Source organism: candidate division KSB1 bacterium, assembly GCA_034506395.1.
Taxonomy (GTDB): domain Bacteria; phylum Zhuqueibacterota; class Zhuqueibacteria; order Thermofontimicrobiales; family Thermofontimicrobiaceae; genus Thermofontimicrobium.
Map to the genome: position 1 here is coordinate 346,029 of JAPDPQ010000001.1, position 44,625 is coordinate 390,653.

33 protein-coding genes and 1 tRNA gene (1 of these 34 cut by a window edge) are annotated in these 44,625 nt (G+C 44.4%); 9 read left to right on the forward strand and 25 right to left on the reverse strand.

Annotated features, from left to right (window positions below; all coding sequences use genetic code 11):
• The 14 genes from ONB37_01335 to atpB form a co-directional block, all read right to left on the reverse strand.
• A protein-coding gene (locus ONB37_01335) for a saccharopine dehydrogenase NADP-binding domain-containing protein (protein ID MDZ7398783.1) crosses the window boundary here: on the reverse strand, window positions 1-789 show its 5' portion. 450 nt of this gene lie to the left of the window's left edge; only the first 789 of its 1,239 coding nucleotides appear in the window; the start codon lies at window positions 787-789; its stop codon lies off the left edge, out of view.
• A 366-nt stretch (window positions 790-1,155) separates the two neighbouring features.
• Entirely contained in the window at window positions 1,156-1,992 is an 837-nt protein-coding gene (locus ONB37_01340) for a hypothetical protein (protein ID MDZ7398784.1), read from the reverse strand.
• A 612-nt stretch (window positions 1,993-2,604) separates the two neighbouring features.
• Window positions 2,605-4,068 carry an insulinase family protein gene (locus tag ONB37_01345; GenBank protein MDZ7398785.1) on the reverse strand — a complete coding sequence of 488 codons (1,464 nt, stop codon included), beginning with the start codon at window positions 4,066-4,068 and terminating at the stop codon, window positions 2,605-2,607.
• A gap of 87 nt (window positions 4,069-4,155) precedes the next feature.
• The gene (locus ONB37_01350; GenBank protein ID MDZ7398786.1) at window positions 4,156-5,655 is read right to left on the reverse strand and encodes an insulinase family protein; all 1,500 of its coding nucleotides are present in this window, start codon (window positions 5,653-5,655) and stop codon (window positions 4,156-4,158) included.
• Window positions 5,656-5,799: 144 nt separating this feature from the next.
• A complete protein-coding gene (locus ONB37_01355) occupies window positions 5,800-7,053 on the reverse strand; it encodes a DUF1343 domain-containing protein (protein MDZ7398787.1) in 1,254 nt (417 codons plus the stop codon).
• Window positions 7,054-7,545: 492 nt separating this feature from the next.
• Window positions 7,546-8,457: a GNAT family N-acetyltransferase gene (locus ONB37_01360; protein MDZ7398788.1), complete on the reverse strand. Its 912-nt coding sequence runs from the start codon at window positions 8,455-8,457 to the stop codon at window positions 7,546-7,548.
• A gap of 111 nt (window positions 8,458-8,568) precedes the next feature.
• Window positions 8,569-8,994 carry a F0F1 ATP synthase subunit epsilon gene (locus tag ONB37_01365; protein MDZ7398789.1) on the reverse strand — a complete coding sequence of 142 codons (426 nt, stop codon included), beginning with the start codon at window positions 8,992-8,994 and terminating at the stop codon, window positions 8,569-8,571.
• Between the two features lie 212 nt (window positions 8,995-9,206).
• Complete coding sequence (gene atpD / locus ONB37_01370; protein MDZ7398790.1) at window positions 9,207-10,595, reverse strand: F0F1 ATP synthase subunit beta; 1,389 nt, start codon at window positions 10,593-10,595, stop codon at window positions 9,207-9,209.
• Between the two features lie 54 nt (window positions 10,596-10,649).
• Complete coding sequence (gene atpG, locus ONB37_01375) at window positions 10,650-11,513, reverse strand: ATP synthase F1 subunit gamma (protein ID MDZ7398791.1); 864 nt, start codon at window positions 11,511-11,513, stop codon at window positions 10,650-10,652.
• Between the two features lie 75 nt (window positions 11,514-11,588).
• Entirely contained in the window at window positions 11,589-13,097 is a 1,509-nt protein-coding gene (gene atpA / locus ONB37_01380) for a F0F1 ATP synthase subunit alpha (protein ID MDZ7398792.1), read from the reverse strand.
• A gap of 3 nt (window positions 13,098-13,100) precedes the next feature.
• Window positions 13,101-13,640, reverse strand: a complete 540-nt coding sequence (gene atpH, locus ONB37_01385; protein ID MDZ7398793.1) for an ATP synthase F1 subunit delta — start codon at window positions 13,638-13,640, stop codon at window positions 13,101-13,103.
• Window positions 13,637-14,131, reverse strand: a complete 495-nt coding sequence (gene atpF / locus ONB37_01390) for a F0F1 ATP synthase subunit B (protein MDZ7398794.1) — start codon at window positions 14,129-14,131, stop codon at window positions 13,637-13,639. The genes atpH and atpF overlap by 4 nt, the downstream gene beginning before the upstream one ends.
• Window positions 14,132-14,213: 82 nt before the next feature.
• A complete protein-coding gene (gene atpE, locus ONB37_01395) occupies window positions 14,214-14,441 on the reverse strand; it encodes an ATP synthase F0 subunit C (GenBank protein ID MDZ7398795.1) in 228 nt (75 codons plus the stop codon).
• A 152-nt stretch (window positions 14,442-14,593) separates the two neighbouring features.
• A complete protein-coding gene (atpB, locus tag ONB37_01400; protein MDZ7398796.1) occupies window positions 14,594-15,421 on the reverse strand; it encodes a F0F1 ATP synthase subunit A in 828 nt (275 codons plus the stop codon).
• A gap of 200 nt (window positions 15,422-15,621) precedes the next feature.
• On the opposite strand from atpB, the gene ONB37_01405 reads away from it, so the two are divergent.
• Complete coding sequence (locus ONB37_01405) at window positions 15,622-15,750, forward strand: hypothetical protein (GenBank protein MDZ7398797.1); 129 nt, start codon at window positions 15,622-15,624, stop codon at window positions 15,748-15,750.
• 222 nt (window positions 15,751-15,972) lie between these two features.
• Here ONB37_01405 and ONB37_01410 read toward each other — a convergent pair whose 3' ends face one another.
• The 11 genes from ONB37_01410 to ONB37_01460 form a co-directional block, all read right to left on the reverse strand.
• On the reverse strand, window positions 15,973-16,632 hold the full coding sequence (locus ONB37_01410) for a hypothetical protein (GenBank protein MDZ7398798.1): 660 nt from the start codon (window positions 16,630-16,632) through the stop codon (window positions 15,973-15,975).
• 188 nt (window positions 16,633-16,820) lie between these two features.
• The gene (locus ONB37_01415) at window positions 16,821-18,911 is read right to left on the reverse strand and encodes a VIT domain-containing protein (protein ID MDZ7398799.1); all 2,091 of its coding nucleotides are present in this window, start codon (window positions 18,909-18,911) and stop codon (window positions 16,821-16,823) included.
• A 186-nt stretch (window positions 18,912-19,097) separates the two neighbouring features.
• A complete protein-coding gene (locus ONB37_01420; GenBank protein ID MDZ7398800.1) occupies window positions 19,098-19,889 on the reverse strand; it encodes a T9SS type A sorting domain-containing protein in 792 nt (263 codons plus the stop codon).
• A gap of 263 nt (window positions 19,890-20,152) precedes the next feature.
• Window positions 20,153-20,983 (reverse strand): hypothetical protein, encoded by an 831-nt coding sequence (locus ONB37_01425; GenBank protein MDZ7398801.1) that lies wholly within the window; start codon window positions 20,981-20,983, stop codon window positions 20,153-20,155.
• A gap of 38 nt (window positions 20,984-21,021) precedes the next feature.
• Window positions 21,022-23,058 (reverse strand): VWA domain-containing protein, encoded by a 2,037-nt coding sequence (locus ONB37_01430; protein MDZ7398802.1) that lies wholly within the window; start codon window positions 23,056-23,058, stop codon window positions 21,022-21,024.
• Window positions 23,059-23,074: 16 nt separating this feature from the next.
• Window positions 23,075-25,429, reverse strand: a complete 2,355-nt coding sequence (locus ONB37_01435; GenBank protein MDZ7398803.1) for a VWA domain-containing protein — start codon at window positions 25,427-25,429, stop codon at window positions 23,075-23,077.
• Window positions 25,430-26,018: 589 nt separating this feature from the next.
• Window positions 26,019-26,819, reverse strand: coding sequence for a hypothetical protein (locus ONB37_01440; GenBank protein MDZ7398804.1), 801 nt, complete (start codon window positions 26,817-26,819; stop codon window positions 26,019-26,021).
• A 73-nt stretch (window positions 26,820-26,892) separates the two neighbouring features.
• Entirely contained in the window at window positions 26,893-28,185 is a 1,293-nt protein-coding gene (locus tag ONB37_01445; protein ID MDZ7398805.1) for a T9SS type A sorting domain-containing protein, read from the reverse strand.
• Between the two features lie 244 nt (window positions 28,186-28,429).
• Complete coding sequence (locus tag ONB37_01450; protein ID MDZ7398806.1) at window positions 28,430-30,064, reverse strand: serine/threonine protein kinase; 1,635 nt, start codon at window positions 30,062-30,064, stop codon at window positions 28,430-28,432.
• Window positions 30,048-31,532, reverse strand: a complete 1,485-nt coding sequence (locus tag ONB37_01455; GenBank protein ID MDZ7398807.1) for a sigma 54-interacting transcriptional regulator — start codon at window positions 31,530-31,532, stop codon at window positions 30,048-30,050. The genes ONB37_01450 and ONB37_01455 overlap by 17 nt, the downstream gene beginning before the upstream one ends.
• Before the next feature lie 4 nt (window positions 31,533-31,536).
• Window positions 31,537-32,490 (reverse strand): carboxypeptidase-like regulatory domain-containing protein, encoded by a 954-nt coding sequence (locus tag ONB37_01460; protein MDZ7398808.1) that lies wholly within the window; start codon window positions 32,488-32,490, stop codon window positions 31,537-31,539.
• A 607-nt stretch (window positions 32,491-33,097) separates the two neighbouring features.
• On the opposite strand from ONB37_01460, the gene ONB37_01465 reads away from it, so the two are divergent.
• The 8 genes from ONB37_01465 to ONB37_01500 form a co-directional block, all read left to right on the forward strand.
• Window positions 33,098-33,649 (forward strand): nitroreductase family protein, encoded by a 552-nt coding sequence (locus ONB37_01465; protein ID MDZ7398809.1) that lies wholly within the window; start codon window positions 33,098-33,100, stop codon window positions 33,647-33,649.
• 3 nt (window positions 33,650-33,652) lie between these two features.
• Entirely contained in the window at window positions 33,653-34,399 is a 747-nt protein-coding gene (locus ONB37_01470) for a Nif3-like dinuclear metal center hexameric protein (protein ID MDZ7398810.1), read from the forward strand.
• A 214-nt stretch (window positions 34,400-34,613) separates the two neighbouring features.
• A complete protein-coding gene (locus tag ONB37_01475) occupies window positions 34,614-36,692 on the forward strand; it encodes a response regulator (GenBank protein MDZ7398811.1) in 2,079 nt (692 codons plus the stop codon).
• Between the two features lie 105 nt (window positions 36,693-36,797).
• A tRNA-Arg gene (locus ONB37_01480) sits at window positions 36,798-36,871 on the forward strand.
• A gap of 719 nt (window positions 36,872-37,590) precedes the next feature.
• Entirely contained in the window at window positions 37,591-38,646 is a 1,056-nt protein-coding gene (locus tag ONB37_01485) for a substrate-binding domain-containing protein (protein MDZ7398812.1), read from the forward strand.
• An 82-nt stretch (window positions 38,647-38,728) separates the two neighbouring features.
• Window positions 38,729-41,689, forward strand: coding sequence for a carboxypeptidase-like regulatory domain-containing protein (locus tag ONB37_01490; GenBank protein MDZ7398813.1), 2,961 nt, complete (start codon window positions 38,729-38,731; stop codon window positions 41,687-41,689).
• A 379-nt stretch (window positions 41,690-42,068) separates the two neighbouring features.
• A complete protein-coding gene (locus ONB37_01495; GenBank protein ID MDZ7398814.1) occupies window positions 42,069-43,856 on the forward strand; it encodes a T9SS type A sorting domain-containing protein in 1,788 nt (595 codons plus the stop codon).
• 118 nt (window positions 43,857-43,974) lie between these two features.
• Window positions 43,975-44,625 (forward strand): hypothetical protein (locus ONB37_01500; GenBank protein ID MDZ7398815.1); only part of this gene is annotated, 651 nt, incomplete at its 3' end.

The window sequence follows — 44,625 nt, forward strand, 5'->3', positions numbered from 1 at the left end:
TTTTTCAGCAAACTCTTTCAGCCCTGGTCGCGTGAAAATAAAACTTGGCATCCCTGGGGTAACAGCACAGACCAATTCCTCATCCTGGCCAAATTTGGTGAAACGAAACCGTTCTCGATCGCCAATAGCAGGGACCTCCATTACTTTCCCATCTTTGATGACGTTGAGCTTGATCATATACTCGCGCAGAACGTGTTCGAAAGCCCAGGTGATCATGTATTTCAATGGGTGCCGTTGGGCGCTTTCTTTGGAAGGAATGCCTCCCACGCGGGCAATGGCGGTTTCCGCTACATCCATTTTTCGAATCGCCTCGCCAACGGTCACGTTACTGAGGCCCGGCGCAAATCCCATTCCATCCACAAACGTAACACCATTGGTGATGGCCGTCTCGTGAAGCCAATCGCCATATTGATTTAGTGTCATGCCTGGAGGCAATTCAAGCCCCTCCGTCTCGTACGCATCAGGCCGACGGTGATATTCTTCTAACATATCGACAATATTTAACCCTGCCTCAACCGCATAGTGAACAATTTTATAACTGGTCCTCCGATCTGGCAATGCGATGGCCCCCGCATCGTATTGCTTCATCAATTTAATGGCGCTTTCCTTATCAGCGACATCAAGAACATGGGGAACGATCTTCTCACTCCCAATCCATGCCTTGGTCTGCTCTAAAGCCTCGATCCTTCTGCCTGTAATTCCGATCGCCCGAATGTCCTTATCTTTCGCCAAATCCCACGCCACCGCTGAACCGATCTTTCCTGATCCGCCGAAGACCAATACTTTCATTTGAATCCCTCCTATTTTTGGTTCGATGAGCGAGATCAATCCTGTCCCGCATGAATTGAAAACCAGCAATGATAATCAATAATAATCAATTAAACATTTGCAATTCGCATAACCAATGCCAAATGGGCTATTGGGAAAGACCGCTACTGGGAAAGAAATTTTAATAGGCATCTTTTTCACTCCAAAATTTTTGAGCATGATTGGTCAATCCAATCTGGCCGTCATGATTCGACCAAAAAGAACTTGGAATGGGCAGATTTGAAAATTGGGACAAAATTTTACGTTGCTTAGTTTTTGTTTTGTGAAAATAGGCTATTTTAACGCTATGGTCCTATATCGAAATTTCAAAACTCAGGATATTCCGACTTATGGTTTTGCAAACGCCTGCTTGATAGCAAAAAAATCCCCGATCCACTTGGCAGCAAAAAGAATCGGCTCTCCATGAAAGGTGAGGGCAGAATAAAGATGAATCCGAATTTTCTCCCAATCGAATTTATTGTGCCAGATCTGAGGGTCGTTTAGCACCTTGCGCTGAAAATACTGCATAGCATTAGCAAATTGGCTCTGATCGACCCGCGTCAAATCGATGATTAGCACCTCGTCCTTTTCAAACTCTTCGGGCAATTTCGTCAGTGGATAATAATACGTAACAATGAACGGGCCTGAAGTCCTGATCCCTTGGAAATGGCCCAAGATCAGCTCAGCGCGAAGGTAGTCATAATTGTCGACAAAAAACGCATCCGAGGTATTGGAATTTTCCGCGCTATCTTTTAGTGCTGAATCTGTATGATCAAACCGTACTGGCCAATAGGTGATATTGATATTTTCTGGATTGATTAAACTATCCAAAGCGCCGCTTTGCACCTCCAACAATCGGTTCAAATTTCGAAAAGCATGATGGAGTGCCATGTATCGCTCGCGCTCTTTGGGAGTAGCTGGCTTGCGGGATAAAAGGATATATGAATAGAGGCCATAATTAGGCTGTTCAGCACTGCTTCGAGCCAGATAATCGCGCAAGGTAATTTTAATTTGTTGAGGTCTTCCCTCTTCCTGAGATGACTCGGGGGCTGGCTCTCTTTGCGATCTTCCACAGCCGAAAATAAAGAACTGTACCATAACCAGAGCAATGATTGACAGGGCAAAAACGACGATCGATCCAGAGACTGAGCGACCATCATGGCTGATTCTGGTTTGTGGATTCATGATGAGATCTTCTCCCTTTGATCCAGGTGATGAGTCCGTATGCGAGAGAGTAAAACACCAAAAAGATGAGCACATAAACGTAATTTGGGGGGTTTTCAGGTGGAACAAAGATAAAATAGGCAAAAATAAGAGTGCAAATTAATCCAACGATAAAAGAAAAAATTGCTTTCATAGCTGGCTCCATTTGTGGCATAGCAAATTCGACTAAATATACAAAATTTTCTGCTAGGAACCAAATGAAAATAACTTAATTTCTCTTCAAGTTTACGTGTCATTCTCAACACAATTCCGTTCATTCATGATTTCATTCCTTCAGGAGGGAAGCAAGTTGTGGATGAGAAAATAGATGAAGCGATACAAATTTCTACGGTGAAGCTGAAAAGCGCATTACGCTATTAAAGATTTAGTTCGGGGTTACTTTGAAATATTCGCGATTTTGCATTTGCTCTTGAATATTCCAATAGATCTGGGTCGCTGGATGGATTTAGCCCAGCAGCAAATGAGCACAAATTGAACTAAAAATTTAAGTATTGCCGATCTGCTGCTGGGCTGTGAACTGAGACCAATTATGTTTATAAAATGGGACTGAAGAGGATAACTAACCAGACTATTTTACTCACCAGCCAATGGATCTCCCAGCTTGATCTCAACAATTTTTCCCAATTGATCTAATGTACCAGGATGCTTCTCGTCACCAGCTTTGCATTTCTCAATATCGCCGACGACAAAAATCGACATCTCCCCAGGCTTAATATATTTTTTAGCGACTCTCAAAATATCTTGCTTGGTGACAGCTTGGTATTTTTCACGAAAGGTATCGTAATAATCCATTGGAAAACCATCGTACTCGAGGTTGGCGAACGAAATCATCGTGCCGATGGCAGATGAGAATCGATCAGGGAAACTGTCCAAATAATAATTTTTCGCTGTTTCCAATTCCTGATCAGAAACCAATTCTTTTTGAATTCGCTTGAATTCATTCAGAATTAAAGAAATTGCATAATGAACGGTCGCCGATTTCGTTTGGACATAGCCATAAAATGTCCCAGGAAAATCATGCTCGGTGGCAAAGCGAGAACCCGTATTATAGGCCAACCCTTCGTCTGAGCGCACCTTCGATGTAATGCGACTGGTAAAGCTTCCTCCACCGAGGATGAAATTCATCAAGTTGACGGCGAAAAGATCGGGGTTCGTATCCTTAATCCCAAAATGCCCCACGTTCACATATCCCTGATTGATATCTTTTTGAATCATAAATACCCCAGGTCGATTTTTCTCAATCACGGGAGGGACTTTGGGGAATCTGATTTCTTTTTTCGGCCAGTTGAGAAAAGCATCCTCGATTTTTCTCAACATCTCCGAACGATTGAAATCGCCAGCCACGGCCAAGATGATATTGTTCGGCGCAAAATATTTGCTATGAAAATCGAAAAGGTCCGATTGGCTGATCCTTTCGATGCTGGCCTTGGTCTCTTCCCAAACCAGTGGGTGATCCCCATAAAGCAACTTGTTGAATTCGCGCTCCAGCACAGTTCGCGGATTGTCATTTTTGTTTTTGATCGCATCAATTGCCTGGTCCTTATACAGCTTGATCTTTTGTTCTTCAAAAGCAGGATGCATCAGCACATCGGCAAACAGCCGCAAACCTTCATCAATATCTCGCGCCAAACACGATAGGCTCACCCGGCCTGAAGTCCTTCCGATCGACGAACTGATCGATGCCCCCAGAAAATCTAATTTTTCATCCAGGTCATCGCCGCTGATATTCTTGGTTCCGCCCGTGCGAAGTACTGTGCCGGTCATCGCCGCCAAGCCAATTTTGTCTTTCGGATCATAAATGCTGCCGGTACGGATGATGGCCGTCATATCAAAAATAGGCAAGGTATGATCTTCTTTAATGTAAACCACCATACCGTTCCCCAGCGCAACGCGATAGTCGGCTGGTTTGGGAGGGTCAAATTTCAAAGGTTGATAGCTGAGCTTTGAAGGGTGATCTGGAATCTGGCCGAATGATAGGCCAGCCACCGCCAATCCGATGGTCAAAATAAATACTCTGCAATATAGTTTATTCGACATTATGGAGTCCTCCTGAATTAGAATGCTGATTGGATCATGCATTTTGTCACTGGGACTGAGTTCGACACTCATAGCATCGGAGAATATTTATCGCTTTTCCTTTCGGACCAGGATCCCTACCGTGCGATTGTCTTTGACGAAATAGGTTTTCGCCACCCGCATGATGTCGTCCGAGGTTACGGCCTTCAGTCGCTCCAACGAACGCTGAATATCCCGCCAACCTGGCCCCAATTCGCTCCGTCCCAATCGAGACGCCAGGCCATAAGTCGAGCTGAGTGATCGTATAAAACTCGCCTCGGCGCGGTTTTTCACTTTTTGCAGCTCATAATCGGACACGGGTTCATTCTTTAGCAACTCAATTTCGTCATATATTGCTTGTTCCAATTCCTCTGGCGTATGTCCAGCAGCGATTTTCGGCCGGCCACCGAAAGTGAACTGTCCTGCATAGGCCATGCCACCGCCGTACCCGTAAGCATCGATGGCAATTCCTTTTTCTTTAACCAGTTTCTTGTACAGCCGACCGCTATTGCCGTTCATGATCCCGCTAATCACTTCGAATACTGCTTCATCTGGATGACCGAGAGGTGGGACGTGATATTTGATGGTGACCGACGGTGGAGCATCAGCCTCGCCATATAGGCGCTTCTCGCAAAATTGCTTCGGCTCTATGGTGCGAACTGGCTCTGGCTCTGGCCCTCTGGGGACACGTCCAAAATAGAGCTTCGCCAAAGCGATGATTTCTTCAGGATGAATATCTCCAACATAAACCGCCACCGCGTTATTTGGCACGTAATACTTGCGATTGTAATCGATCATATCCTGTTTGGTTAATTTTTGCAGGTCCACATCCCAGCCGATCACGCTCCACGAATAAGGGGATGCTGCAAAGAAGCTGGCATTCAGTTGTTCATTAAAAAGATACCCTGGCCGATTTTCACTCAAACGACGTTCCTCGCGGACCACCTCTTTTTCTGAATAAAACTCTCGGAAATACGGATTCATCATCCGATCTGATTCCAACCACATTTGCAATGCCACTTTGTTCGACGGCAGTGTGACATAATATCCAGTGATTTCCTGCCCAGTCGAAGCGTTCAGACCAGTCCCCCCATTTTTCATGTAGGTTTCCCATAGATCATCTTTGATGATATATTGCTTCTCTGCTTTCATCAAACTATCGACCTTGGCCTCCCAAACCTTCACCTGCGTTAGATCACCATCTTTTTTCCAATATTTCTCCCGGTAGATTTTGTCCATCAGCTCATCGATCTGCCGGTTGATTTCGTCATCCTTTTCGAAATCGGTTACCCCCATCACGCGGGTGCCTTTGAACATCATATGTTCATGGAAATGGGAAATTCCAGTGATGCCAGGACGCTCATAGACACTGCCCACTCGATAATAAATGTGGCAAACCACGCGGGGAACCTCATGCCGCTCTACCATTAGCAGCTTTAGCCCATTATCCAGTGTGTATTCGATCACCTGATCCTCCAGATTTAGGGTTTGAGAAAAGATCAAATTTGGAGGATTCAAAAATAATATGACAACTATGGCGAACAATTTTGCACCATTCAATCGCATCATGACTCACCTCCGATTAAGTTGATCGCTTGAAAAATTGAGCTGGCGTTTTTCTGAAATCGTACTGAATTCATTGGGAAAATGAGAGCCATTCACGGGACGAAAAGCTTGAACATCATGCCACGAGCCAAAAGAATCAAAGCATCTTTATTGATAAATCAAATACTTTTTTCTGATCTGCTTAAATTTTTCCAATTCTTCTTGCCATGAAGCAATGATTTTTTCTGGCGCATCCCCTCGAATCACGGCTTGCCTTACTTCATCTGTACCATAGGCTCGGTCAAAGCTTGCAATTCGTGGGGTATCGAAAATATTTTTATCGGGAAAAAGCTTTTTTATTGCAGCCAAAATATGCACCTGGATGTTAGCTGGCTCAAAGGCATTTTTGTCAAGAATATGAATTTGAACTCCGCCGCATTGCTCTTTGATGAAGCGCAAATAAAATGGTCGAAAATAAGTAGGTCGGAAATAGACCCCGGGTAGTTGCTTGGAGTTCAGCTCATCTGCCAAGCGATCGCCATCGATCCATGGAGCACCGATGAACTCGAATGGGGAGGGTGTGCCTACCCCCTCTGAGATTGTTCCTAATTCGCCAATGCAGCCGATTGCCGCCACTAAATAAGCCGTTTCTGGATGCGGGACATGCGGCGAAGTGGGCACCCAGAGCAGGCCCGTGTCTTCATACGTCATGTCGCGCCTCCAGCCCTCCATTGGCACGACTGTCAAATTGCAATTGATCCCGAACTCTTTGTTAAACAACTGCGCCAGCTCGCCCACCGTCAGGCCATATATGTAGGGAATTGGATAGAGTCCGATAAAGGATTTGAACTTCGGATCGAGCACATTGCCCTCAACTCGATTGCCACCCAATGGATTGGGACGATCAAGGACAATGAAAGGGATATTGGCGTCTCGAGCCGCTTCCATAGCATAAGCCATGGTGTAAATGTAGGTATAGGCGCGGGAGCCGATGTCTTGAATATCGTAGAGCAAGACGTCAAGATCTTCCAACATTTCAGGAGTTGGCTTGTAAGTATTGCCATACAGGCTATAAACAGTGATTCCGGTTTTTTTGTCTTTGTACGTCGCCACTCGTTCCCCACCGGGAATGTCCCCCCGAACGCCGTGTTCAGGTCCAAATAGCGCCACCAATTTCACGTTTGGAATCTCATTCAAGGCATCTATGGTGGATTTGAACCGGCAGGTGATTCCGGTGGGATTTGTAATCAGTCCAAGCCGTTTTCCCTCTATTAAATGGCGCTGCTTTTCGATAAGCACATCGATGCCGGGTTTGACGCAACACGCAACATTGGTTTTGGTCTGCAGATCCGTTTTTATGCAGAGAGCATTCAGGAGATTTGCCAATATGAATACGAAAAATAGAGAGCTTTTACTTGTCATGGTCTTCTCTTCTATTGACTAGTTCGAGATTTATAATTTGTTTTTGACATCCCGCATGAGCAGTTTGAAATTTGAAGGAGAAAACAATGAAAATCGTTTTTTCATCATTTCCAGGGCAAGATTTTTCTTCCTCGAGTTTTCAAATGCTGGAAGTTTAATGGTTTCAAGTTGCATAGCTGCAAAAGTGTTAAGCAATGATTTAAAAATTAAAAAAACTCATTTAAAAATATCCCGATAGTTCTCTTTGGAAAAGGTCGACCAAATCGATCGCAGTGCGATCACCCCATTAGCAGAAAAAATCTTTCACAATGATCGAGATTGCGCTTCGCTTGTCAATAACGAGAGAACGAAAACAAACCCATCGATTAGTTCGAGCCAACAACTGGCATAAAAACTCAAGGCACAATGGTTGAGGAAAAAGCATGTTCCCACCAGCAATCGATGGATAAGAATAAGAGCATTGCTGAGAAGTCATTAGCTATGATTCGGAAACTAATCAAGGCTTTTCTCATACCGCCAGAACACCCGCGTCAACCGAGCATTGGCGTAATGCAGATAAAACGGGATCGGTCCTACCCAAGGGATGATCGAAACTCGATGTCCCTGCTTCTTCATATCATCGAGGCATCGTTTCAATAGGATGCCACCGATCCCCTTTCCTCGGAGAATTGGGTTTGTTCCCATGGGACCGAACCAGCCCATATTTAAATTGTTGGCATCATAAGCTGAAAACGCTTCGATTTTTCCGTTATATTCGGCAATGTGAAGGCTAATCGGATTGTTAGTGTACGTTGTTTGGATCTCTGGCAACCAGGCTTTGAAGTGATTCAGGATCAATTGCTCCACCAATGGCCAGTCTTCTTTTGTGGCGCGGCGAATGATAATCTGTTCCTGGGCGAGTTGCTGTTCCTCACGACTCGTATCAAAATTTTGATTTTGTAAATCGACTTCTAAATTTGCAGTATCAGCAAACCGTCTAAACCCGTTTCGTTCGGCGAAGGCGATGGCTTCGGTATACCTGGGATCGATGCCTGGTTGGAAGTAGTTGGGGTTGCAATCCATCAGGCGAAGGCTTTGAACGCCGATCCTTTGCATATGCCGTTCGATTCGTTTCAACAGCATCGTGGCAATGCCCTGGCGTCGATAATTCTGATCCGTTGCAAATAATTTGATATATCCCCTTCGAAAATCTTGATCGATTTGGCGGATCAATCCCTGCATGAAAGCAACAATTTGTTTCTCTTTGCGAGCTATGAGCGTAAGCTCTGGGTTGAAATCGCTATCACCAAAAGTCTTTTCAAGCAGGATATGCTGGGGCATTGGGTCATAAATCACATTGTGATTCCAAAAATCGTGGAGTTCGGGGAGCTGGGCTGGGGATTGTAGGGATTCGATTTCGATCATCAGCTTCCTCCTTGAATTATGACAAGAGCACAACTTTGAATGGAGCAAAAAAATTGCAGGTCATGATACCTGCAAATATTTTGTTTCACAGAAGAATGGCGATCCGAGCGACTACTTGGTCTCCCCTTGCTTGATTTTTTTGGCGATTTTCAGGCGATTGATCGCTCGGTACCAAGCATCTTTCGCTCGCTCCAAATCTGTACCGGGTACACGCTCTGTCATCCGTCGTTTGGCACGGTCTTTCGCATAAATGGCCCGCTCAACGTCGATCTCAGAGGCCTCCTCAGCCGTCTCTACCAGCACCGTGGTCTTGTGAGGCAATACCTCCACGACACCTCCGCTCGTGGCAAAATATTTCGTATCGTGCTCCAAATCCACCTTGATTTCACCGATCTTTAAACTGGTCACGAACGGGGCATGGCCTGCCTTGATCCCGAAATAGCCATCCACTCCAGGCAAACGGATATGCTTCACCTGTTGCTGGTAAATGATCTTCTGAGGCGTTATGATTTCCAAATTAAAAAATTTTGATTCCATGTTTCGCAGTCAACGGTCTACTATTGCTAACTTCCAGCCGATTATTTTTGGTCAAGCCCGGTGATTTGAGCGTCCACTGTTTTCGATCCCCTGGTTGGGACTTGCCGATTAATTAATATCTTTCTATCTTTCTCAGCATTGTGACTCAGATCCATATTTTAAATAGAAGATTTTATCTATATCTAATTTACCGATCCTCTTCGTGTCGATTTCTACAAATTCTTCGCTTTTTCAATAGCCTCTTCGATCGTGCCGACCATGTAAAATGCCTGTTCTGGCAAATGATCATATTCGCCCTCAACCAAACCCTTAAAGCCTTTGATAGTATCTTCCAGATGGACGTAGCGTCCTTCCCGGCCGGTAAATTCGGAGGCGACAAAGAACGGTTGTGAGAGGAATCGCTGAATGCGTCGGGCCCGATTGACGATCGTCTTGTCTTCATCCGATAGCTCTTCCATGCCCAGGATATTAATAATATCTTGCAGCTCTTTGTATTTCTGCAAGATTTCTTTTACGGCACGGGCGGTGCGATAGTGCTCTTCTCCGATAATTTTGGGATCAAGAATCACAGAGGTTGATTCTAATGGATCGACTGCAGGGTAGATGCCCAGTTCGGTCAATTTTCGAGATAGCACGGTCGTGGCGTCGAGATGGGAGAACGTAGTGGCTGGCGCTGGGTCTGTCAGATCGTCCGCTGGGACATAAATTGCCTGGACCGAAGTGATCGACCCTTTGCGGGTGGAAGTGATCCGTTCCTGCAATTCACCCATTTCGGTGGCCAAAGTCGGTTGATAGCCGACGGCGGATGGCATGCGACCGAGCAACGCCGAGACTTCGGAACCAGCTTGAGTAAAGCGGAAAATATTGTCGATAAATAGGAGCACATCGCGTCCTTCATCGTCTCGGAAATATTCAGCGACGGTCAGCGCAGAGAGGCCGACTCGCAATCGAGCGCCTGGCGGCTCGTTCATTTGACCGAAGATCATGCTGGTCTTATCGATCACACCAGAACCTTTCATCTCCAGCCAAAGGTCATTGCCCTCGCGGGTTCGTTCACCAACGCCTGCAAACACCGAATAACCGCCATGTTCTTTGGCGATATTGTGGATCAATTCCATGATCACCACCGTTTTGCCGACCCCTGCGCCGCCAAACAGCCCGGTCTTACCGCCTCGAGTGTATGGCTCTAATAAATCAATCACCTTAATTCCAGTCTCAAATACACCCTCTGAAACGCTCAGCTCCTCAAACTTCAATGGTGGACGATGAATGGGATCACGACGGAGCGCTTGGATTGGTCCCAATTCATCGATCGGTTCGCCAATAAGATTCATCAAACGCCCCAATGTCCCTGGCCCAACCGGCATGGTGATCGGCTTCCCAGTATCGATCACCTTGGTGCCCCGCACCAGACCATCGGTGGAATCCATCGCTACACAACGGACGGTGTTCTCCCCAAGATGTTGCTGCACTTCCAGCACCAATCGTGTCCCATCATTTCGCTCGATCTCTAAGGCATTATGAATCGCGGGCAATTCCCCGCTCTCGAAGCGCACATCCACTACCGCACTGATAATTTGGACGACTTTTCCTTCATTCATCTATCAAAACCTCAAGTTTGCTTTTAAAAATGAAATGGCTCTGCTTTAATAAATTTATGCTTTCAATGCTTCGCTCCCACTGATGATCTCTAAAATCTCTTTGGTGATTCCTTCTTGTCGCTTCTTATTAAATTGCATCTGCAATTCGGCGATCAACTTATTGGCATTTTCAGTGGCATACTCCATCGCGGTCATCCTAGCCCCCATCTCTGAGGCGAACGATTCTAACAGCACACGCCAGATCTGAACATTGAGATTTTTGGGACATAGGGTATTCAAAATCGTGATCGGATCGGGTTCAAAAATGAACTCTGCCAAATATTTTTCGCCCTCTGGAATTACTGGAATGATCGGCAAAAGCTGCTCGACCACCACGCGCTGCTGAGCGGCAGATTTAAATTCGTTATAAATGAGATAAATTCTGTCTAACTGCTGATCCACATAACGCTCACGAATTAAGGTGGCGATATCTACTGCTTGTGAAAATTGGAGATTTTTGAAGAATTGCACATACTCGCCAATGACTTTGTAATTCCGGCGGGTGAAATAATCGCGACCTTTTCGTCCAATTAAGATGAGATCGATGGCTTGCTTATCAGGATATTTCGCCAGCTCGGCATCGGCCTTGCGGATGATATTCTGATTGAATGACCCACAAAGTCCCTGGTCAGCGGTCACGATCACATAACATACTCGATTCGGTTCTCGGACCGCTAATAATGGATGGAGACTGTGGTCCACTTTACTGGCAATATGACCCATCATCTCGGCCAGATGCAACGCATAGGGTCGTGCCTGGACGATCGCTTGCTGAGCCCGTCGAAGCTTCACAGCAGCGACCATCTTTAGGGCTCGCGTGATCGTCTGCGTTTTCTGAACGCCGAAGATGCGTCCTTTGATGTCTCGGAGCGTTGGCATAGTATCTAATGATTATTTCAATGTTCAATTTTTGAGCAAGTCAGCTGTTCGGTCGGCGGCATGTCAAAAAACAGACTACGCTTGAAAATTTCCCATAAAATCCTGACACGCCGCAGTCAGTCCTGCTTGCAAATCCTCATCCAAATTCTTCTTTTCGGCGATGCCTTTCAGAATATGGGGATATTTGGCATCCATGAACTGATAAAACTCTTCCTCCAAGCGTCGAATGGCGTGAACAGGTATAGCATCAAGGAAGCCCTGTGTCGCTAAAAAAATAATGGCAACCTGCTTTTCCACTGGAAGCGTCTTGTTCTGATCCTGCTTTAAGATCTCGACCATCCGTTGGCCTCGCGCTAACTGTGCCTGGGTCGCTTTATCCAATTCAGAGCTGAACTTGGCAAAGGCTTCCAACTCACGATATTGCGCCATGTCCAACCGCAGCTTGCCAGCCACCTGTTTCATGGCTTTGATCTGGGCATTCCCACCAACGCGCGACACTGAAATTCCCACATTGATCGCTGGCCGAACGCCACCATAAAATAGCGCTGGTTCCAGGTAAATTTGACCATCGGTAATGGAAATGACATTGGTCGGGATATAAGCGGAATAATCCCCCGCCTGAGTCTCGACGATCGGGAGGGCGGTTAAAGAACCACCGCCCAATTCATCACTCAGCTTAGCCGCGCGCTCTAATAATCGGGAATGGAGGTAAAAGATATCGCCTGGGTAGGCTTCGCGGCCAGGGGGGCGGCGCAGCAGCAGTGACACCTGGCGATAGGCCCAGGCATGTTTCGAGAGATCGTCATAAACACAGAGCGCGTGCATCCTATTATCGCGAAAATATTCGCCCATGGTCGCCCCACTGTACGGGGCAATATACAACATCGGCGCTGGGTCATTGGCGGTCGACATGATCACCGTGGTATATTCCATGGCGCCATGATCCTCAAGTGTCTTTACGACTTTCGAAATTGTCGAGCCTTTCTGCCCGATGGCCACATAGATGCAATAGACGCCTTGGCCTTTTTGGTTCAAAATCGTATCGATCGCAATGGTGCTTTTGCCGATCTGCCGATCTCCGATGATCAACTCCCGCTGGCCTCTCCCAATCGGGATCATGGAATCGATGGCCTTAATGCCGGTCTGCAATGGTTCTTTCACTGGTTGGCGATAGACCACACCCAGCGCTTTCCGCTCAATTGGCGCAAATTGTTTCGCCTGAATCGGACCCTTGCCATCCAACGGCTGTCCAAGCGGATTGACCACTCGTCCAACCAGCTCCATTCCCACTGGCACGGACATGACCCTTCCCGTCCGCTTTACTGGATCACCCTCTTTGAGGTATTTATCACTGCCGAACAGGATGCAACCCACATTGTCCTCTTCCAGGTTCAATGCCATGCCGAACACGCCGTGCGGAAATTCCACCAGCTCACTGGCCATGACATTCGTCAAACCATAGACCCGGGCGATCCCGTCACCAACTTGAATGATCTCACCGACCTCCTCAAATTCAGTGCTAATGTTAGCTTGCTCGATCTGTCGCCTTAATATACTCGAAATTTCTTTTGCCTTGATTTCCATATTTTATTTTTGATTTTGAATTAGTTGCACTTTCAGTTTTTTAAACTGCGCGATGAGACTGGCATCGTACACCCGATCGTCGAGCCGCAAAATGATACCACCGAGGATCGAAGGATCAACCTGGTTCTCAAGCCGAACCTCCGCATTGATGGCATTGGCAATTTCTCTCTTCCATTCAACCAACTTGTCCTCTGGCAATGGGATTGCAGTAATCGCCTGGACACTGAACCGATTATATAGCTGATCGATCTGTCTTTCATAATCAGCAAAAATTTGTTCAATCAAATTGAAGCGCCTATTTTTAAGGACCAAGATTAAAAAATCAAGAAACAGCTTAGAGAACTGATCTTTGAGCAAATCCATCAATAGGCGTTCCCGCTTCAGATCTAATGGCATGTTCAGAAATTCTCGTAACTCCGAGCTTTGCTTTACCAACTCCAGAAAATTTTTGAAATCCTGGAGAATTGGATCAATCAGACTTTGCTGCTGTGCCAATTGGAACAGCGCTCGGGAGTATCGTTTTGCGTGGGCTGTTATGATCATGATGCCTGAACAAACTCTTTTACGTATTTATCGATTAACTTCAGATGCTGCTCCGTAGATAGCGCCTCTCCAACCACCTTTTGGGCGGCAAGAATTGCAATCTCGGTGGCATATTGTTTGATCTCCTGTATAGCCGCATCCTTGCTGAGGTCGATCTCATGCCGGGCGCGCTCCAGAATCCGATCGGCCTCCATCCGAGCATGCTCAATGAGCTCTTTCCGCGTGCTCTCAGCGCTCTTCTTGGTTTCATTCATCAGCTCAATCGAATCCCGGCGTGCTTTCTCCAGCAAGGCTCGTTGTTCTTCCAGCAATTTAGCCGCCTCTTTCTGATCCTGTTCCGCCTGGTATAAGGCAACCTTGATCTTATTCTCTCGGTCCTCCAACATTTTTAGCATTGGCTTCCAGGCGTACTTTTTCAGGATCAATAATAACAAGATGAATGTTAGCACCGTCCAAAAAATGGTGCCGCTCTCAGGACTTAATAAATCCATCGGATTCTCTTCCTGCAATTAACAAGTGACAAGGCTTATAGATAAGATGTACCTCAAAAAAGATCACTCAAAATCTTTGCGATTATTTGAAGCTCAGCAAGAAGCAGATCACCAAAGCGATCAGCGCCACTCCTTCAATCATAGCAGCAGTAATGATCATCACGCCGCGGATATCAGCCGATGCTTCAGGTTGTCGTGCAATGCTTTCAACAGATGCCTTAGCGATCCTGCTAATTCCAAATGCCCCACTGAAAACAGCTCCAATTGCACCAATTCCGGCAGATATGAATGCCCATGCAGACTCTGTCATATTACTTCCTCCTCATTCCTTGTAAAGAGTGTAGGTTATTAGATCATTATCTTCCAATTTCAATTTCATGATTAATTATCAGTGATCAATCTGAGCCTACTGTTTATTTACTGATCACTGATTACTGCTCATTGATTACTGATTACTGATATTTAATGCTGCGGATGCAGCGCCATTCCGATAAAAACCCCTGATAGAATGGTGAAGATATATGCTTGGATCAAAGCGATCAAAATTTCCAGCAAGCTTACAAATAAGATCCCAAAGATCGGGAACGGAGATATGAGTAGATTCTTGAACAAAAAAATTAATCCCAATAGCGTGAAAATCACCAAATGGCCAGCTAGCATATTGGCGAAGAGTCGCATCGCCAGAGCGAAGTGTTTGGTGATCATCCCCATGATTTCAACAATAAAAATCACGGGCACGACAAACCCCGGCAATCCCGGAGGAACGAAGCTCTTAATGTATCCCCCAAAGCCATGTTTTCGAATACTTGAAATTTGAACCAAGAATAAGGTGAGGAGCGCCATGGCGGCAGTCACCGAGATGTTGCCAGTAGCTGTGGCACCCATGGGCACTAAGCCCAGGAGATTCAGCGTGAGCACAAAGAAGAAAGCCGTCAACAGATAAGGACCGTACTTGTAGCCGTCCTCTCCTAAGTAGGGGTCGATAACAGCATCCTTAAGAAATACAATGATCCATTCAATGAAATTCACTGGCCCTTTCGGTGCCAATGCGCGGCTTCGGACAATTAGCGGCAACAAAATAGCTAATATCGCCGCTGCGATCCAGATCATCACCACGTGTTTTGTGATGGAAAGGTCAATGCCCCATAGGTTGATCCGATAGATCACATGATCTTGAACATGGTGCATGATGAATTCATTGATGCCACCCCCATGATCGGCCGGCTCGGCATGTTCCTGAACTCTATCAAAAAAATAGCTTATTAGACCTCCTTGAAAACCTCCAGCCATTTCTTCCCTTTTGATAGCCTTATATGAATGAATCGAATTTCAAATACTTGGTAAAGTATATAAAAGGCAAAAAAACAGAGCACGAAAGCTAACAGATTGATGGTAGTAAACCGCATTATCAGATAAATCACAACCCCAATTAACACAAAACGCAAGAACATTCCTCCCAAAACCACACCCATAAAGGCCTTCAGTGATCGATGAAACGACCAATTGATCGAAATAATGCCGAGAAGGAAAATCCCCAGGCTGATCAACCAACCGAATATCGCTTCTCTTGTCCAATTGGGATCGAAGAAGAAATAAATCCCAAGCAAAATGAGAAGTAATAAAACAATGCTTCCTGAAATTAGTTCCAGCAAAAATTTTTTAATGTTGAAAATCATCGCAATAGTTCAGCCTATTGATATCAGCGAAATTTTGGCATTTCACAAAAGCAAGTGGTTGTGGAATGCCGACATTATCGATGTGAAAGGCTCGGTTCATTTTCCTGGTATTACTAGTGAATTGCAACATAAGGTAAAAACTGACAAGATTCCCAAATTTTGGGATTAAATAAAATAAAACTCATAATCCGAGGTTGTAGCCCCTTTGGCCCGGAATGCATGAAAGACCAGCACTCGGCTACTGTAATTGGTGACCCACTTCATTAATTCATGTTTCATGGTCCGAAATTTTTGGCTGTTCAGGGCAGTCAATAATTGTTCAGCGTGATCACAACGGCCTTCGAAGAACATATTGGGTGATTCCCCGATCAACACCTTCCATTCTCCAGCCACGTGGATACCGATCGCTTCCATGGCGGGGTAGAAATCATTCTTGATAAATTGATCGTATTGATGTTCTTTTCCAGGTATCACATCCCAATATTGACTGAACTTTACAGTCCCTTTTTCAGTGACGCGTGGCAAGTGCTGAAACCGGCCAGTGGGAACCATTACCTTGCTCTTGTAATCCGTGACAAAATGCAATAACTGGGTGGCAGTTCGAGCATACTCATCGCTCTTTAATGCGTTTTCGATTTGATCCAGATTTTCAGCGATGCCCTCGGAAATGATCTGGGGACTCCCACCAATTAAGACGCACCAGATGGCTACAACATTAATGCCCAGCCGATTGAGCGTTGGTATCCGCGATCGCTTCATAAAATCGACATACTCATTCGCGCTGGTAGGAACAATATTCCAATACTCATTAAATTTTACCGCCATGATACGCCCTCCCTTCTGGTTAGACCGTCTTTTGTTGACCCAAAATATAAATTTTTTTATAAGAAAGCAAGAACTTTTTTTATCGTTCCTCAATTCATCTTCTGAAAATATGAAAATCCCTTGCGAAAGTTCAATCCCTTCGCAAGGGATGTTATTTGATAAAATCCGCAGAAAAAATGTTAGGATTTTCAGCGCATCAAAACCATCTTTTTCGTCTGCCTAAATGTTCCAGCTTCAATGGTATAAAAATAAATCCCTGAAGCCACTGCTCGGCCATTCATGTCCGTCCCATCCCATGTTACGCGATAGACGCCCGGAGCTTGATTCGCCTCGACAAGCACCTTGATCAACCGTCCCAGCGCATCGTAAATTTTCAGTGTCACGAAATATTTTTCCTGTCCTCCCGGGAGTCGGTAACTGATCGTGGTGGTCGGATTGAACGGATTCGGGTAATTCTGATCCAGGACAAAATCCTTCGGTTGCAAGACGAACTGGTTCTCATTCACTTTAGTTGGGTCAGCATAAAACGCTGTGTAAGGCGTTAGAACGCCGAACCGAATACTCAAATCGATGATCTGATTGACCAATTCCTTAACTTCTCCATAGATTTCAATTTGCTCCAGCAGATATTGAATCTTCGCCTGGGCCCAGAGCCGTGGCACCGCCCGATGTCCACCCGCTGAATCCAAAAACGCGATGGTCTGTTTCAATAGAATTGTATCTTGAAAAGCTTTGGCTTTGAGCTTTACCTCGAAAATGCCGCTATTCGAGTACAATCCCAATAACAAGGCCTGGCTGCCCCAGAACAAATCGGGGATCAGCTTGGGATAGCGATCCCATTCCTTCAGGTCACCGAAATCGATTTTGATGTCTGATAGTACAGGTTGAGAAATTCGTTTGAAATGATTAATAACGATTAAAGCGATGCTATCATCTTTCGTGATGAAAGTGGGATAGCCACGGTTGTTTCGCGCCAATTGAATGAGCAAAGGCTTACTGATTTCATCGCCAATCCCAAAAGTAAAAATCCTCACATCTTTTTTGTTTCTCGCTTTCGTAGAATCGAGCAGCACATCAATGCGTGTTTCTCCTCTGGTCGGAAGCCCATCCGTCAAAAAGATCAAGTTATTGGATGTCTGACTTCCAAATGACTGCGTGAGCGAAGCCTTTAATGCCTCGTCGATATTGGTCATGCCTAGCGCGTACATTTGAAACACAAAAGCATGGGCCGCATAGATGTTATCGAATGTCGCTGGCACCAAGTCGGGTTGGAACTTGGTGACATACGTTCCAAAAGTGATAATATTGAATCGATCATCCGGCGATAGCTGGTCCAAAAAATAGTTCAAAGCATCCTTCACCTGCTGGATTCTATTGCCAATTTCCATGCTGCCCGACACATCAGCCGTAAACACGATATCTTTGGAGATTGGTTTCCAATTCGCCAATGAATCTGGTGGTGTGATCCACAGCGCGTAAAAACTATCTTTGCCGAACGAGTCGGCTGGCACTGGGGTATAGGTGAGCATATGAAAATCTACATCGCTTCGAACTGTTTCAAACTCCACTTCGAAATCGCGATCGGGATAAAAGTTTTCATCACCGAACTCCAGCCTATAATGATAGTCGGAAATTTTGATCAGTTGCGTTGCTGTGGAAATTTGGTGGCTGGGGGATCTGAAATATTTGAACGGCTGAGGCGACTGCGCATCGATGGTCAGCATCACGGTCTCCAGTGGTTTGGGTGACAGCCCGAGCGTATTCAGCAAATATTTGTAGTGCACTCGGCCGAAGTCATAGCCCAGCAGTTCCACATAAGTGATCTCAAAGCGCACCTCGCTATAGGGATTGATGGGTGCGATGCTAAGCCGAAACAGGTTATTTCCAAGATATTCCAGCAACGCTGGATCAAGGTACTGCCGGAGCTTGTTATTATAGTCCCTCACCGCTTCCTGGCGCTCCCGAATCTCCGCTTTGTACTGTTTCCCATTGAACCAATAATAAAGTTCGGTAATCATGGCGCCTTCGGGCAACGGGAAAACAAAGATTGATTCCACCAGCATCCCAGTCTCATTGAAAAAGCGTTGATCTGTGTGGGTGACAGCGATTTGCCCCAGGATTTCCGTCCTCGTTCCCACCGACTTGATGGCCATCTTATTATATTCGACATTCCAGCCGACGCGCCGGCAGAACAGCACCCCCACGGCTGAGGCTGGCTCAGGCGAGAATGACTGCAACGTGCAAATTACAGTCATCATGAGTAACAATAATTTTTTCATGGCATCCTCCATAATTTTGTTATGTTTTTAGACTTCTGCAAAATCGGGATTTTGGTGTCATTTCAAGCGGAACGAAGTGGAGTGAGAAATCTGTAGATCTCATAAGATCAATTCGTTTTCCAGATTTCTCGCTTCGCTCGAAACGACATTTTTTCCTATTTTGCAGAACTCTATTGTTATGCTTTTTTAGCGAAGCACTATTAATTTATTCGTCTTGATAAAATTTTTAGTTTTCAATTGATAGAGATAGACGCCACTGGATACGGACTGATTGAAATCATCCGTTCCATCCCAGATGATGGAATAGGAACCTAATTGTTGGAATTGATCGACCAGAGTCCGAATGCGCTGACCCAGGAAGTTGTAAATTTCCAGTTTGACGTCTGTGGCTGCTGGCAGTTGATATTTGATTGTTGTGCTGGAATTAAACGGATTGGGATAGTTCTGAAATAATTCAAAACCACTGGGAAGATATTGCTCACCAGTCTCCATAGAAGTCGCACCGTGCTTAATAAAAAATCCCCAATCCTGCTGTTTACTCCACAAACTATCGCCAGCCAGGTTTTTGGCTAATACTTTCCAGAAATAAGTTTTGCCAGCGGCGAAGGAATCGATGGTGTAGGTGGTGTCCTGAATGTTTTTGATTATTTTTGGATTTGGAAAATTGGAGTCAGTATCGATGTATAAATCAAACGTCAGTTCCCAGGGATAGCATTCTCTGATGCTGCTTGGTTGTTGCCAGCGAAAGGTTGGCTTGTTAGTCCCCAGAGTTGCATCAAAGAGGGGTTCAATCAATGAATAATGTCTCAGAAGATGAATAATTGGTTTAGCAAGATAATATTTTCCAAAAATTCCATAATATTGCCCATCTCTTCCCCAATCTTCCCAACATACCACAATGCCACCATCATTTAGCACGGTAGCATATGATTTAGCCTGCCAACTATCATGATGGCCAATTATCTGAAATTCATTCATATATTTATTTCCAGATGAATCGAAAAATTGACCAAAAATACCTTGCATAAAGCCATTTTGCTTCCTACTCGCCCAGCATATTAAAAATTTATTAGCTGATAAGGAAACAACGCAGGGATATCTTTGTTCGTCGTTTGTATATGTATTAACTTGAAACTCATTTCCAATTTTATTGCCAATTGAATCGAGTATTTGTCCAAATATGCCAAAGCCAGATCCATCCTGGTAGGTGCTTTGCCAACAAACTATAGATTTGTTACCATTTAAAGATGCCACCGAAGGAAAACATTGGTACCCATAGTATAGGTATTAATCTGAAATACTTCCCCTTTTTTATTACCAAAATCGTCAAAGATTTGTCCAAAAATATTCGAATAATAGATAGATATTGGATCATTTGTCCAGCATATCATAAAACCGCTATCGTCAAGACTATGAATAATTGGATATTCGCCCTCTGTATAATTATTAAAGTCCACGGGCATCCAAACCTCGTCCCCTTTCTTAACTCCCAATGAGTCATATATTTGGTAGTACACGCGATCTCTTGCCCACATTCTCCAACAAACCACAAATCCACCATCATGTAAAGCCGTTATAGATGGAAAATCTTGCCAGTCATCAATATAGGTATTAATTGGAAATTCTCCGCCTAATTTATTCCCAGCTCCATCAAATATTTGACCAATAATATCATAAAAAGAACCGGTTTGAAAAAGACTTTGCCAGCATACCACAATCTTTCCATTTTTTAAAACTGTTAGCGAAGAATTGTATTGGGATCGATTCGTAAAACTGTTGACTCGAAATTCTTCGCCTTTTTTGATTCCGTTACGATCAAATAATTGTCCATAAATTCCCCACTCAGATCCATCTTGTTCATTACTCTGCCACACTACCATAAAACCGCCATCCTGAAGCGGCGCTACAACTGGATTTTTCTGATCATTATTTGTATAAGTATTGACCTGAAACTCCTGGTTATAAAAAATTTGCTGGCTAGATAAATTGGCCAAAAGAAATAAAGTTAAAATAATACTTATAACTGCGGCTTTTATCTTGTAGCTCCAATGTAATTGAAATTGGAAATTCAAACCTGCGGGAAGCTGGCAGCCTCCCGCAGATGAGCAATTTACTTCACCAGACTAATCCGAATCGTGCTGACTTCTTTTCCAACGACCAACTGGCAAATATAAATCCCAGACGGCAATTCATTCCCCCAATTATCCCGTCCCTCAAATTTGATGGTGTACATCCCCGGTCCCAGATGGCTGAGATCGATCACTGCCACCAATTGGCCGAGCAGGTTGTAGATGCGCAGGAACTTGTATTTTGTCCCGAGTGCGTCTTTATCCAGATAAATCGTTATCATTGTTGAGCTATTAAATGGGTTGGGATAGTTTCCGATCAGGTATGATCTTGGCAATGAGATGTTGTCCCTTTCGGCGATGATCTCGGTTTTGGCCGTGGTTTCATAATCCGCAATATAAGCCGTATATTTGCAGCGGATATTGTATTTCAGGCTCAGCTCGATGTCCAGATTTTTCAGCGAATCGCTCTCTCCGAAAACAGCAATTTGCCGTTCGATCTCGTCGATCATCTCCTTTGCCCAGAGGCTTTCGGCAAATTTATTTTGATTCGTCGCAGCAGCAAAATCCAGGAAAAAATCATAAGCCTGCAAGCCCTGGGTAGAAAAGCCAGCGATCGAGAACGCCGACCGTCCCGGATTTTTGTACCGACCAGTAATATAAAATCGATTGCCCTGATAAACCGATGTATATTTCTGGGGCAGTATCTGGTAAGCCTCACATCGGCCGAACTCGAAATTGGTATTTATGAGCACTGGCTTGCTGATCTGCTGAAAGACCCGATGGATGCCAGCGATCAGGTTGTCGGTCGCAGCGAAATAAGTGACGAAGCCATAATTTCGGAGCGAGGTCATTTCTAATTTGGCCCGATCCAGTTCATCCCCAATGCCAATGCAGAAAATGCCAACCTGGTTCGTATTTCGGTTTTCGACATCGATGGGATCGATGGCCGAAAAGCCATCGGTAAACAAGAGAATCGAATTGCACATATTTTTATCAGGAAACATGGGCAGGGCCTTCTGCAACGCGGCCGCCAGATTTGAACCCCAGCTAATCGTCTGGATCGTCGCCAGAAAGTTTTTCGCATCTTGAAGATTGGCCGCGTTGGCTGGCATAAGCTGGTTTTGCCAAGTAACTACATTGTAATCGAACGTCACAATGTTGAAGTAATCCTGAGGCTTCAGCTTTTCCAGGCATTGGGCAATAGCCGCTTTGCTCTGATCCAGCTTATAGCCGAACATGCTCGACGATTTGTCCAGCACAAACACAATCCGCTGGTTCAAAATTTTCGTAGAATCGATTGTCTCATCGGGATTGATCACCAGAACGAAGTGACCATCCATCGTGTCGTTCGCGACCGAAAAGAAATCCACACTGAGCTTATCGTTGGGGATGGTATAGCGGAATTCCAGGTTTTTGTTCAGATAGGTTTTGGATTGATTGAAATCAATAATGACATGATTTGGATCATTTCGGATGACTTTCCAACCAGGATGACTGACTAAGTCGTAGGATTGAATAGGACTATTGGCGCTCAAATCGATCTGCACCGATAGCAAATCCAGCGGGTATTTGACAAATTCCTGGGTATCCAGCGGGAATTGATAGACGATCTCGCCCTGGTAATAGGAGCAGAGGCTAATATAATAGAGCTCGACCTTCTGAATACCGCCGGGTGGGATATCTAATAACTTAACCTTGATGCCGTTGCGACCGATATATTTATTGACCAGCGCCGCGACACCCCCCTCGCCAGTGCCAGGGTTGACCGCTTGTTCTTTGACTTTTAATACCGCTTTATAGCAGATATCATTATGCCAATAGAAAAAGGCAGTAGCACGGGCATCAGGGGGCAACGGGAAAGAATAAACTGCATCGGTCTTTTTATGCCACTCATTCACAAATTCCTGATAGACCACTGTTTCTGCAATCTGACCGTGCAATCGGACATAAATTTTGGTCACTCGATTTTGTAATAGATTTTTGGGATAGTTGGGATCCGATGGGAGCATCATACCGTCGGCCCAAAGCATCGTCGCCCAAAGCAAAATGGATATCGTCATCATAGCTATACGTTTCATCTTCTTCCTCCTTGTTTCACTTCAAATAAAGGATTTTGGCAAATTCATGACCAGTGATCTTTCCACTCTGGTCTGTGATGGTGAGCCGAACCAGATAGGTCCCTACTCCTACCGGCTGATCAAATTCGTCCCGCGCATCCCAAGTGATCGCCCCAATCTTGACAGCAGGCGATTGCAACTGAAATTGCTTAACCCGTTGTCCCAGAATGTTAAAAATCTCCACTTTGCCCTCGCTGTTTTCGGGTAGATTGGCTCTGATTTGTACAATGGGATTGAAAGGATTCGGGTAGCAAGAAAGTGACTTGGCCATTTGGTTTCCAGCGCTGCCATGCTGATAATGAGCAATGGCTGTTCCTCCAAGTCCAGCATAGTGAATTTTGGCAATGATCTCATTCGTGCCGATGGTCGCCCCGGGTGATTTATACGAAATCATAAATCGAGTGAACGATCCCATACGACTGATGTCCAGCAAAATATCTCGGAAGTTGCCGTGGATATCATAAAAATTTCCGCCCGTCGGCTCGATGATAGGATTGCACCACTTAGTTTTCAAAGATGGCTCCGAAATCGAATGAACCGTTACATCATACAACAGCAGTCGATTCACGACATCCTGAACCGAGAGGTTGATTTCAGGATAAACAGGATAGTCTTCATCTGTTATCCAAATAAAAGTTCGTTTGCTCATTTGCCGAAATGAAAGCTCGGTGGCGCGATACAGCGCTCCCAGAGAATTCTCTCTTCCCCCCCAAAGTGAGATCTGATTCAACCAACTTTTGAATAATTGGACATCATTGGTAAAATCAAAAACATCATCAACCGTTGTGCTGAAGGTGACGAGTCCCAATCGAAAATCTATCCCTCTGGCTAATAAGCTGTCACAAAATTCATTGATATTTCTGTTTACGGCTTGAATATCATCGCCCATGCTGCCGCTGCAATCCAGCACGAACACGATGTCTGCCATTGTCACACCGCCAGTAGTATCTTTGCCCATTGTAAATTGGCGGATGCGATTATTATTCTCATAGAGAAAAATATTTTCAGCAATCAAGTTAAACAACCGCTGGCCAGTAGCTTTCACCTCAGCCTCGAGCGTAAATCTGATCTCTGGATAGGCACTGGTGATCACCGTATCGATGGTACAAACCAATCCCGTGTCGGATAACGGAACGGCTGGGATAAAGACCTGGCGTAGCATGGTATCCAAGATCTGGCCATCATGTTTCAGCGTAACGGTCAGATCAACAATTTCATCCTCGTAGATCTCTTTGGACTGCATCTTAACTCGCTGATAAACGATTTCATTGGCGGGCACAGCAAACTGATAAGTGCCGGTATTAGCGAACAAAGCGGTTGGAAATTGAAATTCAAGCTGAGCATTGGGTTTTGTTACACCAGCTAAATTCGCGATTTCGAGGAAGGAATCAAAATTGCGGGGGAAAAGCAGGTTGTTCTCCAATGAGAGGAAACCGGGCAAATCCCAGCGCATGAATAACGGGGTGTTGAAATTCGGCTGCTGCAGATCGACGATAAGGCTTCGCGAGAAGCTTCCACCGGCCGGAATGGTTTGCTCAGCCCAGATGATCTTCAAGGCCAGATCATAAATTTTTCTCAGCTCCGAAGCAGAAAAATTCGGCGTTTGGTTTTCATAAAGATCCCTCCAATTGGCCAGAACCAATTTATCTGGAGCGGACGAAAAATTGAGAATCACTCGCATCCCGGCAACTGATCCATTGCGCTCATTGATCATCAATTGATTTGGAATGGCGCCATCACTCATCAGCGTATCGCGCAGCACAAGCTGATTGCCCAGTTCAACCCAACCATCTCCTTTTTTGCCCAAAGCTGGATCGAGCACCAGCCCCATCCCGAACGAATGCGCTCTGGTATCGAGATTTTTAAAGGCTGAACGAATGGCGATCGCTTTGCCAGTCACATCTGGCAGCAAACTGAAAATGAATTGATAGATACCTTCCCAAACGTAGTTGATCACCAAGCTATCGCCCTGGAGCTTGGGCGATGCATCATAGATATCCAGAAACGACTCCAGCTTGCCCCAATTTCCATCGATCGCGATAATCGGATAGGATGTGAGGGCGTAAGGATGTCCGAAACTGATACCGCAATGATCATCGAGCGGAGATTGTGATAAGCCTTGATTGGTGCCAATGGTGAAATAGCCTCCCTGAATCAGGGTGACTTCGCTCACTGTTTTTTTGAGTTCCACGCCTTCATAACCAAGATTGCCTGTTTTGTTGAGGGCCATGGACTGCATTTCGGAGGGCAGATCGAATCTCGATTTATCCCAGCTCCAGGCAGTGGAACTGAGCCAGCAGATGATTAGCGGTAACAACCATTTTTTTAACATGACGCCTCCTTTGGTTGGTGAATGAGGTCGTGAATTACACTATGGTAATAGCAAAACCAAGACCAAAATTTTGGTCGTGCAATATCTGTTTTTTAGTGGTCGATAATATCCATTTATTGAATTAGTTCGCTAAGGGATAAAAAAAGTCATCTTAAATAAATGCCGCATTGGTAGATGTGCATCTTTTTCACAGCATCAAAAAATTTGCACAATCAGTAAAAACGCTCATCGATGGCATAAGAAGAAAAATCTAGTTATTTGGAGATGGAATGGTCGGGCAATTTCGAAAATGAATATGCGAGAAAAGTTAAAAGCGAGGAACCAGTGGAATCCGAATCTAGATAAATCATAAAATCACTTCTGAGGTCGAAGGTCACATTGCGGAGTTCATTGCAACAAATTCTTTCTCGATGCCAAGGATAGAATTCGCACCGTAAGCTAATTCTTTCTTGAACGAAAACTCACGTCTCTGTCATTTCGACCGCAGGGAGAAATCTGCAAATGATAAAACCTCAAAGTGGCCAGATTCCTCATTCCGTTCGGAGTGACATCATCGCTGAAAATTCGAAATATTTCGCTCAAGGCCTGATTAATAACGAACTCGTATCCAAATGGCAGGATATTCCTGCATGATGAACGAAACACGGATTGGCTGTTGCTTCGGCTTGTTCAGCAGCGCGTCAAAAAATGAGTAAAACCAGACACCAGCGTAAACCAGTGCGGTGTTGTTGCGAAGTTTAAAAAATAGGTTGTACCGATCGTACTTTTCTTGGATTTTTGGTTCATCAATCGCGCTCAAATATTGGTCATGGGCATCTTGCTCAAGCACATGAAAAGTCGCAGTGGAAAGGATCAGTATAGCTGATGCGGTGATGAGGATATAACCTTTGGTTCGATCGTTTTTGTACAATTGGCCCCACCCAGGAAGTGCCATGGAACGAAGCGTAGCCAATGGTCGAGGATCTGGCTGGATCAAATAACGATAATAGGCTGGTCGTTCGGTTTCTGCGGTTATTTGTTTGGAATTATACTTCGCCTTCAGTTCCTCAAAAAACTGAATGATCTTGGGTGACACGTATACGGAATCAAGGTTTGCGGTCCGATCGATTGAGAGCGCTTGCTCGAATTGTGCATTTGCGTCATTGATCCGGCCATCATGATAAGCAATTACGCCAAGGATCTTGTGAGCCTCAAGCAAGTCCATCGGCGAGTATTTTCTAAAATCGGAAATGATCTGGGTTCCGATTTTTTGTGCTGTGCCGTAATCCAATTGTTGAAAGGCCAGGATCATTTGCTGGACCAGCGATGGCTGAACCTGGGCATTGAGCGAAACGAGCTTCACAGCCAGAAATAGAAAAGTGATGGAAAATTTGATTATTTTATTATACATTTTTGGGGTCGAATACAAGTATCATTGAAATTTTCTCAAGACGGCGCACCTTCGCCAGCCCTTGCGAATGTTGCTATTTGATATAGGATAATTTAAGAATTGGGCCAAGTTGCCGATCGGAGCGCAATTGAGCAAGGTAAATTCCAGATTCCACGTTTCTGCCTTGGTCGTCGCGGCCATCCCACACAACGTGATGAATTCCTGGGAAAACGTTATTGAGCCAGAAGGTCCGCACTCGCTCGCCCAATAAATTGAAAATGACCAATTGCAAAGGCTCATTCGTTTCGGTTAACACAAAATCAATGGTGGTTGCAGAGTTGAATGGGTTAGGATAGTTTCGAAGCAACTGATGGCTCGAGGGCACTTGGGCAATATCGGGCTCTATTACACTCGAAATGCTGGTATCCACCTTTGTGGGAATATCAGATAAGACCTCCGCAGCACTACTGACCTTCAAGCCAAGATCGATGCCCCCAAATAGATAAATGCTATTTTTATAACTCACGGCACTCAGTCCTGCTCGGGGCTGTTTCATAAATACGTTGAGCATATACCATTTGTCAGAATTCGTGGCGTAATATTCGATGGTATCGGTGATCGCATCGAAATCCCCCCAGCGAATGCCACCCAATACATAAATCAGTTTTTCGACCGCTACCGCAGCAAAATAAAATCTGGGGATAGTAAATGGATGAAGAGATTCAGGACCCGTTTCACTACCGAAACGTTCTACCAAATTATATTGGCCATCAATGAACCGACCACCCAATATGTAAACGAAACTATCAACCACAACCGATTGCATTAGAGCGCGCGGCTTTTGCAATCGCCAGGTCGATGATTCTTGCCAACTTTTTGACTTCTCATCCCAATACTCGATGATATCCGTAGGCGTGGGGAAAAACCCTTTGCTTCTGATCCCACCAATAACATACAATAGGCTATCGAACACCAACGCATTTGCTCCCTCTCGCGGGAATGGCAACGGCGTCCATTCCTTCCATTTTTTATCTTCTGAGTCATAGTATTCGACTGAACTGAGCATCTGCCGCTCGTTTTGCCCCCCAATCACGAATATTTTATCCTGATATACTGTCGCGGCAGCATTATAGCGTGCGTGGTGCAGCTTTGATACTTCAGATTCCCATTGACCAGTCTTCAAATTGTAGCAATCGACTTCGCTGATCGAATTCGCAAATTGATTTTTGCCACCAATTAACCAGATTCGCTCTTGGAACAGCACTGCACAATGACCGAACCTGGCTCGCGGCATATCGGGCAAGGATCGCCAAGTTGGCTGTTGGGAAAAGATCGGCTGAGCAATTAATAAAATCAGGCCAATAATCTGCAACGCTCTCATTCTCATAATGACGCTCTATCCCTGTGGTGTCGCTTCGTTTATGTTATCGGATTCGACTTTTATTTTTTCGAATGGATAAATAAATCATCTCAATTGTTCTTCGCTTCCTTACTTCTTCTCAATCGTTCAGAGATGCTTCACAGTCAAATACCAATCTTTGAGTACATCTGATCGTGTTGGGGCATTAATTTCCCTTTCACATTGGCCATGGTATTGAGACCATATTATAAGCACAAAAAGCATACCATGTCTAAGGTGACCGCTGTAATTGGATCGTTTTTTTTAGCGTCTCACCAACCGCAATATAAAACGGCTCAGTGATACTTTTCAGCTTTGGATGGCGCACTATAAGCCTATGATTTCCAGGGGATAGGATAAGGGGGCGATTAAGCGGCGTCATATCGATTGAATCACCATCGATCCAGATTACCCCCCATGGGACGACGTCAATTTCAAAATAGCCAACCTCTTTCCAAAGGTTGATGTGAATATTTTGCGCACCCCCCTGTGGTTTGTTCACTATCTTTTTAATGATCGGAAATCCAGGAGAGCGAAATTCTAATTCTATTTGATCCTCTCGATTATCCACTCCGATCTGGACCGGGGTAATGCCCAATGAAATACCCTGGCGATAGACAAAGGAACGCGGATCCGTTGTAATAACGAATAATTCTGGCAGCGTTTCCTTTTCCAACGATGCTTTCAAAGAATCTGTGCTGTTTACCATTTTCGCAGATGTTGGATGTTCCTTTTCGGAGGCTCGATGCAATCCCTCGCCCTGATTCACCTGATGTTCAGAAACGATTACTCTATCTCCTTCTTTCGGTTTGATCAGCTCCCCATGTGGAGCAATGGTGCTGGTATCACTGATTGCTGGAGATAGGTTGAAATTTTTGATCAACTGCCGGCCGATGAATAATGATCCCGCTATGAAAATTAAAATGGCGATCGCCAGCACAGGTATCCGATATCTTCGGGGTTTCGGAGAAGGCGAGGCCATTGGTTTTTTAACAACGATTTCAATAGGCTGATACTGGTCTGGGCTTTCGAGATAATTAATAAGTCGATCTTGAGTAATATTGATATCTTTGTCTTTTTTCCACCGATCTAACGCTGAGATAAAATCTTTAATTGTACGGAATCTTTCTTCTGGCCGACGCGCCATTAATTTGGCGATCAATTCTGATAGTCCCTCTGGCACATCGGGCTTAACCTTTTGAATGGCTACTGGCTTTAAATTCACGATGCGATTTAAAATCGCGGTCATGTTATCGCCTGCAAAGGGATTTTGGCCCGTCAACATTTCATACCCCACCAAGCCGAGCGAATATAGATCGCTCCGAAAATCCACTGATTCGCCCAATACGATCTCGGGAGCTAAGTACGCAGGGGTCCCTTGAATCGACTCCTCGGCAATTTCGAGCGGGGCTGAAAAGCCCAGATCGCCTAATTTGACATCCCCTTCGTTGGAGATGAAAATATTATCTGGTTTGATATCGCGATGGATAATATTTTGATGATGGATCGCCATCAATCCTAGGGCTAATTGCTGTAAGATGTAAAGCGCGATATCCCATGGCAGTCCGTTATGCGAACGAATTAGCTCGGTCAAAGTCGTGCCCTCGATGAATTCCGTCACCAAGAACGGAACGCCATCATCGAAGCCGAAATCAAAAACCGTAATGACATGCGGCGAATTGATCTGCGCCAAAATCAATCCTTCCTGCCGGAAACGCTCGACCAATTCCTCATCGCTCAGTCGATCGGGGTTCAATTGTTTCACCAGTACCGGACGCTGGAGCTCAAGCTGGAATGCCTTGTAAACCCGCGTTATTGGGCCATGTTGAAGCTCAAAAAAGATCTGGTATTTACTGATCTTCTTCATGCTCCCACTCCTTAATCCGATAATGGAGCCAACGCCGAGAGACGCCAAGCTGCTCAGCAGTGCGAGAGATATTATTATCGTTCTCCGCCAAGGTTTTTTGCACAATTTGCCGCTCAAAATCTTTGAGCGACATTCTCTCTGGCAGCTTTATCTCTGGTTCGGGCAGTTGCAAATTCTCTGGCTGAATAAAGATATCTTTGGTCAATAGCAACGCCCGCTCTATCGTGTTTTCCAACTCCCTCACATTGCCGGGCCAATGATAACTCGTTAATCGTTTCATCGCCTCAGGTGAAATGCCCTGTACTTGCTTGCGAGTTTTCGCTGCATGTTTGGTCAAAAAATAATTTGCCAGCAACGGGATGTCGCCCTCTCGCTTGCGCAGCGGCGGCAATTCAATCTTGATAACATTCAATCGATAATAAAGATCCTCACGAAATAGCCCGGCCTGCACCAATTCCTCAAGGTTTTTATTCGTCGCAGCGATGATCCTCACGTTGACATATCGCACCTGATTCTCCCCCACCCGCTTAATCTCTCCCTCTTGAATCACTCGGAGCAATTCAGTTTGGATTTTCGGCGAAAGATCACCGATCTCATCCAGAAAAAAGGAACCGCCGTCAGCCGCTTCAAATAAACCTTTTTTGTCACTGGTGGCGCCAGTGAACGCTCCTTTTTTATGACCGAACAGCTCGCTCTCCAGCAAATTCTCTGGCAGAGCACCGCAGAATAGCGCTATAAACGGCTTATCTTTGCGAGGGCCATTGTAGTGGATCGCTCGGGCCACTAATTCTTTGCCAGTGCCGCTTTCTCCGGAAATCAAAACCGTCACATCCGAGTCGATCACGCTCTCCATCAGTTCAAACACCTGCTTCATTGCTGAGCTACGACCGATGATTTCCTTAAACGAATGGGATTGCTGGATCTGTTTTTTCAAAAGGCGGTTCTCCTCCCGCAGCGCTGCATACAATTGTGCATTTTCAATAGCGATGGCCGCTTGATGAGCGAAAGCAGTAATAAATGGCAAACTCTCAGGTTTAAATCCTGCCCGCCTCTGGATGCTATCCAGATAAATGGCACCAATGGGGCGCGTTTTTATCGTTAATGGAACCGCTGCAATCGACTGGATGCGCTGAATCTGAATACTCTGCGCGCCTTGAAAACGATCATCGGCGAGCGCATCAAAACATATGATTGGTTCCCCAGTCTCCATCACTTGCTGGAGCACGCTCTGTGATACCTGGCTCAAATCCGAGGCCTGAGCTTCAGAAAGGTTCTGGGCAATTCTCAATGCCAATTGCTGTCGTTCATCCAACATCAAAATGAAACCGCGCTCTGCTCCAATAACCTCCATAGCGATTCGCAAGATCGATTTTAGCAATGGATCTATTTCTTGCAGTGTATTGATCTCCTGGCTGATCCGCGACAACGCTTCCAGCGGCTGCGTCAGATTTTCACGCATCGTCGTCATCCATCTATCCTCCTACCTGAAACGTCGCCGGTTTGGAACGACTCCAATTGCCCCACTGATCTACAATAGAGACCACCCAGAGATATAGGCTGGACTGCAAAACCGTGGCAAGCCGCAATTCCGTCGTTTCAGACGATAATTTGGAGAAACTATACATCGCAGGATATAAAATCTGGCCCTCCCGGATTGCATAAATCTCCACTTTGAAAGTGAACGGAAAAGGCAACTGCACTGGACCCCACTTTAACGTGGGCTGAAATCCAACAGTGACTGAACCCTTTGGCGATACCACCACTGGTTCTTCATCTATCACTCGAAACAGATATTTCGGACCATACAAGCACTTTTGTCCGACTTTATCTGTGACCTCGATGTAAAACGGGTGGCCCACGAGCTCGGCGATGTTTTTGATCGGCAATTCTCGCTCGTCAATCTTCTGTTGAAAAACCCCAATCGCATTCGAAAAGCCAAGCGTATCTTTGAAATTGATCACTGGGATGATGACAGCCACAGACGCCACATCTGCAGGCCCATCTGGATCAGTAACGGTCGCTGTCAGATCGATCATTCGCACTGGCTCAAATGGATAGTGCTCATGCTGATATCCCGAATTTAAAACCAATGTGTCCAACCCAGGTAGGCCATCCAAATGCAATTGAACAGTCGCGATCCGATTGGGGTGAACTTCAACTTGCGCTGTATCGGAAGCGTAACCAGGATAATTGGAGATTACTCGATAATTGCCTGGCACGATGTTCGTAAAATGAAATTCGCCTTTCGAATTGGTGATGGTAGTACGGTCTCCTGGCATCAGGGCTACCAGGGCTGAGATCAGTGGCTGAAATGGAGCATAGTAGCTGTATACATAGCCCGCCACACTGCCAAAATTTTCATACTTCCCAGAGCGCGGGTCCAGCGGGTTATCTCGGTCGGCGTCCCTTGTACAACAAATTAGCATGAGTGACAGCAGCAGGATTCCCCGGGGTATGGATAGTGAATGCTTCGTCATAGCCATATAAGAGAAATGTTTCTAATCTCAGCATCCTGGTCTAATAACAGCTTACGACCATAAATATAGGATTAATTAAATAAAAGTCAAGAGAAATTAAGTTAATCAAATGCTCTCCGCAAGAAATTCCAGCAATAAATCGAATCGCATTAAAAGGTTCTTTGAGTTTTAAAGATCATTTTTATTTTTTAAACCGGGCCAAATTATCTATCTCGCCTATCGAGCCTTTTCTGAATTGGAGAGAGATAAGAAATCAAGCCTCAATCTTGTATCTCTGGTTTTTTATTTTTTCCCCGAAGAATTCTTTTTGGAAAAAACCCTTTTTGGTTTCACAATTAGAATTCAGCACTGATTAAAATCATCCCGGTTCATGCTATATGTCTGATCAGTAATGTTTAAACACAGCGGAATATCGAGGCAATTTGAAACAATTTAATCATAGCTTCAATTTAAGATTTAGATTGTAGGGACGAAATGATGCACAAAACCTGCTTCTGAACATCTTGATCCTGATTCCACCGCTTCAATCGATGGATTTAGTCGCGGAGACAATGTTATGGAATTTTTTGATGTGATTAGAAAGAGAAAGAGCGTTCGTAAATACACCTACCAAGAAGTGGAGCCAGAAAAAATCGAACAAATTCTTCGTGCTGCGCAACTGGCACCCTCATGGCGCAATGGGCAATGCTGGAAGTTTATAGTGGTAATCGATCCTGACAAGAAACAGAGGCTGATCCGCTGCACCACGCTTTTCAACCAGAGCTGGATGGGCAGCGAATTTGCTATCATCGTGGCCTGCGGAGATCCGAAACATAGCGGGTCTCGCAATAACCAGCCCTATTACATGGTAGACGTGGCAATTGCCATGGAACATCTCATTCTGGCGGCAACCGATTTAGGATTGGGCACTTGCTGGATCGGTGGATTTGAAGAGACCAAGGTCAAAGAGCTATTAGCGATTCCCAGCGAAATTCGCGTTGTAGCGATGACGACCCTTGGCTATCCCGCCGAATCGGAAAGTACAATTGGTAAAATTACCAAGAGTTTCATTGGAAGTTCGCACCGAAAACCGTTATCTGAAATTTATTCAATAAACCGATGGGAGTGAATTATGGTGAAGCGAGATGAGCTAATTGGCTATATCAATGAATTGTTAAATATCAACGAGTTTCCTGACGACAGTATCAACGGACTCCAGGTAGAAGGCAAGACGGAGATCGAGCGAGTGATCTTGGGAGTTAGTGTGAGCGAACGGCTATTCCGGGCCGCAGTAGAGCGCGGAGCAGATCTGATTCTGGTTCATCATGGGCTATTTTGGCGCAAAGCGCCAGCTCCTTATCTTTTGACTGGGCTGTTTCGGACTCGCGTTGCATTATTGATCAAAAACGACATCAATCTCGCCGCATATCATTTGCCGCTGGATGCGCATGCTGAACTGGGAAACAATGCACAAATCTTAAAACGGCTCGCCATAGACCCGATCAAACCAATTGAAGTGGGTTATTTAGGCAGGCTGAGAAATCCTATTGCGATCGAAAAATGGGCAAAAATTATCAACAAACAGCTTGAAACCACAGCTCAGGTCTTCGCATTTGGCCCTAACAAGGTCCAGCGGGTCCTAGTCATCAGCGGTAGCAGTTCTCGATTTTATCATTTGGCCCTCGAACATGGTGCGGATACATTTCTCGGTGGGGATATGCGCGAAAACGTAGTCAGAGAAATTGAGGAAGTTGGATTGAACTTCATTCATGCGGGTCATTATAACACAGAAAAATTTGGCATTCAAGCCCTGGGTGAAAAATTGCAGCAGGAATTTGCCCTACGGTGCGAATTTATCGATATTCCAAATCCGGTCTGAGAAGCAGCCATATCACTCGATCTTCAATTAAATTTATAGAGGTTCAGCTTACAATTTTCCAATCATGCCGTCAAATCGTTTAATTAAAAAATGGTTTAAAGATGTTCAATGGATGCAGCGCAAGTTGGTTTGAACAAAAATTTTACTTGACTTTAAGCGAATATTTTGCTTAATTAAATATGAATCTTTCATCTTACCAGATAGGTGACATTCCATGAACGAAGTTCGTCTTCTATTGGCAGACAAAAATTTGTCCTATCTTGAAATCGCCCGAAAAATGCTGCGATTTCATGATGAGGCCTATAAGGTCGATGTAGCGTTAACTGGACAGGAATGCCTGGAGAAGTTGAACCAAAATCAATACGATCTCCTATTGTTAGATTATGACATCGATGATAAAAAAGGCCTTGAGGTTCTGTCACGCATCATTGACAAGAAAATTGATGTCCCAGTTGTCATGCTGGTAGATGAGGGGCGCGAGGAAATTGCTCATAAGGCCCTGGAAAAGGGTGCTTATGATTACATCATGAAAGTCCGTGGTTACCTGACGGCACTCCCATTTACCGTTGGAAAAGTTTTGGAGAAGAAACGTCAACGGATTATCACGCCAGTATTGGAAGAACAGCCAGTAGAAGAAGAATCTCTGCCCCAATACGCTGAGGCTGCCGACGCGCATCCATACGATGATACTGAGGGTCATCTAATAGAGACGGAAGGTTTGCCAGATTTAGAGGTAGAAGATCGTGAGGCCTATTTCATATTGGACAATAAGGGGCGATTCATCACGACCAATCCTAAATTGGAGGAAATGCTTAAATATTCGGAAGAGGAACTTTTGGAATTGAATCTTTCCGATTTGATTCCGGCTCAAAAGGAAAATGAGTACTACCGCTGGTTGACCAAAGTAGATCTGAGCTCCCAAGAACAGAGCTTTCGAACGGAGCTGGTGGGAAAGTACGGAGATCAACAATTAGCCGAGATCATTCTTTCGCCCATGCGCGATCGCGACAATGAAGTAATCAGCTATAAGGGCAAGATAAAAATCATCGTTCCAGATAATGGCTCGGCTCATCCTAGCCATGGGGAGTTTGATCAAGCGAAAATGATCAATGAGATGGTGCAATTGATCCATGATAGTTACAATCTTTCCTTTAATCATTTAATCGAGCGGATCACCCAACTGGTATGCCAGTTGTTTCAATTCAAACGAGCGACCCTGGCATTGTTAGATCGCCGTCGCAAGACATTTGTCAAGCAAATCATGATCGGCTATTCCAATGGCAAAACCGATAGCGAAAGGGTCTTAGAAGTGCCCCAGGAGGTGATCGATCAAATTTTTGTCAATCAATCCAAAATCAAAGTGATCTACCACGACCATGATTCGGGCAATAATAATGGGCTAAGCACAATGATTTCGGAGCGCCGTTCCCAGCCCCGTCGTGCCTCAAACCAATGGCATCCCCAAGACATGATCATCTTCAATCTGGTCGATCACCAAAATCGGACATTTGGCTATATATCGCTGGATGAACCCCTTTACCCAGTTGTGCCCCCTCACGAGTTTTTCTATAATATGGAATTATTTTCGAGTTTGACCTCCTTGGCGATAGAAAACTTTTATAATTTTGCCGCCCTTGAAAAACGCAATCGTCGGCTCAAGCAATTGCTATTAAGCAGCAATTTATTTCGTCTCCATCTCAGCATTTCGGAAATGATCCATGAAATCGTCTGGGCAATCAAATTTGCAATGAATTACAATCTGGTGCTGTTAGGTTTCATCAATCGTAATTCAAAACAGTTCCAAATCAAATCGGTCGCTTGCGATGATCGAATCAAGACCTTGCAATTAAAGGAGATTTCGATTCCTGTTTCTGAATTACAATCATTATTTAAAAATGATTATAGACGGGGAAAATCTTATTTGATCACTCGGTCTGAGCCAGCGCTGCGACGCATTAAAGCCCTCTACTATGATCGCAAAATCGATACAAATAGCCATCGGTATTGGAATTGGTACGTCATGCTGATTATTCCAATTTATGGTAGCAATGGAAAAATGATCGGCTATATCATGGTCGATGATCCGATGGATTGTATGCTTCCAGCAAGTGAAGATATTCATACTTTGGAAATTTTGGCTAATCAGGTCTCGGTCGCAATAGAAAATCGGCTCAGCTACGTCCGCTTACGCAATCAGATAACGGTTTCGAAGGACAAAGGCCCGAGAGACTCAGCGCCAAAAGAAAAAACAGAGGGGGGGATCAAAAAACTGGTCGATCGTTTCTTCAAATAACCTATCATTTCGCTATGCAACAAAGTCTTAAATTTTGCCTGTACGAATATGAAATTTTTCTTGATTCCTTCAGTTTGATTCTTTATATTCTATCACATTAGAAATGCGCCCGTAGCTCAATAGGATAGAGCAACGGACTTCTAATCCGTAGGTTGTGCGTTCGATTCGCACCGGGCGTACTATTGAACTGCCCGCTTCCGACTGAATTTAAAAATTTTGAAAATGCGATCAATTTGGATGGCAGTACCGAGAATGCAAGCACATTTTAGAATGCTATTCATCAAAATAAAAAATACTGCTACGTTCGCAAGATTGACAATTCATTATTTTTGAATAATCCATTTTGCAGCAATCAACCTTTCATTAAGTGAGATTTTCGTCACCCTGATGACGGTGGGCCAGTGCTTTTCGTGTTCAGAGAATTTAAGGTGAACCAAAAAAACTTAAAAAAATACTTGACAAATAAAAAAATTTTTTGTATAATTTATCAACAAATCTTATAAACCATGTCAAATATTTGAAGCAATCCGCCCGAAAGCGATCAAGAACCATGAAATAAAGTGCATTTATAGTGGCAAGCGAGAATGCACTGTTTTTTTAAAGTTATGCGTGTACGTTAACGCAAAAATTTATAAAAGAAAAAATATCATCCATTGAACCAATATTGATAAATTATTTTAAACGTAATTATCCATTCCTGAGAAATTATGATAATTAGGTAGCCAAATCAGAAGTTTTTTGGTAATCCTTCCAAGAGCTTTAAAAAAAGTGTGATTTATTTTTTTATTCGATTGCGTGTACGTTAACGCTACAATATAAACAAGCAAATTTTCTTTAAGACAATTAGATTTTATGACCGATCTTCTTCTGCTTTCATATTCCCTAACGGAAGAATTAAATGGTCACCATTAAAGAAATCGCTAAAAGGGCGGGAGTTTCAGTGGGTACCGTAGATCGCGTCATCCATAAAAGAGGGCGCGTTTCCGAGGTCACCAAGCGTCGTGTAAAAAAAATTATCAAAGAACTGAACTATAAGCCCAATCTCTTAGCTAGAAGCCTCTCCAGCGCTAAGACATTCCAATTCGGCGTGCTAATGCCACAGATCTCCCCTGACAATCAATATTGGGAACTCGCCATTCAAGGCATCGAAAGAGCCCATCAGGAATTAAAAATGCACAAGATCAATGTTTCTTATTTCCCATACGATGGTTATTCCGAGGCATCATTCATCGATGCCAGCAATCGGGTGCTCCGCGCGAATTTAGATGGCTTACTCATGGCTCCCACCATTTATAAGACTTTTGATGATGAATTTGTCAAACGTATCCCCAAGAATTTGCCCTATGTTTTTTTTAATTCTAATATCCCAAACTCGAATAACATCTCTTATATTGGTCAAGATTCATATCAAAGCGGTGCACTTGCAGGGAACCTGATGCTGATGACCACTCGCCCCTCTGGCAGCTTAATTGTGCTAACCATGCTGCACGATGATTACCACATCAGCAAGCGGCAGCAAGGGTTCATAGATTACGTGAGAAGAAATTCAAACATGTCCATCAAAGTTTATGGAGCGATGCGGACCGAGGATCGAGAGACATTTCGATCCTTATTGGACCAGATTTTTTCAGAAAATCATGATATTCACGGCATCTATGTGACGACAGCACTCACCTATCATGTCGCCGAATATTTACAAAATCACGATGGCCTTCCCAAAATTCGCGTAATTGGACATGATTTAACCATTGAAAATGTGAAATATTTGAAGCAAGGTCTCATTCATTTTTTGATCGGCCAACGGCCTGAGCTTCAGGGTTATCAGGGCATCTATGTATTATATCGGCATGTTGTTGCTCAAGAGTCCGTTCCTTCTCATATCATGATGCCACTGGACATCGTGACACAAGCAAATTTAGATTATTATCGGCCTCAGTATATTGAAATTATATGAGGCGCGCCAAAACTTATCTCAAGCTGAAGGTCATGCTCGAAAGCCCCTTAAAAATTTTTAATAATCAAATATCGGAGGGTATATGAAAATCAATAGAAGCATTGTTGTGTGCTGGCTTGCATTAATCATACTACTCTGCTGGCACGCATTCGCAGCGGCCCAGAGAGGGCAAATTACGGGACGGGTGACTGATAGTGAAACAGGTAAAGGCTTACCTGGAGCTAATATTCTTCTCAAAGGGACAAGTATAGGCACAGCTTCGGATTTAAATGGCTTTTATAACCTTTCGAATGTACCCCCAGGCACTTACGAGATCATTGTCAGGTACATCGGCTATGAAGAGGTAACCTTCTCTGTACAAGTTAGCCTGAACGAGCGCGTTAAGCACGATGTGAAAATGATCCCCCAGGCCGTACGAGGGGAAACAGTTATTGTGACCGCGCAAGCCGAAGCTCAGTTGCAAGCAATCAACCAACAATTATCGGCCAAGACCATCAAAAATGTCGTTTCGCGTAAACAGATTCAGGAACTTCCTGAGGCTAATGCAGCCGAGGCTGTGGGACGTCTCCCCGGCGTTTCTCTAGAACGGAGTGGTGGAGAGGGAAATAAGGTTATTATTCGAGGCATGGCCGCCAAATATTCACTTATCCAGATCGATGGCGTAAACATGACCGCGACTGGCGAGGAAGATCGCAGCACCGATCTCAGCATGATTTCGCCTTATATGTTAGAAGGGATCGAACTAACGAAGTCGGTCATGGCGAATCAAGAGGCGACGGCGACTGGTGGCATCGTCAATTTCAGGATAAAAAAGGCACCAGAGACGACAACTTTCAATTTGATATCCCAGGGTGGCTACAATAGCTTGCGCAATACATATCGCGATTTTAAAATCAGCACTGGCGGCAGCACGCGGTTCTTCTCTAATTTGCTTGGCACATACGCTCAAATCGATTACGAGGAAAAGGACGCTGGTTCGCAACAATTAGGGGGTGTATCGTTCTCTCAAGATAATGAGTCAGAACCAGTGAGAACTCACAGCATGCAGTTAATGGATATCTTCCGACGGGTGAAACGATTGGGGGCGACTCTGGTCATGGATTTTGGATTACCTTCGACTGAATTTAAATTTTCCAATTTCTTCAGTCGCATCAATCGGGAGGAAACGCGATACCAGAACAATTATGATTTCACCCAGCAGGGCTTTTCATTAAACTATTCTGACACCCCCAAAAGCTGGTTAACTGTGTTAACCAATTCATTCCAAATGGATCACCGCTGGCGCAATTGGGAGATCAATTCGATCTTTAGCCATTCCTATTCTGAAAATATTCTACCAGCACGAATCAGCTCTTCGAATAACAATTCCCCAAACAATCCATTTCCTACCAATCGCAAATCAAATTTTAATGTGGATCTTGACCCAGAAACCATTCCAGACTCATTAGTCATTTCGATGGATGAAGCAGCGTATTTCATGCACTTGGGGGGCATGGACCATGAGGAGAGTAAAACTCATGAGCGAGATCTCGCTGCTGAGTTACATGTGAGCTATAACTTTCGAATTCTCGACAAGCTCAATGTAAAACTCGGCTTCGGAGGGAAATATAAGCACAAATCGAAAGATTATGATCGGACCACCTATACGGCTTCAAATTATGGAGGCGATCAGGAATACAGAAATTTGATTTATAAATCCTTTGAACCTGAGCTCAGCGATCGGACCAAGGAGGCATGGTCTAAGGATAACATGAGGATTTTATTAATCGATTTTCTGGATAAGAATTATGAAGGAGGCAAGTTTCTAAAAGGAAGATACGATTTTGGGAATGTATTTGACAAAGAAAAATTTCGTAGGATACATGAGATTGTTATGGCAACCTTTGATCCTACTAACACAAATGATTATCAAATTGTTTGGCGGAATTTTATTAATTCTACTTATTACGATTATAATGGCATCGAAGATTACCACGCGTTTTATTTAATGCCAGAGATTAATATCGGACCTCAAATACTGCTTGTTCCAGGTGTCAGATATGAAGCCAACCGAACCGAATACACTGGTTATCGAGGCAATCGGTTGGGTGTAATCGCGAATTGGCGGCCCACGCCTGTTGACACAGTCACCAAAGTGCGTCATGATGAGTTCTTACTACCAATGATTCAATCATTTTTCAAACCCACCTACTGGCTTACATTCAAAGCTGGATATACGCACACGCTGCAGCGGCCAAATTACAATAACATCATGCCAGGGTGGGTGATAAGCACCCAGGGCCAAATCTATAACTTAAGCAACTTCCGACTGCGTCCCGAACTTTCTCGTAACTGGGATATTCAAGTGTCACTCCACTCAAATAAGATTGGCCTGTTTTCTATCGGTGGGTTCCATAAAAAGATCACCGATATGATTTTCTGGACTGGGCAGAAAGTAATCACAGACACGGCCTATTTTGAATTGCCCACTATTATGAACCGTCAGCGCGCTGCCTGGGCAACAAACAATGAAAATCCTGTTTATAACAAAGGCTATGAAGTGGAATGGCAATCAAACTTGTGGTACTTGCCTGGAATGTTGAAAGGTCTAGTAATAAATGTAAATTATACCTACAATAAATCAAAAGCAAAATATTTGAGGACGCGCATTAAGACAATAGTAGATCCAAAAACTTACCGATTTACATTGGTCAACGAAGACACTACCTACAAAAGCCCCATGATCATGCAACCGGATCATTTGTTGAATCTCACGTTGGGATATGACTATCGGGGTTTTTCAATTCGCTGGGCTATGCGGTTTATGTCGCACGTGTTCAAGGCGGCCAACTGGTATGAGAAGCTGCGCGGCTATTCGACTGATTTTTATCGATATGATTTGTCGGTGCGGCAGAAGCTACCGATTCGGGGCCTGGAATTATTCCTGAACGTCAACAATCTGACCAATGAGGTGGAAAAGGATGTGATCAATCACATGCACTTTGCCAATTACATTGAAGATTATGGTAGAAATGCCAATATTGGATTGAGGTATCAATATTAAGCTGGAATACCACTACAGCTAATCAATTGAACTGTAAATTTTTCAAAGGAGGTGATGCGATCCAGATTTTAATGAGAATGCGATTAAAAAATTATCATTCATCGCGCTCTCCGCTATCCGTCATAAAAAAGAGGTTTGAAGGATCGCTTTCTGCAATGTCATAATGACTTAAATTTGATGACAATCACACAGAAGAAGCGTATCCGAACGTAGAGAGGATCGGCGGCGGGTACGAAAAGTGACATCAGGATTTTGGATCTCTCATTCAAATTTGGAAGGGAGGTGATGTAATCTCACAGGGCTGTCTAAAAGTTAATTTTATAATCGAAAAATTTTTGGTTATCCCTTCACCAAGAAAATTAATGAAAGGAACAGTATCATGAAGAAACTGTTATTACTCTCTGCGGTTTTGATGCTGGTTATCAGTAACCAGCTAGTATTCTCTCAAACTCAGTCAAAGGGAGATACGCTGATCATCGGACCCTTGAACTCCGAAGGTCAACCCATCGGGGCGTTAAATGAAGCAATAAAAAAAGACGTTGATGCCAGTGGCAATAGGCTTCATAAGGTGTATAAATTAGAGCGCAATGCCCAGTATATTTTAACGGATGTCATTCAGGCAGATTTTCCGCTAGTGATCGTCGCTGACAAACCCGATCCAGCTAATCGCCCTCCGGTTATCCGATGCGGTCTTAAAGCGGATGGTAGCACAGTTAATAATTGGTGGAACCTTTATAATCATGCGACCTTTAAAAATCTCTGGTTAACTGGGATCAATATGGATGGCACTGGGCCCATTTCCTGGGTGGCTCAGATTGTAAACACATCAGGAAAAACCATCACCTTTGAGGGATGTATTATAGAATTTCCCTATACCTGGTGGGCCACATTCGCTGATTGGGGACGTAATGTATATAGAATTACCAATTGTATTTTTAAGAATATTGGTAACCCCACAGGCGTAACATGGAATGGTGCAATTTTTAATCCTCCAGCAATTGATTCAGCATTTATACGAAATACAACATTTTTCAATTTCGGCTGTTTCGCGGTCACTGGAGGACCAGGTACTTTTTACACGGAGGTTGATCACTGCACTTTCGTAAACTCTATGGTTCATCCGATTGAAAGTCACAACCATGTGATCAAAAAATTCACCAATAATCTCTTCGTCAACTGCCATGCTTTTAGCGATGATTATGATGAAATCAAACGTCACTTTGACCAGGAAGTAAAGGGTTTGATGAATTATGCTGAAATCCAATGGGATCCTCAGCGCCTTGACTCCCTTTTTGGACCCAAAGGTATATACGGTAAAAAATATGATCCCAATGGAGACGGCAAATTGACCGAAGACGAGCTAGTTTGGGTGCTAAAGAACAACGCTTGGTGGTACACTCAACCGATCAAAGATTATTGGGCGCAGTTCAGTGGCACAGTTGTTCCCAATCCCTGGATGAACAATTATAATAAAGCCATGTTTGAGAATCAGTCGGGTCCGTGGGAATGGACGGTTAAGAGTTATATTAGAGATACTGCGAAAGTGATCATTGATTCCACTTATATAACTATGAAACATCAACCATTCAGATTCTTCAAAGAAGAGAACACCATGAATGTGGATCCTGGGATCAAAGATATGAATGGGTGTGATGTGCTGCTGGCTCAAAACTGCATCAACATTCGAACTTCATGGGCTGGCGGAACGGTGACTAATCCGGTGAAGTGGCACAATGTAGCCGATTATTTGGAATTCACCTGGCCGTTAGATTTTGATCTGTCTTACACTAACGAAACACTGAAGACCGCTGGCACCGATGGCAAACCCGTGGGCTCGCTGCAATGGTGGCCCGGCATTGAATATGTTCCATCAGAAGTAGCTACCAAACCCACTACCCCACCAGCAGATTTCACCTTAAGCCAGAACTATCCGAACCCATTCAACCCAACAACTGCCATCACTTATTCATTGAATAAGAAAGCGAATGTGGAGTTGAAAGTTTACAATGTATTGGGCTCTGAAGTAGCCACTCTGGTAAATGAGATGAAAAACGCTGGAACCTATACGATCCAGTTCGATGCGAGCAACCTAACCAGTGGAGTTTACTTCTATCAACTTAAGTCTGGTGATAAAACTATCACCCGAAAGATGATGCTGATGAAGTAGTCTGCATCCAGCAGCCCCAAACAAGATAGCTCGCCCTTTGAAATAAGGCCCTTTGCTGGTTCTCAGCAGAGGGCTTTATTTCAATGACAAAACAATTTTTAGCTGAAAGAAATTTACAATGAACCAATCTCCGAAATGCACTTGCACAATCGTTGTGATGATGTTTTTTGTAGTAGCCGTGACCGCATTCGCGTCCGATTCTTCCACAATAACGATAACCAACTTTCCTGGCAATCATTTTTTTAGACCATTAGATTGGGTCGAATTTACTACTGAAAGATCAGGCATCACTATTGTTCGGGACGGAAACGGCGTCGTCTATTTTCAGCAGCCTATCAAACGTTCGGCTCGCTTCCGAGTTGCCGGCGCGTTGGGATCCCACACCATCACATTGTTGGACAATCGGGAAAAATTGTTAGATATTAAAACCTTTAAGGTCGACTGCCAAACCCAGCTTATCGATCAGGGCGGTGAATTCTCTCGCTTGCTGGATATGCTTTATTACACTATGGTCAGTGGGGGCGAAATTGAAACTTATCGTTACAATGGCAAATCGCATGTCACCTTTGCTGGCTGGTTTCAGGACCACGTGCACGTCATGAAAGCCATGAAATATTTCTATCCCGATGTCACCTCTGGCATCGATCTCTTTGCCGAGAGCCAACGAGAAGATGGCATGATCTATGACAACTATTATAGCCCCTACCCCACTCATGTCCATTGGCTGAAGCGCTTCGGCCCCGAATTTGTCAAAGTCCCAGACGACCCG

Bases quoted from the DNA above. Each gene is read 5' to 3' on its own strand.
- ONB37_01340 (MDZ7398784.1), bottom strand. From the start codon at position 1,992: ATGAATCCACAAACCAGAATCAGCCATGATGGTCGCTCAGTCTCTGGA.
- ONB37_01345 (MDZ7398785.1), bottom strand. From the start codon at position 4,068: ATGTCGAATAAACTATATTGCAGAGTATTTATTTTGACCATCGGATTG.
- ONB37_01350 (MDZ7398786.1), bottom strand. From the start codon at position 5,655: ATGATGCGATTGAATGGTGCAAAATTGTTCGCCATAGTTGTCATATTA.
- ONB37_01355 (MDZ7398787.1), bottom strand. From the start codon at position 7,053: ATGACAAGTAAAAGCTCTCTATTTTTCGTATTCATATTGGCAAATCTC.
- ONB37_01360 (MDZ7398788.1), bottom strand. From the start codon at position 8,457: ATGATCGAAATCGAATCCCTACAATCCCCAGCCCAGCTCCCCGAACTC.
- ONB37_01365 (MDZ7398789.1), bottom strand. From the start codon at position 8,994: ATGGAATCAAAATTTTTTAATTTGGAAATCATAACGCCTCAGAAGATC.
- atpD (MDZ7398790.1), bottom strand. From the start codon at position 10,595: ATGAATGAAGGAAAAGTCGTCCAAATTATCAGTGCGGTAGTGGATGTG.
- atpG (MDZ7398791.1), bottom strand. From the start codon at position 11,513: ATGCCAACGCTCCGAGACATCAAAGGACGCATCTTCGGCGTTCAGAAA.
- atpA (MDZ7398792.1), bottom strand. From the start codon at position 13,097: ATGGAAATCAAGGCAAAAGAAATTTCGAGTATATTAAGGCGACAGATC.
- atpH (MDZ7398793.1), bottom strand. From the start codon at position 13,640: ATGATCATAACAGCCCACGCAAAACGATACTCCCGAGCGCTGTTCCAA.
- atpF (MDZ7398794.1), bottom strand. From the start codon at position 14,131: ATGGATTTATTAAGTCCTGAGAGCGGCACCATTTTTTGGACGGTGCTA.
- atpE (MDZ7398795.1), bottom strand. From the start codon at position 14,441: ATGACAGAGTCTGCATGGGCATTCATATCTGCCGGAATTGGTGCAATT.
- atpB (MDZ7398796.1), bottom strand. From the start codon at position 15,421: ATGGCTGGAGGTTTTCAAGGAGGTCTAATAAGCTATTTTTTTGATAGA.
- ONB37_01405 (MDZ7398797.1), top strand. From the start codon at position 15,622: ATGAAACGACCAATTGATCGAAATAATGCCGAGAAGGAAAATCCCCAG.
- ONB37_01410 (MDZ7398798.1), bottom strand. From the start codon at position 16,632: ATGGCGGTAAAATTTAATGAGTATTGGAATATTGTTCCTACCAGCGCG.
- ONB37_01415 (MDZ7398799.1), bottom strand. From the start codon at position 18,911: ATGAAAAAATTATTGTTACTCATGATGACTGTAATTTGCACGTTGCAG.
- ONB37_01420 (MDZ7398800.1), bottom strand. From the start codon at position 19,889: ATGAATGAATTTCAGATAATTGGCCATCATGATAGTTGGCAGGCTAAA.
- ONB37_01430 (MDZ7398802.1), bottom strand. From the start codon at position 23,058: ATGAAACGTATAGCTATGATGACGATATCCATTTTGCTTTGGGCGACG.
- ONB37_01435 (MDZ7398803.1), bottom strand. From the start codon at position 25,429: ATGTTAAAAAAATGGTTGTTACCGCTAATCATCTGCTGGCTCAGTTCC.
- ONB37_01440 (MDZ7398804.1), bottom strand. From the start codon at position 26,819: ATGTATAATAAAATAATCAAATTTTCCATCACTTTTCTATTTCTGGCT.
- ONB37_01445 (MDZ7398805.1), bottom strand. From the start codon at position 28,185: ATGAGAATGAGAGCGTTGCAGATTATTGGCCTGATTTTATTAATTGCT.
- ONB37_01450 (MDZ7398806.1), bottom strand. From the start codon at position 30,064: ATGAAGAAGATCAGTAAATACCAGATCTTTTTTGAGCTTCAACATGGC.
- ONB37_01455 (MDZ7398807.1), bottom strand. From the start codon at position 31,532: ATGACGACGATGCGTGAAAATCTGACGCAGCCGCTGGAAGCGTTGTCG.
- ONB37_01460 (MDZ7398808.1), bottom strand. From the start codon at position 32,490: ATGCTAATTTGTTGTACAAGGGACGCCGACCGAGATAACCCGCTGGAC.
- ONB37_01465 (MDZ7398809.1), top strand. From the start codon at position 33,098: ATGGAATTTTTTGATGTGATTAGAAAGAGAAAGAGCGTTCGTAAATAC.
- ONB37_01470 (MDZ7398810.1), top strand. From the start codon at position 33,653: ATGGTGAAGCGAGATGAGCTAATTGGCTATATCAATGAATTGTTAAAT.
- ONB37_01475 (MDZ7398811.1), top strand. From the start codon at position 34,614: ATGAACGAAGTTCGTCTTCTATTGGCAGACAAAAATTTGTCCTATCTT.
- ONB37_01485 (MDZ7398812.1), top strand. From the start codon at position 37,591: ATGGTCACCATTAAAGAAATCGCTAAAAGGGCGGGAGTTTCAGTGGGT.
- ONB37_01490 (MDZ7398813.1), top strand. From the start codon at position 38,729: ATGAAAATCAATAGAAGCATTGTTGTGTGCTGGCTTGCATTAATCATA.
- ONB37_01495 (MDZ7398814.1), top strand. From the start codon at position 42,069: ATGAAGAAACTGTTATTACTCTCTGCGGTTTTGATGCTGGTTATCAGT.